This is a genomic window from Streptomyces sp. NPDC043812 (assembly GCF_056436245.1).
The window spans coordinates 461,374-517,489 of the sequence record NZ_JBWKCY010000003.1 but is presented as its reverse complement, the minus strand read 5'-3'; the positions used below and the strand labels follow the sequence as shown (position 1 = coordinate 517,489).

Here is a 56,116-nt window from a genome sequence, read left to right as displayed (position 1 = left end):
CGCCGAGGGAGAAGACATCGGCCGACGGTCCGACCCGCTGCCCGAGGATCTGCTCCGGCGCGCCGTATCCGGGAGTGGCCGGCACCTGGCCTGTGGTCGTGAGGGTGAGGCCGTGTTCGGGACGTGCGATGCCGAAGTCGATGATGCGGGGGCCGTCGGAGGTCAGCACGATGTTGGACGGCTTCAGATCGCGGTGGACCAGGCCCGCCTGGTGGATGTCGCGCAGCGTCGAGGCCAGTGATGAGGCCAGGACCCGCGTACCGGCGTCGTCCAGGGGGCCGTGGGCGGTGACTGCCTGATCCAGCGTCGGCCCGGCCAGGAACTCCGTGGCGATCCAGGGACGGCCGCCCTCGGTCTCCGCGCCGAGAACGCGTGCGACACCGCTGCTGGTGACGGCCTGCGCCGTATGGGCTTCCCTGATGAACCGCTGGGTGAGGTGCTGGTCGTGCGCGAGTTCCGGCCGCAGCACCTTCACGGCTGCGGGGCGGCCGGCGCTGTCGTAGCCGAAGTACACCTTTCCCATGCCACCCTCCCCGAGTACGCCCGCGAGGCGGTACGGACCCAGCCGGATCGGGTCGCCGAAGCTGAGAGGGAGCATGGCGTGGGTCGGCCTTTCGTGACGGTGGGGGGAGGCCTACGAGGACGAGGACGCGGCGGATTCGTCCAGAGGCAGCGCGGCCATGGTGTCCTCTCCGCAGCCGATGAGCCGGCCGGCTGCGGTCATTGCGCTGAATCTGTCGAGGCTCTCCTCATGGAGCCAGGCCGATCGGTGCGTGGTGAGGTCGATCGCGCGGAGTCCCGCCGCGCTGTGCTTGTACACGAAACGCTTTCCCACGGTGGGCGCGACCTTGAGCTCGTGCCCGGACCGGACGGGATTCCTCTCCCGCCACAGGAGCTTGCCGGTCCTGGCGTCGACTGCGGCCAGTGCGTGGGCTCCGGTGCCCTCCACCGCGTAGATCACCGCGTCCCGCAATGCCGGGGGACCGTACGAAGTGACCTTCCCGCCGCGGTACTTCCAGACTTCCTTGCCGTCGCTCAGGCGCCGTGCAGACAGCGTGTCGGATGCGACGTAGAGGTTCTCCGGGTCCACGGCCATGGGGCTCCGTGCGGCGTCGTCGGCGCCGAGGGGAAGGGCGTCCCGCCATACGACGCCGCCCGAACTCCTGTCGCACACGAGCACGTCGACGCCGCCGGAGTCGGTGCGGAAGTAGAGCACCAGGTACGGGCCGGATGCGCGGGCGCCTGTCACCCACGGGTAGTCCTCGGGGGCCCGTTCGTCCAGGACCAGCTCAGTGCGCTTCCTGCCGTCGGACAGGGAGAACGAGGCGATCAGCCAACCCCGGTCCGGGTCCGTGGTGTCCGACGTGTCGGTCCCCTTCGCGGGTGCCGGGGCGGTGAGCAGCCAGGCGGTGCCGTCGCTGACGTCGAGAAGCTGGTTCCCCACCAGCTTGCCGTTGTAGGCCTTCGTGTCGACCAGGGGATCCAGGACAGCGCCGTCGTCGAGGTCGATCTGCACGATGCGCAGTCCCTCCGTCGGAGACAGCGAGTAGTCGACCGCGTAGAGGTTCTTTCCGTCCGTGGCCACGTCCCAGGGGCTCACCACCGGGTTCGCGGACCACAGAGTCCGGCCGGTCGCCGGTTCGAGCGCGGTCACGCCTGCCTCGGTGGTCACGACGATCCGGTCCCCGACCAGCATCGGCCGGCCCAGGTCGGCAGGTGCCGCTGTCGCGATGCTCCGCTGCCAGAGAGCGTTCGGCGCCTTGTCCGCGGCGGGTACCTGCGACGACCCGTCGCCCTGTCCGCTGCGCCACGCCCACAGTCCGGCGCCCGCGCCGCCCAGGCCAAGGAGAGAACCACCGCCCAGGGCAAGGACCTTGCGGCGGCTCATCGCCTGTTTGCTCGTGGTGGCCACGGTCTCCGCCACCGCATGGCCCGCCGGTGCCGGGAGGCGGTACGGCTCGTACTGCCAGACCTCGGAGCTCCGCCGGGCGATGTCGGCCAGCAGCGCGTCCGGCAGGTGGTCCGCGAACTGCCCACGTCCGTCGTGCAGTTGCGCGGCCAGCTCCCCGGTCGTCGGACGCTCGGCCGGGTCCTTGGACAGGCAGCGCGTCAGGATCGGGGTCAGTTCCGCGGGGACGCCCGTCAGGTCCGCGTCGGCGTAGCGGACGCGGTAGACGAGGTCCGCGGCCTGGCCCGTGCCGAAGGGGCCGTGGCCCGTTGCCGCGTAGGTGAGCACGCCCGCGAGGGCGAAGACGTCGCCGGCCGGGGGGTGTTCCTGGCCGGTGGCCTGTTCGGGGGACATGAACGCGGGGGTGCCCGCCGCCGCGCCGGTGCGGGTGAGGCGGTCGTCGCCGGCCGCGCGTGCGATACCGAAGTCGATGATCTTGGGGCCGTACGCCGTGATCATGACGTTGGACGGCTTGAGGTCGCGGTGGACGACGTCCGAGGCGTGCAACTGCGCCAGCGCTCCGGCGAGGGCAGCGCCCAGGGCGCGTACGGATGTCACGGGGAGCGGGCCCGACAGCTCGACGGCGTCGTCGAGGGGCGGGCCGAGGACGTACTCGGTGGCGAGCCAGGGCGTTTCGGCCAGCGGGTCGGCGTCCACGACCGTGGCCCCGTGATGGCCGCCGATGATGCGGGCTGCGTCCGTCTCCAGGTGGAAACGGGTGCGGGCAGCGGGGTCGGTGGCGATGCCCGCGTGCATGGTCTTCAGCGCCACGGTACGGCCACCTGCGGACCGGGCGAGGTACACCGTGCCCATGCCGCCGTGACCGAGCCGGGCGAGCAGGCGGTGTCCGCCGATCCCGGCCGGGTCGTCGTGGGTGAGGGGGGACAGCATCGTCAGGTCCTGCTGGGCTCGGGGACGCGGACCTCCGCGGCGAGGAGCTCCGCCGACTGGCGGGCGAGGGCGGCGACCACGCGGCCGGGCAGCCAGCCGGATGACAGCAGGGAGGCCGACGAGTCCAGCACCGTTGCCGTGGGGGCCGAGGAGGCGGGCGGGAGGTCGAGCATCAGCTCGGCCGCCGTCGGGCGCGCGGCGGCGTCCCGGGTCAGGCAGCGCGCGATCAACGGGCGCAGGGACTCAGGGAGTTCGGAGCGGTCCGGCACCGTATGGCCCGTGGCTGCGTACGCGAGGACCGCGCCGAGTCCGTGGATGTCGCCCGGCGGGCGGGGCCGTCCGCCGGCCGCCTGTTCCGGTGCGAGGCTGCCGGGCTCCAGCCCGGGCCGGCCGGTGCGGGCCTCGCCGTCGGGCGCCGCGGCCCGGGCCGCACCGAAGCACGTCAGACGCGGGCCGTTCCAGGCCAGCAGTACCGCGGTGGGGGAGAGGCCGGCGTGCGTGATGCCGATGGCGTGTGCGCCCGCGAGCGTCTCGGCGAGTGCCGTACCGATGGCTCGTACCGTGTGCTCCGGCAGCGGGCCGCCGTGTACGGCGAGGGCGACGGGGAGCGGCAGCACGGGCAGGTAGGGCGAGGCGTACCAGGGCGCTTCGGGGGTGGGAGAGACCTCGGTGACGGGTAGGACCGAAGGCCCCATCAGCCGCCGGGCGGCATCCGCCTCGACGAGGAAGCGGGCGGGGTCGGCCCCGTCGAGCGGAGTGCTGATCAGCACCGTCCGGTCGCCGTCCGCGCTGCGCGCGACGAATCGCCGCTCGGGTACGGCGGGTGAGCCGGGGCCGGCCGGAGGGTCGAGCCGCGTGATGAGGTGGTACGGGCCGATGCGTCGCGGTCCGTCCGGGCGCGGCCGTTGTGTGCGAGCTCGTTCCATCTGCGAATCCCCCTGGGCCTGGCAACAGCTACAGGAGCCTACCGGCGGGGCCGGGAGCGCTGCGGAGTGGTCCCGGGAGCGACGCGATTGTGATCTCGGCATCGGGATGCTGTTCCTCGTGCCGCTCCTCGGTGCCGCCGCCGGGGACCTCGCTCGGCCACGAGGAGGAGCAGCTCAAGGAGATGGGCGTGCGGCACGCGGCCCGGCCGCACGAGCAGGGAACGGGGAACGGGCGGTGCCGCCCCTGCAAGAGGGTGGCACCGCCCGTTCCCGCGCCTGCGCAGAGACCGTGACCGGATTCGAACCGGTGTAACTCGAGTTGCAGTCGAGCCCCTGAACCACTCGGGCACACGGTCGTGATGTCCAACTCCTCGACCGTAGGCGGCGTCGGTGCCCTGCTCAAGCGATCCGCCCGGGCTGCAACGCGACTGCCATACGCCGTTCATGGTCGTAGGACGATGGGACCAGCCGGGTCCCGCCGAACGACAGGGCTCACACGGCGCCATGCCCCTTACTCTGGGGCCATGACCGCCCCGGACCCGCGTGACACCGACGTCACGCAGCCGCCCGCCGACACGGCGCCCCGCGAATTCCTCGCCCCCGACGAACCGGACCACGGAGTCCTGGGCGCCGCCCACCGGACGCTCAGCGTCGGCGTCGTCTCCGTCGTGTTCCTCGTCGCCTTCGAGGCGACCGCCGTCGGTACGGCGATGCCCGTGGCGGCGCGGGAGCTGCACGGCATCCCGCTCTACGCGTTCGCCTTCTCCGCCTACTTCACCACCAGCCTCTTCGGCATGGTCGTCGCCGGACAGTGGGCCGACCGCCGCGGACCGCTCGGGGCGCTCGCCGGCGGGATGAGCGCGTGGGCCGCGGGGCTGCTGCTGTCGGGAACCGCGGGCGCCATGTGGGTGTTCGTCGTCGGACGCGCCGTCCAGGGCCTGGGCGGCGGTCTCGTCATCGTCGCGCTGTATGTCGTCGTCAGCCGCGCCTATCCGCCCAGACTCCAGCCCGCGATCATGGCAGCCTTCGCGGCGAGCTGGGTGATTCCGTCGGTGATCGGCCCGCTCGCCTCCGGCACGGTCACCGAGCAGCTCGGCTGGCGCTGGGTCTTCCTCGGCATACCCGCGCTCGTCGTCGTACCGCTCGCCCTCGCGCTGCCCGCGATCCGGCTCCGGGCCTCGGGGCCCGCCGACCCCGCCGCGCCCGTGCCGCCTTTCGACCGGCGGCGGATCCGGCTGGCGCTCGGGATCTCGCTCGGTGCCGGGCTGCTCCAGTACGCGGGTCAGGATCTGCGCTGGCTCTCGCTGCTGCCCGCCGCAGCGGGCGCCGCACTGCTCGTGCCGTCCGTGCTCGGCCTCCTGCCGAAGGGCACCTACCGTGCAGCCCGCGGACTGCCGTCCGTCGTCCTGCTGCGCGGGGTGGCCGCCGGATCCTTCATCGCCGCCGAGTCGTTCGTCCCGCTGATGCTCGTCACCCAACGCGGACTGTCCCCGACGATGGCCGGTCTCTCGCTCGCCGTCGGCGGCGCGACCTGGGCGCTGGGGTCGTACGTGCAGTCCCGGCCGCGCGCGGAGGCGTACCGCGAGCCGCTGGTCGTCCTCGGCATGCTGCTCGTCGCCGCGGCGATCCTGACCGCGCCGAGTGTGCTCATCGAGTCGGTACCGGTGTGGATCGTCGGCGTGGCGTGGGGATTCGGCTGCTTCGGCATGGGGCTCGTGATCGGGTCGACGAGCGTGCTGCTGCTCACCCTGTCGGCTCCGGCGGAGGCGGGCGCGAACTCGGCGTCGCTGCAGATCTCGGACGCCCTGTCCAACGTGGTCCTGCTGGCGGCCGGTGGCGCGGCGTTCGCGGCGCTGGGCGGTGGCGCGGTGGGCGCGGGCCACGCGGTGGCGGACGCGTCCGGCTCCCATCCGGCGGCATTCGCCGCGGTGTTCCTGCCGATGGCGGGGGTGGCGCTGATAGGAGCGTGGGTCGCGACGAGGCTGCGGGCGGCTCCGTCGTCTGTGAGCTGAGTCGCACCTTGCGGGGACGCGCCGTCCGTTCGCCCGGACCCCGGGCGGCCCCCCGGTAGGGTGGCCCGGTTGTCGTATCTGACGACCCCCGACCGCGCCCGACGAGAGCCACTGAACCGGAGACCGTGACTACTACCGCCTCCCACCACCTCTCACCCGCCTTCCCCGGCCGTGCCCCCTGGGGTACGGCCAACAAGCTGCGTGCCTGGCAGCAGGGCGCGATGGAGAGGTACGTCCAGGAACAGCCGCGCGACTTCCTCGCGGTCGCCACTCCCGGGGCAGGCAAGACGACGTTCGCGCTCACGCTCGCCTCCTGGCTGCTGCACCACCATGTCGTGCAGCAGGTGACGGTCGTCGCGCCGACCGAGCATCTGAAGAAGCAGTGGGCGGCAGCGGCGGCGCGGATAGGGATCAAGCTGGACCCGGAGTACAGCGCCGGTCCGCTGAGCAAGGAGTACCACGGCGTCGCGGTCACCTACGCGGGTGTCGGCGTACGGCCGATGCTGCACCGCAACCGCTGCGAGCAGCGCAAGACCCTCGTCATCCTCGACGAGATCCACCACGCCGGTGACTCCAAGTCCTGGGGCGAGGCGTGCCTGGAGGCGTTCGAGCCGGCGACCCGGCGACTCGCGCTGACCGGTACACCGTTCCGTTCGGACACCAACCCGATCCCCTTCGTCGCCTACGAAGAGGGCAACGACGGCATCCGCCGGTCGGCCGCCGACTACACGTACGGCTACGGCAACGCGCTCGGCGACGGCGTCGTCCGCCCGGTGATCTTCCTCTCCTACAGCGGCAACATGCGCTGGCGCACCAAGGCGGGCGACGAGATCGCGGCCCGGCTCGGCGAGCCGATGACCAAGGACGCGATCTCGCAGGCGTGGCGCACCGCGCTCGACCCGCGCGGCGACTGGATGCCGAACGTGCTGCGCGCCGCCGACCAGCGGCTCACCGAGGTACGAAAGGGCATCCCGGACGCGGGCGGCCTCGTCATCGCCTCCGACCAGGACTCGGCCCGTGCGTACGCCAAGCTGATCCGCGAGATCACCGGCACCAAGGCCACCGTCGTGCTCTCCGACGAGGCCGCGGCCTCGAAGCGGATCGAGGAGTTCAGCGAGGACGGCTCCCGCTGGATGGTCGCCGTCCGCATGGTGTCGGAAGGCGTCGACGTGCCGCGCCTCGCGGTCGGCGTGTACGCGACGACGATCTCGACGCCGCTGTTCTTCGCCCAGGCCGTGGGCCGTTTCGTCCGGTCCCGCCGCCGCGGTGAGACGGCCTCGGTCTTCCTGCCCACCATCCCCAACCTTCTGGGCTTCGCATCCGAGATGGAGGTCGAGCGCGACCACGTGCTCGACAAGCCGAAGAAGGACGGCGAGGAGGACCCGTACGCCGAGTCCGAGAAGGAGATGGCGGAGGCCGAGAAGGAACAGGACGAGGACACCGGCGAACAGGACATGCTGCCCTTCGAGGCACTGGAGTCCGACGCCGTCTTCGACCGGGTCCTGTACGACGGCGCCGAGTTCGGGATGCAGGCGCACCCGGGCAGTGAGGAGGAGCAGGACTACCTCGGCATTCCGGGGCTGCTCGAACCGGACCAGGTGCAGCTGCTGCTCCAGAAGCGGCAGGCACGGCAGATCGCGCACAGCCGCAAGAAGCCCGACGAGGAGGCCGACCTCCTGGAGCTGCCGGCCGAGCGGCGGCCGGTGGTCTCCCACAAGGAACTGCTGGAGCTGCGCAAACAGCTGAACACCATGGTCGGCGCGTACGTACACCAGAGCGGCAAGCCGCACGGTGTCATCCACACCGAGCTGCGCAGGGTCTGCGGCGGGCCGCCGAGCGCGGAGGCGACGGCGGGCCAGATCCGTGAGCGGATCAAGAAGGTCCAGGAGTGGGCCACGCGGATGCGGTGACGCGCCGCGTGCGCCCGACACAACTCCCGAACAGGGACCAATGACCCGTTGCCGTCGGCTGATCGCCCGGATTCTGGACGAGGCCTTCCGCTGAGCGGAGCCGCTCGCTACTGTCCCCGCAATGCAAACGCCCCGTGGCAGCGCCGCCGCGGAGCGCAGTCGGTGTGCCATGGCCTGCCGGCGGCCTCTGGGTGCGTCGCCGATGGGACCGGTGTCGATCCGTCGGAGGACTGCCGTCACTCACTCCGAAGGAGAGGGCGTCGTGACCGCGGAAACCTCCCAGACGCTCGACCGGGGACTACGTGTCCTCAAGCTGCTCGCCGATACCGACCACGGGCTGACCGTCACCGAGTTGTCCAACAAACTCGGCGTCAACCGCACCGTCGTCTACCGCCTGCTCGCCACCCTCGAGCAGCACGCACTCGTCCGACGTGATCTCGGCGGCCGCGCCAGGGTCGGCCTCGGCGTGCTGCGCCTCGGCCGACAGGTGCATCCGCTGGTGCGCGAGGCAGCGATGCCGGCGCTGCGCTCACTCGCCGAGGACATAGGCGCGACCGCGCATCTCACCCTGGTCGACGGTGCGGAGGCCCTCGCGGTCGCCGTCGTCGAACCGACCTGGACGGACTACCACGTCGCCTACCGCGCCGGGTTCCGGCACCCGCTGGACCGGGGAGCGGCCGGCAAGGCCATCCTCGCCGCGCGCCAGTCGGGGCTCGTCGAGCCCGGCTACACGCTCACCCACGGCGAACTGGAGGCGGGCGCGTGCGGCGCGGCCGCGGCGCTGGTCGGCGTGACCGGGATAGAGGGCAGTGTGGGCGTGGTGATGCTGGCGGACGCCGTACCGGAGCGGGTCGGCCCGCGCGTGGTCGACGCGGCCCGAGAGGTGGCGGACGCGCTGCGGTAGCCGTGGGCCGGGTTCACGCTGAGGTGCGTGGCCGGGCCCGTGGGCGTGGCCCGGGCCGGGTACCCCCTCCGGAGGCCCCGGCCCCCGCACCCACCACCAGCCCCCCGGCCCGGGGCCCGGGGCGCAGCGCCCCCGGCGCATACGGCGCGCAGCGCCCACCACGGGCACGGATACATTGGCACCGTGCTCTCCAGTCTCACGCGCCCCCGTGCCCTCGCCGTCTGCGCCCTGCCCGTCGTCGCGCTGTTCGCCGTTGCCGGATTCGCGCCGCTGCCGTATGTCGTGGCCCAGCCCGGAATGACCGCGGACGTGCTCGGAAAGGACCAGGGGCGGCAGATCATCACCGTCACCGGTGCGCCGACCCGCCCCACCGAGGGCGCGCTGCGCATGACGACGATCGTGGCGACCGGGCCGACCGCCGACGTCGATCTCGGGGACGTGGTCGACGGATGGTTCCGCACGGACCGGGCGGTCCTTCCGAAGGACGCCGTCTACCCGGCGGGCAAGTCGGAGAAGGAGATCGAGAAGCACAACGTCCAGGACATGGAGGAGTCGCAGGACGTCGCCACTCGCGCGGCCCTCGCCTACCTGGACGAGGACCCGGCGAAGGTCAAGGTCACCCTGCACCTCGCCGACGTCGGCGGGCCCAGCGCGGGGCTGCTGTTCTCGCTCGGCATCATCGACAAGCTCGACGGGAACGGCGCCGGCGGCGACCTCACGGGCGGCCGCAGCATCGCGGGTACGGGCACGATCGGCGCCGACGGCAAGGTCGGCCCGGTCGGCGGGGTCTCGCTGAAGACGCAGGCCGCCAAGCGCGACGGCGCGACCGTCTTCCTGGTGCCCAAGGACGAATGCGCCGACGCACAGGCCGAACTCCCATCCGGGATGCGGCTGATCCCCGTCACGACGCTGGACGGCGCGGTGGACTCGCTGCGGGCGCTGGACCGGGGCGCAAAGGTCCCGAGCTGCTGACCTCGCAGGGGCCCGCCCGGTCCGTACCGTCCGCTGCCGCCGGCTCCGTGCCGAGGCCGCGCCAGGACGGGAACACCGCCGGTGCCAGGGTCGCCAGGAAGTACAGCCCGCCCACGGTCAGCATCGCCGTTACCAGGCCCGCCCGCTCGATCAGCTGACCCGCCGCGAGACCTCCCAGTGGCGTGGTCATCAGCACGCCGGCCGTCGTGGCGCCGGCGACCCGGCTGCGGAGGCGGTCGGGAATGCGCTCGAAGAGCACGGTCGTCAGGATCGGGTTGAGCATTCCCGCGCCCAGACCGCCCACCGCCATCGTCACGGCCAGCGGCGCCGTCCCGTCCGCGAGGGCGGCCACGGCGAAGCTCGGCATCCCGCACAGCATGAACGAGACCGTGAACAGCGCGCGCCGCGGGAACCGGTGCCCGATCGCGGCGTAGAGCAGCGCGCCGAGCAGTGCGCAGCCGCCGAAGACGGCGACGAGCAGCCCCAGGTCGCGTGCGCCACCCAGGTCCTCCCGGGCGTGCACCGGGAGGAGTACCGAACCCCAGCTCTGGTCGAGCCCGTTGGTCAGCATGACCATCAGGACCACGCCGAGCAGCAGTCTGTCGCGCAGCACGAAGGCGTACCCCTCGCGCAGTTCGCTCCGGTAGGCCGCGAACGAGACCGGTTACCCGTCGCGCCTCGGCTCGGCCGCGTTCAGCCCTCGTACCCCGACGAGGATCAGCAGTGACGTGCAGAAGGTCACCGCGTCGACGAGCAGGACCGCCTCCGCGCCGATCACGGCGATGAGTACGCCGGCCAGGGCCGCCCCGGTCATCCGCGCTCCCCGCGACACCGCGTCCAGCAGGCTCGCCGCGCGCGACAGGCTGGTGCCGGCCTGCGCGGCCAGGTCGGGCACGAGGACGCTGCGGGAGGTCTCGCCGGGCGCGTGGAACAGGCCCGTGACGGCCATCAGCGCACACAGCATCCAGAACCGCAGCACCCCCGCGTGGTGGAGCAGCGGGATCGCGGCGAGAGCCACGGCGCAGATCAGGTCGGTGGCCATGCTGACGCGACGGCGGCCGATCCGGTCGATGACCGGGCCGCCGATGATCGCCGAGACGACCACCGGCAGGGTCGCGCAGAAGGCGACCAGTCCGGCCTTGCCGGGACTTCCGGTGGTTTCCAGTGCGAACCACGGGACGCCGATCAGGGTGAGTGAATTACCGCTGATGGAAACGGCGTTGGCGGCCAGGACCGCTGCCGGTGGGCCTCGTCGGCGTTCGTCGCCGAGGGGACTTCCCGGGCTCGCCGTGGCGGGTGGCTTCCGCCGGGTCATGCCGGGCGGGCGGAGCGGCTTACGGGCTGGTGCAGGAGTCGCAGACCCAGCCGGTCTGCAAGGCTGCTCAGCCTGCCGGGTCCTCCGCCGCCTGCTCCACGAGCGGGATGATCCGCAGCGGCACCGGGTTCTCCATCACGATCGCCGTCGACGCCCGCACGATGCCCTCGAAGCCGACGACCCGGTCGATCACGCGCTGCAGGTCCGCGTTGGAGCGGGCCACCAGCCGGCACAGCATGTCGCCGTGTCCCGTCGTCGTGTGCAGTTCCAGCACCTCGGGGACGGTCGCCAGATGTGCCCGTACGTCGGCGCCCTGGCCCTGCTTGATCTCCAGCGTCGCGAAGGCCGTCACCGGATAGCCGAGCGCCGCCGGGTCGACGTCGGGGCCGAAGCCGCGGATCACGCCGTTCGTCTGCAGCCGGTCCATGCGCGCCTGTACCGTCCCGCGCGCCACCCCGAGCCGGCGCGACGCCTCCAGGACGCCGATCCTCGGCTCGCGTGCCAGCAGCACGATGAGCCGGCCGTCCAGATGATCGATCGCCATGGCTTCTCCCCGATGGTCATCCTGTACACAACGCCTGACGATTCTGCTCTTTCGCTGTGCATATTGACCAGTCGATAAGAGAACTATTGCGCACCTTGCGGAGCGGAGGGAGCCTGCTGCCATGACTGAGACCACGCATCACACCCCGGACACCGCGCGCAAGGCCGACCCCTTCCCGGTCAAGGGAATGGACGCGGTCGTCTTCGCCGTCGGCAACGCCAAGCAGGCCGCGCACTACTACTCCACGGCCTTCGGCATGAAGCTCGTCGCCTACTCCGGACCGGAGAACGGCAGCCGTGAGACGGCGAGTTACGTCCTCACCAACGGCGCGGCCCGCTTCGTCCTCACCTCCGTGATCAAGGCGTCCACCGACTGGGGCCACTTCCTCGCCGACCACGTGGCCGCCCACGGCGACGGCGTCGTCGACCTCGCCATCGAGGTGCCGGACGCCCGCGCGGCCTACGCGTACGCCGTCGAGCACGGCGCCACGGGCATCACCGAGCCGTACGACGTGAAGGACGAACACGGCACCGTCGTGCTCGCCGCCATCGCCACGTACGGCAAGACCCGCCACACCCTCGTCGAGCGCAGCGGCTACGACGGCCCGTACCTGCCCGGCTTCGTCGCCGTCGAACCGATGGTCGAGCCGCCTGCCAAGCGCACCTTCCAGGCCATCGACCACTGCGTGGGCAACGTCGAGCTCGGGAAGATGAACGAGTGGGTGGCCTTCTACAACAAGGTCATGGGCTTCACCAACATGAAGGAGTTCGTGGGCGACGACATCGCCACCGAGTACTCCGCGCTCATGTCCAAGGTCGTCGCCGACGGCACGCTCAAGGTGAAGTTCCCGATCAACGAGCCGGCGATCGCGAAGAAGAAGTCGCAGATCGACGAGTACCTGGAGTTCTACGGCGGCGCCGGCGTCCAGCACATCGCGCTCGCCACGAACGACATCGTCGCCACCGTCCGTTCCATGCGGGCCGCCGGCGTGCAGTTCCTCGACACCCCCGACTCGTACTACGACACCCTCGGCGAATGGGCGGGCGAGACTCGGGTGCCGGTCGAGACGCTGCGCGAACTGAAGATCCTGGTCGACCGCGACGAGGACGGCTACCTGCTGCAGATCTTCACCAAGCCGGTCCAGGACCGCCCCACCGTCTTCTTCGAGATGATCGAGCGGCACGGTTCGATGGGCTTCGGCAAGGGCAACTTCAAGGCGCTCTTCGAGGCGATCGAGCGCGAGCAGGAGAAGCGCGGAAACCTGTAGCGGCTGTCCTTCCCGCACCCGCGGCCCCACGGTTCTGACCCGTGGGGCCGCGGACCTGCTTACGATCGTCGGCGTGTGCGCAGACGTCATGGTCGCCGAGGACGACGAGAAGCAGGCCGAGCTGATACGCCGGTACCTGGAGCGGGAAGGCCACGCCGTCACCCTCGTGCGGGACGGCAGAGCGGCCCTCGACGCGGTCCGGGGACGCGAACCCGACCTGCTCGTCCTCGATGTGATGATGCCCCGGGCCGACGGCCTCGACGTGCTGCGCGTGCTGCGGGCCGAAGCCCGCGAGCTGCCCGTGCTGATGCTGACCGCACGCAGCACCGAGGACGATCTGCTCCTCGGACTCGACCTCGGCGCCGACGACTACATGACCAAGCCGTACAGCCCGCGGGAGTTGATGGCGCGGGTACGCACCCTGCTGCGCCGCACGCGCCGCCCGGCCACCGCCGGCCGGCCCTCGTCCGCCCTTGCCGTCGGCGCGCTGCTCGTCGACCCCGACCGGCACGCGGTGACCGTCCACGGAGAGCCGGTGGAATGCACACCCGGCGAGTTCCGCATCCTCGCGACGATGGCCGCCGAACCGGACCGCGTCTTCACCCGGCAACTGCTCCTCGCCGAACTCCACGGCTACGACCGGTACATCAGCGACCGCACGGTCGACGTGCACATCATGAACCTCCGCAAGAAGATCGAACACGCCCCCCACCGTCCGGCCCGGCTGCTCACCGTCTTCGGCGTCGGTTACAAACTGACCGACCCCGACAAGAGCCGGTCCGTGCCTCCCGGTAGCCCGCCGGGCAGGCGGCGGCTGCCGCTCCGCAAGAGCCTGCTGGGCCGCCTCCTCGCCGTCTCCGCACTGGTCGCCGTCTGCTCGGTCGCGGCCACCGCCTGGCTCGCCGTGCAGACCACCTCCGGCGCCATCAAGCAGGAGCAGGGCCAGAACCTCGCCGACGACGCACGGATCTACGACACCCTCCTCGGCTACGCGGCGACCCACCCGCGCTGGGACGGAGTGGAGGCGACCGTACGCGATCTGGCGCAGCGCACCGGGCGGCGCATCGCCCTGACCACGCAACTGCGCACCCCCGTCGCCGACTCGGCAGCCGGGGACCAGGTGCCGGCGCTCCCGCCGCGGGCTTCGGCGGTCGTCGACCCGCTGTCCACGGACACGGCCCTGGCACCGGTGGCCGGCGGCTCCGGGCCCACTGCCGACCGCATCGACCCGCGGGCCGTCGGCCCCTTCCGTCTGCCGACCGCCGAACGCACGCGGCTCCGCGACACCGCCCAGCGGGCAGTCGACTGTCTGCGCGAGTCCGGCGTCGCGTCCGACATCGTCGACACACCCAGCGGACGCCCGCGCATCGAAACCGTGGGCAACGACCCCGAGCGCGTGCAGGACACCCGCTGCCCGACCGGCCGGCTGGAGTCGCCGACCACGACCGAGACCGAGGCGCTCGCCGCGCTGGACAAGCTGGCCAACGCCTGCCTGGAGCGGCAGGGCCGCGCTTCCGTCCAGCTGAACCTGGATCTGTCCTGGCGCGCGGCTCCCGCGCCGACCGTGCGCGGCGCGGGCGACGACGGAGACCGGGCCGTCGCGTCCTGCGTCGACTCCGCGCGGCGCGAACAGCTCGGCTCATACGTGGCCTCGCCCGCACTGCTGTTCATCGGCGACCCCGTCACCGGCAGCGTTCCCGGGTTCGACCTCTCCCCGGCGAACACCGCACGCATCGCGGGCGCCGCGGCGCTCGTGCTGGCGCTCACCGTCGGCGCCTCCGTGTTCGCAGCCACCCGGCTCGTCCGGCCGCTCCGGGCGCTCACCGACGCGGCGCAGCGGATGAAGGACGGCGATGCCCCCGCCGGTGTGCCGGTCACCGCGGACAACGAGATCGGCCGCCTCGCCGCCGCCTTCAACGACATGGCGGCACACCGGGCGCGGCTGGAGACCCAGCGCAAGGCGATGGTCAGCGATGTCGCACACGAACTGCGCACACCGCTGAGCAACATCCGGGGCTGGCTGGAGGCCGCCGAGGACGGACTCGCCGATCCGGACCCGGCGCTCGTCTCCTCGCTGCTCGAGGAGGCCGTGCAGCTGCAGCACATCATCGACGACCTGCAGGATCTTGCCCAGGCGGATGCGGGCGCACTGCGGCTGCGCCCCGAGTCCGTACGCCTGGCGGAACTCCTCGGCCAGGTCGCCGCCGCGCACCAGGGACCTGCCGACCGTGCGGGCGTCACGCTGACCGCCGAACACACCACGGTCCCCGAGCTGCCGGCCGACCCGGTACGGCTGCGGCAGGCCGTGGGGAACCTGGTCTCCAACGCCGTACGCCACACGCCGCCGGGCGGACAGGTCACCCTCCGGGCGTACGGCGACGACGACCGGGACCATGTCGTCATCGAGGTCGCGGACACCGGCAGCGGTATGCCCGCCGAGGTGCTGCCGTACGTGTTCGACCGCTTGTGGCGTGCGGAGAAGTCCCGCAGCCGCCGCACGGGAGGCAGCGGCCTGGGGCTTGCGATCGTCCGCAAACTGACGGAGGCCCACGGCGGCACGGTGGCCGTGACGAGCACCGAGGGCGAGGGCTCGGTCTTCTCCCTGCGGCTGCCCGCACGCGGCGACGCCGGACCGGGCGGCCGCCCTGATGCGATGACCACAGCGGTCTGACAGCTTCCTCACAACTTCACGCCAGCCTGTGGCCGACACCCGGTCGCCACCGGTCACCGGGTGCCCTCATCGGCCGAGCTGGAATGGAGCCACCCTGATGTCCCACCGTCTGTCCCTGCGCGTCCTCGCCGTCGCCGCCTTGACCGGGGCAGCGCTGCTGCCCGCCACGGTTGCCTTCGCCGACGACGACCCCGCGCCCTCCGAGCGCGTCACCGAGCGGTCGCCGTCCCCTGCCCCTGCCCCGGCCGACGGCTCGGACCGGCCCACCGCCGTGCCGCGCGGCGGTGTCGACGCCGGCGACAAGCCCACCCCCGCCCCGGCCACCGAGGAGGTCACCCGCCGGACCGGCACCGGTCCCGCGCCCCGCGGCGGTGTCGACGCCGGTGAACAGCCCGCCGGGTCCGACGTGGGCAGCACCACCGCTGTCGCCGGATCAGCCGCCGCCGTGGCCGTCCTCGCGGGCGCGGGCGCGGTCGTGGTGCGCCGTCGCTCGGCCGCCCACCGCAACGACTGACCCGCCCCACTCCTCGTGCGGCGCCGTCCGTACCACCGACACGGACGGCGCCGCCGTCGTAGCGCCACCCGCCCGGAGAGGCCCATGTCCCGCACGCACCACCGCACGGCCGCTCTTGTCGCAGCCGCCCTCCTCCTCGCCGGCTGTTCCGCCACGGCGGCGCAGCGCCCGGCCGGACAGTCCCCGCCCCCGGCCGCCGGGGCCACGTCCCCGGCCGCTCCCGCGCAGCAGCCGGAAGGCCCCGCCGAGCCCGTGCACGTCGCCATCCCTTCGATCGGCATCGCCAGTGCGCTCATGCGGCTCGGCCTCAACGACGACGGAACCGTCGAAGTCCCGCCCGCGGACAAGGGGATGACCGCCGGCTGGTACACCGGTGCCTCGGTCCCCGGCGAACCGGGCCCCGCCGTGATCATCGGCCACAACGACACCCGGTTCGGCAGGGCTGTCTTCCACGACCTCGGGAAGATCACCAAGGGTGCGGACATCTCCGTCCGCAACTCCCGGGGGAAGACCGCCCACTTCACGGTCACCGGCACCGAGAGGGTCAGCAAGAAGGCGTTCCCCACCGACCGGGTCTACGGCCCGACGGACACCCGCGCCCTCCGGCTGATCACCTGTGACGGGGTGTTCGACGCCGAGGGCCACCCGGTGGACAACCTCATCGTCTGGGCGGTCCGCAGCTGAGTCCGGGCCCGGCGCTCACTGTCCGCCGGGCCAAGCGGAGACGGTGGCGGGTGCCGACGGCAGCACCGTCTGCGCCCGGCCCAACCCCGGGGCCGCGGAGGCGGGCGGTGCGGCGCTCGGCGACGCCGTCGGTGAAGGAACAGGCACGGGTTGGTACGCGGGCGGACTCGGCGCTCCCGATGCCGCCGCGCCCGTTCCGGCAGTGCTGTCCGTTTCCGTCGCGCTGTCGGTTCCGGTCACGCTGTCCGTCCCCGCGGTGCTGCCCGAGTCCGAGGTGTCGCCCGTTCCGGTGTCGTCACTCTCGGACTGCTCTTCGTCGGGTCCGTCGCCGTCCATGTCCACCGGCCCGCCCGTCCTCGGCTCGCCCAGCGACTCGATGGCCTCGCGGGCCCGGGGGGCGAGCAGCGGTGAGAACTCCGGATGGGTCTGCAGCGCCTCGCCGATGTGCCGGCGCGCCGCTCCGTAGTCACCGAGCTCCCGCTCGATCTGCCCCAGGTGGTACGAGAACAGGGCGCTGCGCAGCCCCTTGCCCGTGGCCCGCCTCGCGAACGGCAGCGCCTCCTCGGCCCGGCCCGCCCGGTACAGCGCCCAACCCATCGCGTCCGCGACGTGCACACTGCGGTGCCCGCGCCGCCATTCGCCCTGCAGTCTTCGCACCGCCGCGGTCGGGTCACCGTGGTCCGCCTCGAACCGGGCCAGCACCAGATCGCCGTCGACACCGTGTGCCCGTGCCTGCTCCACCTGCTGGCGCAGCTTCGCGTAGAGGGTTGCGGCATCCCCGTCCAGACCGAGCGATTCAGCGAGTTCGCCCGCCTCCAGGGCGAGTTCGGGCAGCGGAAGCTTCGTGAGCACCGTCCGGTAGTCGCGCTGTGCCTCGTCCGAACGGTCCAGTGCCGCCAGCGCCCTGGCCCGTCCCGCCAGCGAGCGGTGGCTGCTGGCGTCCGCCTTCAGTGCCGCGTCGTAGTGGGCCAGTGCCTCGGCCGGTTCGCCGCGCTCCCAGGCCAGTTCGCCCTGGCGGTGCAGTGCGGCGGCCCGTTCGGGGGGCGTGGCGGCAGTGGCCGCCGCGTCGTACGCGAGGGCCTCGGCGTCCTCCCGCCACCCCATGTCGCGGTAGACCTGTGCCTCACGGCCCTGCACCTGCGGACCCGAGTGCAGTTCCTGCAAGGTGTCCATGGCCTTGCTCGCGGCCTTCTGGTCGCCGACCCCGATGTAGGCGTCGACCAGCACCGGGTAGACCGACCACGCCTTCGGGTCCCGTTTGCGTGCCCGTTCGCCCCATGCACGGGCGGCGACGTAGTCGTGCCGCGCGTTGGCGAGCGCCGACATCCCCACCAGAGCGCCGACGTTTCCCTGCTTCGCCGGTTCCAGCTCCATCGCACGGCGCAGGGCCCGCTCCGCCTTCGGGAAGCTCGCCGTGTCCGCGAGCCGTGTACCCCGCTCCACGTACGCCGATCCGAGCACCGCCCACCCACGTTCGTCCTGCGGATGGGCCCGCAGCCAGTCCTCGTGGTCGCTGATCAGGGCGTCCAGATCGGCCGGCGCCGCGGGGGCCCCGTTGCCGGCGGCGGCCATCGCGCGGGCCGCGGGCCTCGGCAAGGGCCGGGGACCGTCGTCCCCCCACCCGGGCGCGAGCAGGATCACCCCGGTGACCAGCGTCGCGCCGACCAATGTGCTGACAGCGGCGTTCTTCAGGGTTTCGCTCTTCATGGCGCTCACTCTGCGTCAGCGGGCAGCCCATACGAAGAACACACTCTGACGCGCCAAGCGGAATGCAGACGGGTTCACACCGATGGCCCCCGGTGCGACGCTGGGATCATGGACGATCTCCTGGAGCGGCTGCGTACCGGCCTGCCTGCCGAAGCCCTGATCACCGACCCGGACGTGACCGTCTCGTACGGCCACGACATGGCGAGCTTCTGCGACGCGGGCAGCCCCGCCGTCGTGGTCCTGCCCCGCACGGTCGAGCAGGTTCAGCACGTGATGCGGACCGCGACCGAACTCCGGGTCCCCGTCGTCCCGCAGGGCGCCCGTACGGGCCTGTCGGGCGCGGCCAACGCCTCCGACGGCTGCATCGTGCTCTCCCTGACCAAGATGGACCGGATCCTGGAGATCAACCCGGTCGACCGGATCGCCGTCGTGCAGCCCGGCGTCGTCAACGCGGTGCTGTCGCGTGCCGTGAACGAGCACGGGCTGTACTACCCGCCCGACCCCTCCAGCTGGGAGATGTGCACGATCGGCGGCAACATCGGCACCGCGTCCGGCGGTCTGTGCTGCGTCAAGTACGGCGTGACCGCCGAATACGTGCTCGGGCTGACGGTCGTGCTCGCCGACGGGCGGCTGATGAACACCGGCCGGCGCACCGCGAAGGGCGTCGCGGGCTACGACCTCACCCGGCTGTTCGTCGGCTCCGAGGGCAGCCTCGGCATCGTTGTCGAAGCGGTCCTGGCGCTGCGGCCGCAGCCGCCGGCCCAGCTGGTGCTGGCCGCCGAGTTCCCCTCGGCGGCGACCGCCTGCGACGCCGTCTGCGCGATCATGGAGCGCGGCCACACCCCGTCCCTGCTGGAGATCATGGACCGCACCACCGTCCGGGCGGTCAACAAACTGGCCAACATGGGACTGCCGGAGACCACCGAGGCCCTGCTGCTGTGTGCCTTCGACACCCCCGAACCGGCCGCCGACCTCTCCGCCGTCGCCGGGCTGTGCGAGGCGGCGGGCGCGAGCCAGGTCGTGCCCGCCGACACCGTCGCCGAGTCCGAACTGCTGCTCCAGGCCCGTCGGCTGTCCCTGACCGCGCTGGAGACCGTCAAGTCGGCGACGATGATCGACGACGTCTGCGTACCGCGCTCCCGGCTGGGCGCGATGATCGACGGGACGTCCGCCATCGCCGAGAAGTACGACCTGACCATCGGTGTCTGCGCGCACGCCGGTGACGGCAACACCCACCCCGTCGTCTGCTTCGACCACCTCGACGCGGACGAGTCCCGCAGGGCCCGCGAGTCGTTCGACGAGATCATGGCGCTCGGGCTGGAGCTGGGCGGCACCATCACCGGCGAGCACGGCGTCGGTGTGCTGAAGAAGGAATGGCTGGCACGGGAACTGGGGCCGGTGGCACTGGAGTTGCAGCGCGGGATCCGGCAGACGTTCGACCCGCTCGGGATCCTCAACCCCGGCAAGCTGTTCTGAGTCGTCCCCACCCGCCGGCTACGCGTCCTTGTCCTGCGGCGTGCCGTCGGCCGTGGTGGGGGAGAGCAGCTCGGCCAGGCCGTCGTCGATGTCCAGCTGATCGGTCTCCGAGCCCGGCGGGACCACCCGCAGTGTCCGCTCCAGCCACGCGGACACCGCGGCCGACGGCGCCTCCAGCAGCGCCTCACCCTCGGGTGAACTCAGCGCCATGAGGATGACGCTGCGGCCCTCCGACTTCGTCGGCCACACCCGTACGTCTCCGCCGCCGCACGGCCGGAACACTCCCTCGACGAGCAGTTCGCGGGCGAAGGTCCAGTTGACGGGGTGGTCCGAGCCGATGTGGAAGGTGATGTGCACCGCGTACGGGTCGTCGGTGCGGTAGGTCAGCCGGGCCGGGACGGGGATGCTGCGCTCGGGCGAGAGCACCAGCTTGAGCTCCAGTTCGCGTTCCACCACGGTGTTCTGCACGGTCATCGTTCCTCTCTCCGGCCCCTGTCGGGCCCGCAGGGAGCGGGCCTCACAAGAGGAGAGCGGCTTCCCCCGCCGCTCTTACGCGACTTTCGGCAGTAACTTTCCGTGATGTCGCTGTGACCGAAAAGTGGTCGTTACCGAAGGACCGGCACAGGGGTGCGCGAGGGTCTGATAGATGTGGAGCCTTGTATTGAGGCATCGAAGAGATACGGGACCACGGTGATGAGCGCCCCAACCCCGGCCACCGGCGACAGCAGCCCCACGCCCGGCTACTACCCGGACCCTTCCATTCCCGGATATGTCCGGTACTGGAACGGCGGTGCCTGGGTGCCCGGCACGAGCAGGCCCGCGCCCGAGACCGGCGAGGATCTGCCCGCGCCGCCCTCGTCGGCGGGCGCGGCACCGGCCCCTGCGCACACCGCGCACGCCCCTGCCCCGGCGTCCGTGGAGGAGACCGGTCCGGTCTTCCTCGACGAGGAGCCGGACGTCGAACCGTCCCGCCCCGAGCCCGCGTCCGCGTGGCAGGCCAATGCGGCCCGCCAGGCCGGTTTCGGCGGCGACCTCGACAACCGCGTCTCGTGGGGCGGCGGAGGGGACCCGCGCACCGCGGACCGCCCTGGTACGGGCGGCGCGGCAGCCGACCCCCGTCGTCCGGCCGATTCCGCCGCCGACCCGAGCGGCGGCAGGCTGCCCGGTATGCGCGCGGTCCCCGGACAGGACGACGCCCCCGAGGTCCGCCCTGTCGCGCCGTCAGCGGCGGACGGGCCCCTCACGGACGGCACCGTCACGATCCGCGCACTGCGCCCCGGCGCCGCCGGGGACGCCCCCGCGGGCAGGCCTCCCGCCGAGCACACGGTCGCCATCCGGGCCCAGCGGCCCGGAGCCCCGTCCGAGCCCGCGCAGGCCGACGGCACGATGGCGATCCGCTCGCTCGGTGGGAGTGGCGCCGCTGCGCCACCGCAGCAGTCGGGGCCCGGACTTCCCTCCCAGCCCCTGTCGTCCGGCCCCGCGCAACAGCCGGCCCAGCAGCAGCCGCCGCAGGCCGCCCCCGCCGTGACCGACGGTCCCGGCGGCGGCGCCGCGTCCTGGGCACAGCAGGTGCACCGGCTCGCGCACTCCGGCCCGGCCGCGCCCGAGGGCGAGCAGCCGGTCGTGCCGTGGAAGCCCCCGGTCAACGACCCGTTCCTCGCGGTCGCTCAGGCGCAGGCCGCCGCGCGCCCCGCCTCTCTCGCCAGGCGACTCGGAGCCCGGCTGATCGACGGCCTCGTCCTCGGCGCGCTCGTCGGTGCCGTGGCCGTCCCCGTCGTGTCCAGCGCCCTCGCCCACATCGACGACAAGATCGAGGCGGCCAAGCTGTCCGGCGAAACGGTCACGGTCTGGCTGATCGACGGCACGACCGCGGGCCAGATCGGCATCGTGCTCGCCGCCCTGCTCGTCCTCGGCGTGCTGTACGAGGCGCTGCCGACCGCCAAGTGGGGCCGCACGCTCGGCAAGAAGCTGTGCGGGGTGAAGGTCGTCGACATCGAGTCCCACGAACCGCCGTCCTTCGGCGCCGCGCTGCGCCGCTGGCTCGTCTACGGGGTGCTCGGCGTTCTCGTTCTCGGCGTGGTCAATGTGCTGTGGTGCCTGTTCGACCGGCCCTGGCGGCAGTGCTGGCACGACAAGGTGGCGCACACGTTCGTGACGGGCTGACGCTTCGTCGTACGTGCTCCAGGAGGCGTTCCCCCGAACGCACGTGAGCCGTTGCGGGCCCTTGCGCGCCGGTATGCACTGCCCCCATGAGCAACGATCAGCCGCCGCCCGGCCCGCCGCCCGATGACGATCCGTTCCGCAAGAAGCCGCAGGAGCCCACGCCTCCCGGAGGCGGCGGTCCCGGGCAGGAACCGCCGCCGGGGTCGCCGTACGGCGGCGGGGGCGGCCAGGCCGGTCCGCCGCCGGGCGGCGGCTCCCCGTACGACACCCCCGGCGGCGGTGCGGGTGCGCCGGGCGGCCCGTACGGCGGCGGTCAGCCCCCGCCCTACGATCCGAACGCCTACGGAGGCGCGTACGGCGGCGCCGATCCGCTCGCAGGGATGCCCCCGCTGGCCGAGTTCGGCAAGCGCTTCCTCGCCCGGGTCATCGACATCCTGATCATCGCCATCCCGCTCGCGCTGATCTCCCTGCTGGTCGGCAGCTGGAACTGGAGCACGGAGGGGGGCGACGACTGGGAGGAGATCACCGATCAGGTGAACACGGGCCGCCAGTGGCTGTGGACGCTCATCTCCCTGGTCGCGTACATCGGTTACGACACGGTGATGACGAAGGCGAAGGGCCAGACCGTCGGCAAGCGGCTGATGAAGATCAGGGTCGCCATGCTCAACGACGGGCGCACACCGGACACGAGCGCCGCCCTGATGCGTGCCGTGGTGCTGTGGGTGCCCGCGCTGGTGTGCTGCTACTGCGTCTGGTGGCTCGTCATTCTGATCACCGTCTTCACCGACAAGCCCTACAGACAAGGGCTGCACGACAAGGCGGGCAAGACGGTCGTGGTCTCAGCGGTGCAGTGAATGCTCCTCGACCCGCGCGCCGGCGCGAGGGGCGGGGACCCGGGTGGTGAGGCCGTCGGCGGAGGCGACGGCGGCCGGAGTGGGTGATGCCGCGACGTGGCCGGCCGCTTGTGCCGTGCAGGACCCGGCGGCCCGCAGGGAGCCGCGGCGCACGGGCGTGGCCACCGCCACCGCGAGTCCGAGGGCCAGCGCGACGACACAGACCGCAGCCACGGCGACGGTGTTGTCCGTGCGGGTCAACAGCAGGAGGGCGACGGTCGAGAAGACGACGGTGGCCGAACCGTAGGCGAGCTGTGCGGCAGTCGGACGCGGCATCACGGTATCCGTCCTCGGGACAGGGTCGGGGAGAGCTTGGGGCCAGTCGCACTGCCGCAAGACTCTACGACCCTGAATGCCCATGAGGAACCGGCAGTAAGCGTGACCTAACCCACGGTGCCGGTGCAAGGGGGGCGCACGGAGTCATGGCACGTGCCAAATGGCCGGAAGTTGTGCGCCGCTTGTCCGGATTCGACAACGTCCGGATACCGGAACTGTGCTCCTGCATAGTGCAGTTGGCTTGTTCAAGTCAAGGTCTGTCTTTTCTGCTCCAACTCCGGTCGAATGTCGTCACTTGAGACGCGTAGACCGCGCGCGCGGACGAACCCCACAATCCGGTCCGCAGCGGCGACGGAACGCGGGGGAGGACACCATCAAGTGACCAGCAAGCGACGGACGTTCAGAGCGTCCGCGGTGGTCGTGGCTCTTGCCGCGACGACCGCGACGGCCTCGGCGTTCACCTTCGCCCAGGCCGACAATCAGAAGTCGTCGGATCCTGCGGCCATAGAGCGGCACGACCCGGAACCGCACAAGGGCCATATCGAGCACGACCTCGAGGGGCCGTACAGCAAGCAGCAGGAGCAGCAGCGCCAGGCGGCCCTGGAGCAGGTGATATCCGGCGACGCGACCGTGCAGTCGCGCGGCGGCTCCAAGGTCGTCAAGCTCGACGACAAGAAGTACGTCGAGCTTGCCCGGGAGAAGACCGACAAGATCTTCACCATCCTCGTGGAGTTCGGCGACAAGGTCGACGACACCACGATGTTCGACCCGGACGGCCCCGACGGCCCCGAGGCCCCCGTCAAGAAGTACGGCGGCGAGCCCGGACCCGCGCACAACCGGATCGCCAAGCCGGACCGCAAGGTCGACAACTCCACGGCCTGGCAGGCGGACTACGACAAGCAGCACTTCCAGGACCTCTACTTCGGCACCGGCAAGGACAAGAAGGGCCAGAAGAAGGAGTCCCTGAAGACCTACTACGAGAAGACCTCCTCCGGCCGTTACTCGGTCGACGGCGAGGTCTCCGACTGGGTCAAGGTCGACTACAACGAGGCCCGCTACGGCTCGAACTACTGTGGCGACACCAACTGCGCCAACGTCTGGGACACCGTCCGCGACGGTGTGACCGCATGGGCCGCGGACCAGAAGGCCAAGGGGAAGACCGACGCCGAGATCAAGGCGCAGCTCGCCGGTTACGACCAGTGGGACCGCTACGACTTCGACGGCGACGGCAACTTCAACGAGTCCGACGGCTACATCGACCACTTCCAGATCGTCCACGCGGGCGAGGACGAGTCGGCGGGCGGCGGCGCCCAGGGCGAGAACGCCCTGTGGGCCCACCGCTGGTACGCCTACGGCACCGACGCCGGCAAGTCCGGCCCGGCGAACAACAAGGCCGGCGGCACCCAGATCGGCGACACCGGCATCTGGGTCGGCGACTACACGATGCAGCCCGAGAACGGCGGCCTCGGTGTCTTCGCCCACGAGTACGGCCACGACCTCGGTCTGCCCGACCACTACGACACCTCGGGCAAGGGCGAGAACGGGACCGGCTTCTGGACCCTGATGTCGGCCGGCTCCTGGCTCGGCAACGGCAAGGACTCCATCGGCGACCTCCCCGGCGACATGACCGCCTGGGACAAGCTGCAGCTGGGCTGGCTCAACTACACCAAGGGCAAGGCGGCGACGAAGTCCACCCACACGCTGGGTGTGGCGGAGTACAACACCAAGAAGCCGCAGGCGCTCGTCGTCGAGCTGCCGAAGAAGCCGGTCACCACGACTGTCGTGAAGCCCGCCGAGGGCTCCAAGCAGTGGTGGAGCGACATGGGTGACGACCTCAAGAACACCCTGACCCGCTCCGTCGACCTGACCGGCAAGTCGAAGGCCTCGCTCGAGCTGTCCGGCTGGTGGGACATCGAGGAGAACTACGACTACCTCTACGCCGAGGTCTCGACCGACGGCGGCGCCAACTGGACGCCGGTGGATGGCACGGCCGACGGCAAGGCGATCACGCGCGACGCGGGCGACAAGCCGGCGCTGACGGGTGTCTCCGGCGCCCACAAGAAGCTCGTCTACTCGCTGGACGCCTACGCGGGCAAGAAGGTCGACGTCCGCTTCCGCTACCAGACCGACGGTGGCGTGGCCGGCAAGGGCTTCGCGGCCGACGGCATCACCGTCAACGCCGACGGCGCCCCGCTGTTCTCGGACAACGCCGAGGGTGACGACGCGGGTTGGGCGAAGAAGGGCTTCAACCGCATCGGCGAGTCCTTCACGCTGGAGTACGAGCAGTACTACATCGCCGAGAACCGCCAGTACGTCTCGTACGACAAGACCCTCAAGGTCGGCCCGTACAACTTCGGCTACAAGGCGCCGAAGGACAGCTGGGTGGAGCACTACCCGTACCAGAACGGCCTGATGATCTGGCAGTGGGACACCTCCCAGAAGGACAACAACACCAGCGCCCACCCGGGTGAGGGTCTGATCCTTCCGGTCGACGCCCACGCCAAGCCGCTGAAGTGGGCCGACGGCACACTGCTGCGCAACAAGATCCAGACGTTCGACTCGTCGTTCAGCTTCTACCGGACCGACGCGTTCACGCTGCACAACAAGGACGTCGCCCTGCGGATCGGCTCGCAGAAGGGCGTCCCGGTCTTCGACGACCGCAAGGGCGTGTACTGGTACGCGGAGAACCCGACGGGCAGTGTCAAGGTAACTGACACCAACACCAAGATCTCGATCGTCAAGGAGCCGCGCAGCGGCCAGACGATCACGGTCAAGGTCGGTCCGTCGGCCAAGTAATTCGTAACATCGCAGGTCAAAGCGTTGTCGGCCGTCGCCCTCTAGCGGGCGGCGGCCGATCGTGTTTAGGTGCGGGGGACGAGGTTCTTATTGACAGTGAACTCACGGGGGAGTGGTTCCGCATGCCCGGCGGAGGTTTTTGCAAGCTGCCCAACGGCAGCGTGGTGGTCGCGCTCAGCCTGCCCAGCCCGGCCGGCGACGGGACCACGGTGAGGTTTCTGGTGCACGCTGCGAACCGCGCTCGAGCCCTGACCAGGCTGCGCAATCTCGGTCTGCGGGCCGTCTATCTCCGCGGCAACGCACAGCCGCCCACGCCGGACGAGATCACCGCCGTCCTGCACCATCCCGACGGCCTGCTGTGGCGCGCGGACCAGGGTGCCGCACAGGAGCTCTGGCACCCCATACGGACGCTGCTCAGACCCGCGGGCCACGCCTAGAGCGTTGCCGCGGATCAGACCACCGGCTTGCCGCTCAGCTCCACACCCGCCGCGCGCAGCTGCTCCAGGGCGCGCCCGGTCGTCTCCTGCGCGACGCCCGCCGTCAGATCGAGCAGGACGTGGGTGGTGAAGCCCTCGCGGGCCGCGTCCAGCGCCGTGGCGCGGACGCAGTGGTCGGTGGCGATGCCGACCACGTCCACCTCGGTGACACCGCGGGCCCGCAGCCACTCGGCCAGCGTCGTGCCGTTCTCGTCGGTGCCCTCGAAGCCGCTGTAGGCGGCGGCATACGCGCCCTTGTCGAAGACCGCGGCGATCGAGCCCGAGGCGACGGCCGGCGCGAAGTTCGGGTGGAAGCCGATGCCCTCGGTGCCCGCGACACAGTGCCGGGGCCAGGAGTCGACGAAGTCGGGGTGGTCGGAGAAGTGCCCGCCCGGGTCGATGTGGTGGTCGCGGGTGGCGACCACATGGCGGTAGCCCGGCTGGGCCTGCCCTATCAGTTCGGTGATGGCGGCTGCGACATCGGCACCCCCCGCCACCGCGAGGCTGCCGCCCTCGCAGAAGTCGTTCTGAACGTCCACGACGATCAAGGCGCGGTGCATGGCGGGTGTCCTTCGGTGGATGGGGAGGGCGGCGGGATGCGTACGGCCGGGGGTGGCTGTGGCCGGACGGCCCGCCCGGCCACGGAACGGTGTGACTACTGAGCGTAGAGAATCGGACCGCCGTACGGGAGGGGGCGTCGGCCGGGCGCCGGCTGCGGGCCCACCTTCCCCCTCCCGGGCGGTTCATACGTATTCGGTCGGGATCACGGGCTCGCCCCGCGACAGCTGGATGGCCGACATCGGCAGACCGGCGCGGGCCGCGATGTGCCGCTCACGTGCCGCGTCCAGCGGCTCGCGGGCCACCACCTCGCCGCCCTTGACCAGCTCGACCAGCAGCTGCCGGTCCACCAGCTCGGGCGGTACGTCCCCGAGCCCGATGACCTCGGCCTCGGCGATCCCGTGCTCGTCCGGCCGGCGGGCCGCCCACTTGCGGCCTCCGATCGACGTCTTGGCGCCCATCGACTTCTTCGCCACCGGCTCCAGCGGCGCGTTCAGGTCCGCCGAGCGGGCCCGCGCGACGAGCTTGTAGACCATCGAGCAGGTCGGGTGCCCGCTGCCGGTGACCAGCTGGGTGCCCACCCCGTAGGCGTCGACCGGCGCGGCGGCCAGCGAGGCGATGGCGTACTCGTCCAGGTCGGAGGTGACCACGATCCTTGTGTCGACCGCGCCCAGCTCGTCCAGCTGGCGGCGCACCCGGTGCGCGACAAGGAGCAGATCACCCGAATCGATCCGTACGGCGCCGAGCTCGGGGCCCGCGATCTCGACCGCGGTACGCACGGCCTCGGTCACGTCGTAGGTGTCGACCAGCAGGGTCGTGCCGCGGCCGAGCGAGTCGACCTGGGCGCGGAAGGCGCCGCGCTCGCTGTCGTGCAGCAGGGTGAAGGCGTGCGCGCTGGTGCCGACCGTGGGGATGGCGTAGCGGAAGCCGGCCGCGAGGTCGGAGGTGGAGTCGAACCCGCCGACGTAGGCGGCGCGGGCGGCGGCAACCGCGGACAGCTCGTGGGTGCGGCGGGCGCCCATCTCGATCAGCCCGCGCCCGCCGGCGGCGGCCGACATGCGCGAGGCCGCTGCGGCGATCGCCGAGTCGTGGTTGAGGATCGACAGGATCACGGTCTCCAGCAGCACGCACTCGGCGAAGGAGCCCTCGACGCGCAGGATCGGTGAGCCGGGGAAGTACACCTCGCCCTCGGGGTAGCCCCAGATGTCACCGCTGAAGCGGTAGCCGGCCAGCCATTCCAGGGTCGGCTCGTCGACGATGCGCTTCTCGCGCAGGAAGTTCAGCACACCCGTGTCGAAGCGGAAGTTCTCCACCGCGTCGAGGACGCGGCCGACGCCCGCCACGACTCCGTAGCGCCGGCCGTCGGGCAGCCGGCGGGTGAAGACCTCGAAGACCGAGCGGCGCTCGGCCGTCCCCGCCTTCAGTGCCGCCTGGAGCATCGTGAACTCGTACTGATCGGTGAAGAGAGCGGTGGACGGGACGTCCACCGGCAGCCCAAGGTCCGCAACATTCACGACGATCAACCTCGCGCCTTCGTCTCGGGCCGTCCGTCGGCCGGCCGGGGGTTCGGGGGTCGGCCCCCGATTGATGCAGCCATGACGAAGACTCTACCCCACATTTCGTCACTCTGACGAGATGTCCCTCGAGGTGTGCCGTCGTACGGCGGGGCCGTTTGTGCGACAGGGGGTCCTCAGTGGCAGCATGGGTGGAGTGACTGTGCCTCTGGAGATCGAAAAGACCGAGTCGGCCGAGGAGACCGCCGCCGTCCCCGAGCCGGACGTGCCCTGGGTGACCCTCGTGCACAACGACCCGGTCAACCTGATGAGCTACGTCACCTACGTCTTCCAGGCCTATTTCGGTTACTCCAAGGACAAGGCGCACAAGCTGATGCTCGACGTCCACCACAAGGGACGCGCCGTCGTCTCCAGCGGCAGTCGCGAGGAGATGGAACGCGACGTGCAGGCGATGCACGGCTACGGACTGTGGGCCACACTCTCCCAGGACCGCAACTGATGAGCTCCCACTTCGAGCCGCTCAAGGGCGGCGGCGCCGCCGCGGCGCTGGACGAGGTCGAGATCGCCATCCTGCGCTCCCTCGCCGTCCAGCTGCTGGAACTCATCGGGCCCGGCGACGAGCCGGCCGAGGGCGAGGACCCGCTGGCCGCCCTGTTCGCCGAGGGGCCCAGCGAGCCGCCCACGGACCCGGCGCTCGCCCGTCTCTTCCCCGAGGCGTACGCCGACCCGGAGGCCGGACCGCCGGACGACGAACTGCGTGCCGCATCCGCCGAGTTCCGCCGCTTCACCGAGAATGATCTGCGCACCCGCAAACGGGACGACGCCCTCGCCGTCGTGCGCAGCCTGGACTCGCTCACCGTGGCCGGCGACGGCGGAGCCGTGCTGGAACTGAGCGGCGACGACTGTCTGCACTGGCTCGGCGCACTCAACGATCTGCGGCTGACCATCGGGACCCGGCTCGACGTCACCGACGAGGACGAGAACGGCGAGCTGTACCGGCTGCCCGACTCCGACCCGCGCAAGCCGATGGTGATGGCCTACCTCTGGCTCGGGGCGCTCCAGGAGACGCTCGTCGAGACGCTGATGTCCTGACGTCCCCGCACTCCGCGTTTCGTTTGTCCCGGGATCTGCTGATGCGTCCCGGGACATCGTTCGCTCAACGGACGCTCAAATCCGGATAACGATCATGTCAACGCGACGTGACGCTTTGCTGTGCCGGTCGGTATTTGTCCCCTTCTTCCTGTGTCGTGCGCCACATCCATCGTCGTGGATCAATGTTGCGGGCGTGATAAATCTTCACGACCACTCGGGCACGCCACCCCTGTTCCCGAGGGCGCTTGATCCGGCAGACCGCCGGTAGCACTCCATCCACATCCGGGGGGATCAGGACCTGATCCGCAGCCGCGCGACGCAGCGGTCGCGGCGGATCAGCATGGAGAAAGGGCGCATCACCATGACCTCAATGCAGGTCGACAAGCACGACAGCAAAGAGGCCGCGGGCGCGGACGAGGGCTACCAGCGCGGACTGGGAGCCCGGCAGATCCAGATGATCGCAATCGGCGGAGCCATCGGCACCGGCCTCTTCCTCGGCGCGGGCAAGGCCATTTCCAAGGCCGGCCCCAGCCTCATCCTGGCCTACGCCATCGCGGGCCTGGTCATCTTCTTCATCATGCGCGCGCTGGGCGAGCTGCTCATGTACCGCCCCGTTTCGGGGTCGTTCTCCGAGTACGCGCGCGAGTTCGTCGGTCCCTTCGCGGGATTCGTCACGGGCTGGACGTACTGGCTGTTCTGGGTCGTCACCGGAATGACCGAGGTCACCGCGGCCGCCCAGTACATGACGTACTGGTTCGACATCCCGCAATGGGTGTCCGCGCTGATCTTCACGATCATCCTCTACGGCGCGAACCTGATCTCCGTGAAGCTCTTCGGCGAGCTGGAGTTCTGGTTCTCGATGGTCAAGGTCACCGCCATCATCGGCATGATCCTGATCTGCCTCGGCATCCTCACCCTCGGCTTCTCCGACGCCGGTGACACCGCCTCCGTCACCCACCTGTGGGCCGACGGCGGGTTCTTCCCCAAGGGCATCGGCGGCACGCTGATGACCCTGCAGATCGTGATGTTCGCCTTCCTCGCGGTCGAGCTGGTCGGCGTCACCGCCGGCGAGTCCAAGGACCCCGAGAAGACGCTGCCCAAGGCCATCAACACCGTGCCGTGGCGTATCGCCGTCTTCTACGTCGGCGCGCTGATCATGATTCTGTCGGTCGTCTCCTGGACCAACTTCCAGCCGGGCGTCTCCCCGTTCGTCGCCGCCTTCGACAAGATGGGCCTCGCCGTCGGCGCGGGCATCGTCAACTTCGTCGTGCTCACCGCGGCGCTGTCGTCCTGCAACTCGGGCATGTACTCCACCGGCCGGATGCTGCGCGACCTCGCGCTCAACAGCCAGGGTCCGAAGATCTTCACCCGCCTCACCAAGAGCGGCACCCCGCTCATCGGCACCACCTTCTCGGCGCTGCTGATGATGTTCGGCGTGTGGATCAACTACCAGTGGCCGGGCAAGGCCTTCGAGATGGTCGTCTCCTTCGCCACGATCTCCGGCATGTGGGCCTGGATCATGATCCTCGTCTGCCAGATCCGCTACCGGGCGAAGGCCGACCGCGGCGAGCTGCCCCAGTCGACGTTCAAGGCGCCGGGCGCCCCCTTCACCAGCTGGTTCGCCCTCGCGTTCATCGGCATGGTCATCGTGATGATGGGCGTCGACAAGGACGCACGGATCTCCCTGTACTGCGCCCCGCTGTGGGGCCTGATCCTCGGCGTCTCCTACCTGGTGCTCAAGAAGCGCAACCCCGAGGGCGCCGCCTTCGTCAAGCGTTCATGACGAGGCGTTCCTGACGGCTGGTCCAGTATCCGGGCCGCCGCGTACCACTCTTCGGTACGCGGCGGCCCGTCTGCTTATCCTGTCGCTCATGCTGACCATCACCCAGGCCCTGTTCGACCAGATCGTCGCCCACGCCCGCGAGGACCACCCCGACGAGGCCTGCGGGGTCGTCGCCGGCCCGGAGGGCTCCGGCCGCCCCGAGCGTTTCATCCCGATGCTCAACGCCGCGCGATCCCCCACGTTCTACGAGTTCGACTCGGCCGACCTCCTCAAGCTCTACCGGGAGCTGGACGACAACGACGAGGAACCGGTGATCATCTACCACTCGCACACGGCGACCGAGGCCTACCCCTCCCGTACGGACATCAGCTACGCCAACGAGCCCGGCGCCCACTACGTCCTGGTCTCCACGGCCGACACCGACGACGCGGGCCCCTTCCAGTTCCGCTCGTTCCGCATCGTCGAGGGCGTCGTCACCGAGGAAGAGGTCGAGGTCGTCGAGGCCTACTGAGCCGGGGCGGCGGGTGCCGCGGCCGCTCCGGCCCGCATGCTGAGCACGGTTCGTCCATCATGCGAGATCACACTCCGGGATACGGACCGGGAATCGATACGATGACCGCATGGTTCTTCACGACGTGAGCGACAAGACGCCGGGCACCCTGCTGCTCGTGGCGCGGCTGCACGTCGACCTGTGCCGCCTCGCCAGCGCGATGTGTACGGCCGCCCGCGCTGCGTCCTGACGTACGAGCGCCCCAGTCCAGCAGCACCCCCTCGCGCGGGGGCAACAGCCGCGCGTCCTACGCCACCCTTCCGACAGGAGCCCACGCCATGGCCATCGAGGTCCGCATCCCGACCATCCTCCGCACCTACACCGACGGCGCCAAGGCCGTCGAAGGCAACGGGGACACTCTCGCCGAGCTCTTCACGGACCTCGAGTCCCGCCACAACGGCATCCAGGCACGCATCGTCGACGGCGGCCAGCTGCGCCGCTTCGTGAACGTCTACCTGAACGACGAGGACGTGCGCTTCCTCGACGGCATCTCCACCAAGCTCGCCGACGGCGACAGCGTCACGATCCTGCCGGCTGTTGCCGGTGGCATGGCCTGATCCGGATGCGCTACGACTCCCCGCTCGCGGCCGTCGGCAACACGCCCCTGGTGCGGTTGCCGCGCCTGTCCCCGTCCGAGGACGTGCGGATCTGGGCCAAGCTGGAGGACCGCAACCCGACCGGCTCGATCAAGGACCGCCCCGCGCTCCACATGGTCGAGCAGGCGGAGAAGGACGGCCGGCTCACCCCGGGCTGCACCATTCTCGAACCCACCAGCGGCAACACCGGCATCTCGCTGGCGATGGCGGCCAAGCTCAAGGGCTACCACATCGTCTGCGTCATGCCGGAGAACACCTCGCAGGAGCGCCGTGACCTGCTCGCCATGTGGGGCGCCGAGATCATCTCGTCCCCGGCGGCGGGCGGCTCGAACACGGCCGTGCGTGTCGCCAAGGAGCTGGCCGAGCAGAACCCGTCCTGGGTGATGCTCTACCAGTACGGCAACCCGGACAACGCGGGAGCCCACTACGCCACCACGGGCCCGGAGATCCTCGCCGACCTGCCGTCGGTCACCCATTTCGTCGCCGGCCTCGGCACGACGGGCACGCTGATGGGGGTCGGCCGCTTTCTGCGCGAGCAGAAGCCCGACATCAAGATCGTCGCCGCGGAACCGCGCTACGACGACCTCGTCTACGGCCTGCGCAATCTCGACGAGGGCTTCGTCCCCGAGCTCTACGACGCGTCCGTACTGACCACCCGCTTCTCGGTCGGCTCGGCCGACGCGGTCACGCGCACCCGTGAACTCCTCCAGCAGGAGGGCATCTTCGCGGGCGTCTCCACCGGCGCGGCGCTGCACGCGGCGATCGGCGTCGGCAGGAAGGCGGTCAAGGCGGGGGAGCAGGCGGACATCGTCTTCGTGGTCGCGGACGGCGGCTGGAAGTACCTGTCGACGGGTGTCTACACGGCGCAGACGACGGAAGAGGCGATCGAGACGCTCCACGGCCAGCTCTGGGCGTAGTCGCTGCGCTCACGCCGCCAGGTGCCGGACCTGGTCCCAGACCACCGGGTCCACCGAGCCCACCCGGCGGCGGAAGTCGCCCACCCGCACGTCCCGCAGTTCGTCCGTCTCCAGGAAGCTCGGACGGCCCCGCGCATCGCCCACCGCCCCCGGCGGCAGGGCGATCACCGCGGGGCTTTCGTCGTGGTACCGGGTCGTGATCTTCGCGACCAGAGCCGTCCCGCCGCGCACCGACAGCACCAGGCACGGGCGGTCCTTCGACCCCGGCCCGTCCTCGTAGGGGACCTCCGCCCACCAGATCTCGCCCGGCAGCGGCCGCTTCGGGCCGCCTTCGCGCCTGCGCTCACGTGGCCGCGCCGGAGGCCGCCTGCGCCCGCCCGGCCGTCGCGCACCCCGTCCGCCCCGGCCCAGTCCGTCGGAGACCGCGACGACGACAGCCACCGCGACAACCGCGATGACGGCGAGCCACCAGGACGTGTCCATACGCTGAAGGTACCGCCGCCCCTCCGCACGGCGCGCGCGGCGGCATCGGGAGCGGCCTCTGCCCTGGTAAACCACCACCGGGGTAAGGGTGAGTTCTCCCACAACACAGCGCTGCTGAGGAGCGACCGGCCCTTTCGCGCCTTACGCTCGACGCACCGCACGACCTTCCCCCAGCCCTCCTTCGTCAATGGAGGTTCACGCTCCATGAAGCTCACCGTCGTCGGTTGCTCGGGGTCGTTCCCGTCCGCGGATTCGGCCTGCTCGAGCTACCTCGTAGAGGCCGACGGCTTCCGGCTGCTCCTCGACATGGGCAATGGTGCCCTGGGCGAGCTGCAGCGCCACTGCGGTCTCTACGACCTCGATGCCATCTTTCTCAGCCATCTCCACGCGGACCACTGCATCGACATGTGCGGGTACTTCGTCGCCCGCTACTACCGGCACGACGGCGGCCGGTGTCCCGCCCTCCCGGTCTACGGCCCCGAGGGCACCGAACAGCGGCTGACCACGGCGTACGCGGACACGCCCTCCGCCTCCTCGATGAGCGAGGTGTTCGACTTCCACACGCTGAAGTCGGGCAGTTTCGAGATCGGCCCGTTCTCGGTGCGCACGGAACGGGTGGCCCACCCCGTCGAGACGTACGGCATTCGCGTGGAGCACGGTGGCAGGTCGCTGACGTACTCCGGCGACACGGGTGTGAGCGAGGCGCTGGACGACCTCGCCGCCGGCACGGACCTCTATCTGTGCGAGGCGTCGTTCGTGCACGGCAAGGAGAACATCCCGGACCTCCACCTCAACGGCCGCGAGGCCGGTGCGAGTGCCGCCAGGGCGAACGCGGGCCGGCTGGTTCTGACCCACATCCCTCCGTGGACCGACGGCGAGCAGAATCTGGCGGACGCACGGGCCGTCTACGACGGCCCCGCCGAGCTGGCGGCGCCGGGCGTGAGCTACGAGATCTGAGCAGGCAGGGCTCCGGCCGGGACCGGCCGGAGCCGCAGCACGCGCTGCTCTCCACCGGGCCGCCCTTCGAACACCTGGGTAAAATAGGGCAAAACCGGCACATCGCCTTGGTCTGTGAGGAGACATGGCCGATGACGTCGCGGACACCCGCCCGCCGAGAGAGCCCGCGCCACAGACCGAACTGAAGCACGACGCGATCGGTTTCGTGGATGCCCTCGTCATCGGAATCAACTCCACGTCACCTGCCTACTCACTGGCCGCCGTCATCGGCCCGATCGTGGCCCTGGTCGCCGTCTACGCGCCCGGGGTGGTGCTGGCCTCCTTCGTCCCGATGCTGCTGATCGCGTCGGCCTTCTTCTACCTCAACCGGGTCGACCAGGACTGCGGCACCACCTTCTCCTGGGTCACCCGGGCCATGGGGCCCTGGGCCGGGTGGCTCGGGGGCTGGGCGATCATGATGACCGGCGTCCTGGTGGTCGGATCGCTGGCCGACGTGGCCATCGGCTTCGGGCTGCTGGCCGTCGGCCTCGACAGCTGGGCCGAGAACGCCTTCGTGCGCCAGCTCCTCACCGTGCTGCTCATCCTCGTGATGACGGCGGTGTGCGTCATCGGTACGGAGGCCTCGGCGCATGTCCAGAACGCGCTCATCCTTGCCCAGGTCGTCTGCCTGCTGGCCTTCGCCGCCGTGGCGATCTTCCGCGTCTACGCGGGGACGGGTTCCCTCGACTTCGTCGAGCCGGAACTGTCGTGGCTCAACCCGTTCGGGGCCGGCGGCGCGGCGCTGACCGGGGGCCTGCTGCTGGGTGTCTTCATGTACTGGGGCTGGGAGTCGGCGGTCAATCTCACCGAGGAGGTCAAGGACTCGGCGAGCGCCCCCGGACGAGCGGGCGTCTGGTCGACGGTCGTCCTGTTGGTGACCTACCTGTCCGTCGGCATCGCCGTCGTCGCCTTCGCCGGTCCGGTGTTCCTGGCCGAGAACGCGGCCGAGGAGGAGTTCATCTTCGCGATTCTCGCCGAGGAGGTCATGGGCGGCTGGGACTGGATCGTGCTCCTCGCGGTGGCGACGTCCGCGCTGGCCTCGACCCAGACCACGATCATCCCGGCATCGCGCACGGCGCTGTCGATGGCCCGCAGGGGTGCGCTGCCGGCCCCCTTCGCCCGTATCCACCCGCGCTTCCGCACCCCGGACATCAGCACCTGGGGCGTGGCGCTCGTCGCCATCGCCTGGTACCTGGTGGTCAATCAGATCAGCGAGAACGCGCTCTTCGACTCGCTCACCGCGCTGTCGCTGCTCATCGCGTTCTACTACGCCCTCACCGGTGTCGCCTGCGCCGTCTACTACCGCCGCCATCTGACCGAGAACGTGCGCAACTTCTTCCTCATCGGCGTGGGGCCGCTGGTCGGCGCGGGGCTTCTCGCGTGGCTGCTCGTGGAGTCCGTCGGCGACATGTCCGATCCCGAGAACTCCTACAGCGGGGTTTCCTGGTTCGGCCTCGGCCCGCCGCTCGTCATCGGGATCGTCATCGTGATCGTCGGCCTCCTCATCATGATCGCCGGGCGCGTCGTGGGCGGACCCTTCTGGCGGGAGCGGCCCTCGGTGGCGGATCCCGGCCTCGTCCACCGCGACATGGAGCGCTGACATGGCGGTGGTCCTGGGATACGACGAGTCGCCGGGAGCGGTGCGCGCCCTGCGGGTGGCGATCGAGGTGTCCGCCGCCTTCGGCGATCCCCTCGTCCTGGTCTACGGTGCTGCGGCGCCGGGCGCGGGGGGAGAGGAGTACCGGGCGCACACCGAGGCGATCCGGCAGACCGGCCGGACCGCGCTCGCGCACGCGGTCGAGGCCGCCGACGAGGCGGGCGTACCGACAGCCGTCGAGATTCTGGACGCGGCACCGGCGCAGGCCCTGCTCGACGCCGCGGCCCGCCATGCCGCGCGGGTCATCGTCGTCGGCAGCTACGGCGAGAGCCCGATGCGCGGCGCGCTGCTCGGCTCGACCCCGCACAAGCTGCTCCATCTGTCGACGGTCCCGGTGCTGTGCGTGCCGGGCGAATGACGCCGGGAAAGGCCGGAGCCCCCGCCGTGAGGGACGGGGGCTCCGACGCGAGAAGCGTGGGCGCGAGGCTTACTTGGCCTCGGCCTTCTGCAGCTCGGCGAGTTCCTCGTCGGACTCGCGGCCCGGCGTCGGAAGGTTGAACTTGGTGATCGCGAAGCGGAAGACCACGTAGTAGACCGCCGCGAAGCAGAGGCCGACCAGGGCCAGGCCCCACGGGTTGGACGCGATACCCAGGTTGAGGAAGAAGTCCACGGCGCCGGCGGAGAAGCCGAAGCCGTCCTTCATGCCGAGTGCCCAGGTCAGCGCCATGGAGACACCGGTGAGCACCGCGTGGATCGCGTACAGGACCGGGGCGATGAACATGAAGGTGAACTCGATCGGCTCGGTCACACCGGTGACGAACGAGGTCAGCGCGAGCGAGAACATCATGCCGCCGACGACCTTGCGGCGCTCCGGACGGGCGCAGTGCACGATCGCGAGACAGGCCGCGGGCAGGGCGAACATCATGATCGGGAAGAAGCCGGTCATGAACTGTCCGGCGGACGGGTCACCGGCGAGGAAGCGGGCGATGTCGCCGCTCTTGCCCTCGTAGGAACCGGCCTGGAACCACGGGAACGAGTTGAGCAGGTGGTGCATGCCGACCGGGATCAGCGCACGGTTGGCGACACCGAAGATGCCCGCGCCGACGGCGCCGGAGCCGACGAGCCACTCGCCGAAGTTGTGCAGACCGGTGCCGAGCCACGGCCAGATCAGACCGAAGACGATGCCGACGAGGAGGCCCGCGAACGCGGACAGGATCGGGACGAGGCGGCGGCCGCCGAAGAAGCCCGCCCAGTCGGGCAGCTTGGTGCGGTGGAAGCGCTGGTAGAGCAGCGCGACAACGATGCCCATGACGACACCGCCGAGGACGCCGGCGTTGACGGGCGCCTCGTTCATGACGATCTTGCCGTCGGCGACCGCGGCCACCTTCGGCAGGTTGCTGTCCGTGAACTGGGCGAGCACGTTCTTGAAGACCAGGTAGCCGGCCACCGCGGCGAGCGCCGTGGAGCCGTCCGACTTCTTCGCGAAGCCGATCGCGATGCCGACGGCGAACAGCAGCGGCATGTTGTCGAGCAGCGCACCGCCACCGGCCGCCATGTAGCCGGCGATCTTGGTGATGAACTCGGGGAACGACTCCCTGCCGAGCATGTCGGGCTGGCCGAAGCGCACCAGCAGCGCGGCGGCGGGCAGCACGGCGACCGGCAGCATCAGGCTGCGGCCGATGCGCTGCATGACAGCCATCGCGCCCGCGCCCGTCTTCTTCTTGTCCGCCGCGGGGGCGGCGCTAGCCGTGGACATCAACTTCCTCCTGGGAATCCCCCCGGCCGGAGGCTGGGGGAGGGCACGGCGCCGCCGGGGGTCGGACACGGGGGAGGGCGGCACCTCAAGGGGGATGCGGCCGGTGGTCTGGACCGCGTGGTCTACACCTTTGAGTGGTGTAGACCTGTTGTAGCACGGTGAGGGATAGATAAGGAACCTGCGAATTTTCCGGGCGGGGTAACGATCCGGTTAATGCGGACGACGGCCCCTGGACCCTGGGTCCGGAGGCCGCCGTGCGACCGCGGTCACCTGCTGCTACTTGGTCTGCTCCTGCTCGAGCTCCCGCGCGACCTCTTCCGGCTCGCGGCCGGGGGTCGGGATGTCGAAGACCGTGATCACCACGCGGAAGACGACGTAGTAGATCACTGCGAAACACGCGCCGATCGGCAGGATGAGCCACGGTTTCGTATCCAGGTGCCAGTTGACGACGTAGTCGATCAGGCCGGCCGAGAAGCTGAATCCGGCATGGACGCCCAGTGCCCAGGTGATCGCCATCGATGCGCCGGTGAGCAGCGCGTGCAGCCCGTACAGCAGGGGCGCCGCGAACATGAACGAGAACTCGATCGGCTCGGTCACACCGGTCACGAACGAGGTCAGGCCGACCGAGAACATCAGCCCCGCCACCCGCTTACGGTGCTCCGGGTGGGCGCAGTGCGTGATGGCCAGCGCCGCCGCGGGCAGGCCGAACATCATGATCGGGAAGAAGCCGGACATGAACAGCCCCGCGTCCGGGTCGCCGGCGAAGAAGCGGGTCAGATCGCCCTGCACGACGATGCTGTTCTCGTCCGTGTACTCGCCCGCCTGGAACCAGAAGAACGTGTTCAGGAACTGGTGCATGCCGATCGGGATCAGCAGCCGGTTGGCGACGCCGAAGATGCCCGCGCCCCAGGCGCCGAGATCGATCAGCTGCTTCGCGAAGGACGTCAGTGCGCTTCCCACCGGCTCCCACAGCAGCCCGAACACGACGCCCAGCGCGCAGCAGACGAAGGCCATGATGATCGGGACGAGCCGGCGGCCGTTGAAGAAGCCCAGCCAGTCGACGAGCTTCGTGCGGTGGTAGCGCTGCCAGATCACCGCCGTCAGCAGGCCGATGAGGATGCCGCCCAGTACGCCGGGGTTCTGTGGCACCCCGTCCGGCATCGCCTTGGTCACCGTGCCGTCGACCGGGAAGGCCTTGAGGACGTTGTAGTAGACGAGGAAGCCCGCCACCGCCGCGAGCGCCGTGGAGCCGTCGGCCTTCTTCGCGAAGCCGATAGCGACGCCGATGCAGAACAGCAGCGGCAGGCCGAGGCTGCCGTCGAGGATTCCGCCGCCGCCCTTGATGAGGACGTCCGCCGTCTTCTCCCAGAAGGGGCCGTGGAGATACGCGGCGAACAGGTTGCCGAGGCTGACCAGCAGGCCGGCCGCGGGGAGGACGGCGACGGGGAGCTGGAGGCTGCGGCCCACCTTCTGGAGGCCCTGGAAGAGTCCGTTCCACCACTTCCGCTGCGGCGCGGCGGTGCTCTCGGCGCTCATCGGCAACCTCCCGGAACATGCCCTGTTTGGCAGGCGTTGCAGACTGGTGTAGACCAGTCGCGATACGGTTCCGGCGCCCGGTCGTACGGCAGGGCGCCGGTGATCGTCATCATTCGGTACAAGCCGGTTACCCGCCCGTGAAGATGGGCCAACCGTGCGTTACCGTGACAAACCAGGCCAACGGTGGGCCGAGGCAGCGCTCAGCGCGCGCGAACGCAGGGAGAAAGACATGGCCAGCAAGGCTGAGAAGATCGTCGCCGGGCTCGGCGGAATCGACAACATCGATGAGATCGAAGGCTGCATCACCCGCCTCAGGACCGAAGTCCACGACGCCAGCCTCGTCGACGAGGCCGCGCTCAAGGCCGCCGGCGCACACGGCGTCGTGAAGATGGGCACCGCGATCCAGGTCGTCATCGGCACCGACGCCGACCCCATCGCCGCCGACATCGAAGACATGATGTGAGCTGACCACAGGGCCGTGCCGAGGGGCTTGATCCGTACCACCGGAACAGGCCCCTCTCCCGTCTCCCGATAGGCTCGGCCCCATGTCACGCATCGACGGCCGAACCCCCGAACAGCTCCGCCCCGTCACCATCGAACGCGGATGGAGCAAGCACGCCGAGGGCTCCGTCCTCATCTCCTTCGGCGACACCAAGGTCTTCTGCACCGCCTCCTTCACCGAGGGCGTGCCCCGCTGGCGCAAGGGCAGCGGCGAAGGCTGGGTCACCTCCGAGTACTCGATGCTGCCCCGCTCCACCAACACCCGCGGCGACCGTGAGTCCGTACGCGGCAAGATCGGCGGCCGCACCCACGAGATCAGCCGCCTCATCGGCCGCTCCCTGCGTGCCGTCATCGACTACAAGGCGCTCGGCGAGAACACGATCGTCCTCGACTGCGACGTGCTCCAGGCCGACGGCGGCACCCGCACCGCCGCCATCACCGGCGCCTACGTCGCCCTCGCCGACGCCGTCACCTGGGCCCAGGGCAAGAAGCTGATCAAGGCCGGCCGGCAGCCCCTCACCGGAACCGTCGCCGCCGTCAGCGTCGGCATCGTCGACGGCACCCCCCTCCTCGACCTCTGCTACGAGGAGGACGTCCGCGCCGAGACCGACATGAACGTCGTCTGCACCGGCGACGGCCGCTTCGTCGAGGTCCAGGGCACCGCCGAGGCCGAGCCCTTCGACCGCAAGGAGCTCAACGCCCTCCTCGACCTGGCCACCGGCGGCTGCGCCGACCTGGCCAACCTCCAGACGCAGGCACTCGCGTAAACCCTGGTCGAGGCAGCAGCAACCGGGAACGCCTCCGGGGCGTCGTTACAGTTACGGGCGCACGGGCCGAACCGTGCGCCCGTCCGTATCCGGGGAAGGACCGTTCCATGTCTGCGTCCGCGCGCCGTCGCATAGCCGTCACGATCGCCACCGCCGCTCTGCTGATACCCGCAGCCGTCGGCTGCGCAGCCATCGACAAGGCGCTCGACTGCGTCGAGACCGCCGACGCCATCGCCACCAGCGTCAACAAGCTGCAAGAGGCCGTCTCCTCCGCCACCGAGGACCCCACCAAGGCCAGGGAAGCCCTCGACGACATCGACCGCGAGCTGGAGAGCCTCGGCGACAAGACCGACAACGCCGACCTCAGCAAGGCCGTCGAGGACCTCGGCACCGGCGTGGACAACGTCCGCAAGTCCATCGAGGGCGGCGACGCCACCCCGGACATCTCACCCGTCACCGACGCCGCGACCGAGATCGGCAAGGTCTGCACCCCGTAGATACTGGGGCCATGACGCGTCTGATCCTCGCCACCCGCAACGCCGGGAAAATCACCGAACTCAAGGCCATCCTCGCCGACGCCGGTCTCCCTCACGACCTCGTCGGCGCGGACGCCTTCCCCGAGATCCCCGACGTCAAGGAAACCGGCGTCACCTTCGCCGAGAACGCCCTCCTCAAGGCCCACGCCCTCGCCCGGGCCACCGGCCTGCCCGCCGTCGCCGACGACTCCGGCCTGTGCGTCGACGTCCTCGGCGGCGCGCCCGGCATCTTCTCCGCCCGCTGGTCCGGCACCCACGGCGACGACCGGGCCAACCTGGAGCTGCTGCTCGCACAGCTCCTCGACATCGACACCCCCCACCGCGGCGCCCACTTCGCCTGCGCCGCCGCGCTCGCGCTCCCCGACGGCACCGAACGTGTCGTCGAGGGCCGCCTGCTGGGCACCCTGCGGCGCTCCCCGCACGGCACGAACGGCTTCGGCTACGACCCGATCCTCCAGCCGGAGGGCGAGTCCCGGACCTGCGCGGAGCTGACGTCGCAGGAGAAGAACGCGATCAGCCACCGGGGGAAGGCGTTCCGCGCTCTCGTACCGGTGGTGCGGGAACTGCTGGGCTGACACGGGCAGAGGCGCGGCACCGATGCGGTGCCGCGCCTCTGCGCACGGTGCGGCCGGAGGGACTCGAACCCTCACGGGTGTTACCCCACTGGGACCTAAACCCAGCGTGACTGCCAGTTCCACCACGGCCGCGCGTGCGCCCATCGTAGTGGGCCGCCTACGCCCGGCCGGGGCGAGGGGCCGGATGGGCCGGGGCGGGTGTCAGATCCCGAGATCCTTGATGATCTTCGCGACATGGCCCGTCGCCTTCACGTTGTACAGCGCGCGCTCGACCTTGCCGTCCTCGTCGACGACGACCGTGGAGCGGATGACGCCGGTCACCGTCTTGCCGTAGAGCTTCTTCTCGCCGAACGCCCCGTACGCCTCCAGAACCTCCTTGGACGGGTCGCCGACCAGCGTGACCGCGAGGTTCTCCTTCTCACGGAACTTCGCCAGCTTCTCCGGCTTGTCCGGAGACACCCCGATCACGTCGTAGCCCGCGCCCGCGAGCACGTCCAGGTTGTCGGTGAAGTCGCAGGCCTGCTTGGTGCAGCCGGGCGTGAGGGCGGCCGGGTAGAAGTAGACGATCACCTTGCGGCCCTTGTGGTCGGCGAGTGACACCTCGTTGCCGTCGGCGTCGGGCAGGCTGAAGGCGGGGGCGGTGTCGCCGGGCTGGAGTCGCTCGCTCATGGTTCTCCTCGTCGGACGTGAGGGTGTACGTCGTCGAGCGTAATGGGGGTGCCGTGGGGTGCGGTGACGTCCGAGCTGACAGACTGTCGATGAAGGACTACCGGATACGACCACGGAGGGCGGCGCGGTGTCGGATACCAGGACCCCTGCGCAGATCGAGGCGGACATCGTCCGCCGGCGCGAGCAGCTGGCCGAGATGCTCGACGAGATCGGTGTACGCGTGCACCCCAGGACGGTCATCGGCGATGCGAAGGCGAAGGTGGCCTCGACGGTGGACGCCACGGCCGGGCGTGCCTTCGTCGCGGTGAACCGCACGGTGTCGGACGTGAAGGCGAAGTTCGTGTCCGACGAGGGCGTCCCCCGGCTGGAGCGCGTCGTGCCGGTGGCGCTGGTGGCCGTCGGTCTTGTCGGGCTGCTGGCCATGTCGGCGCGCAGGCGACGGGCGTGACCCGGCGGCGTCCCCGGGGGGGCCGGGCAGGTAGGTTCGTCGCGTGAGCGCCAAAAGCCATGACCACAGCCAGCATGACAAGCTTCCGATCAAGATGCTGCACGATCGTGTGCTGGTCAGGACCGACATCCCCGAGGGAGAGCGTCGTTCCAGCGGCGGCATCGTGATTCCGGCGACCGCGGCCGTGGGCCGGCGCCTCGCCTGGGCCGAGGTGGTCGCGGTGGGACAGAACGTCCGCACGGTGGAGACCGGGGACCGGGTGCTCTACGACCCCGAGGACCGGGCCGAGGTCGAGGTGCGGGGCGTCGCGTACGTCCTGATGCGCGAGCGTGATCTGCACGCGGTCGCCGCCGACCGGTTCCAGGGCTCGGAGGACTCCACGGGGCTGTATCTCTAGCCGTTCGACGGAGCGCGCGCAGGGCTGGTGGCAGAGGTCACCAGCCCTTTTCGTATGCCCTTTGCTACGTTGGAGGGACCCGACGAGACGCGCCGTACCGGGCTACGCAAAGACGACGCACCCCGTGTTGTTCCGCGTTTCGGAGGTGCCGTCATGGCCTGGGTTCTGCTTGTTGTCGCCGGTCTGCTCGAGGTCGGCTGGTCGATCGGGATGAAGTTCACCGACGGCTTCACCAGGCTGTGGCCGAGTGTGTTCACCGGCCTCGGGATCGTCGCGAGCATGATGCTGCTGTCGCATGCCGCGAAGACGCTGCCCATCGGCACGGCGTACGGCGTCTGGGTGGGCATCGGCGCGGCGGGCGCGGCAGTGGTCGGCATGCTGGTGCTGAACGAGCCGGTGACGGCGGCCCGGATCTTCTTCGTGTGTCTGCTGCTGGTGGCAGTCGTCGGGCTCAAGGCGACATCGGGTCACTGAGACCCTCCATCCACGGGCCGGTGAGGCTTCCCGCCCCGGGCGTCCCGGGCGTCACGGGCGGTCCCGTCGGTGTCCTGCCGGGGCCGCCGGTGGTACCGCCGGGCCCTCCCGGGGCGGTGGGGCCCCAGGGTCCTCCCGTCCCGCCGGTCCCGCCGGATCCCCCGGTCGTGGCGCCCGTCGGACCTACGGTGACGGTGCCGCCGCCGGTGGCGCCGCCCTGGGTGGGGGGAGTGCCCGTGGGGGGAGCACTCGCGGAAGGACTGCCCGTCACGGGCGCGCCGGTCGGCGGGCTGCCGGGACCGCCCTGGTACCGGCCGGGGCCGTCCCGCTCGTCGCGCCCGTCCGGGTCGCCGGACTCGTCCTCCTCGTCCGACGGCGGCTCGGTCTCGCGCATGCCCTCCTCGATCTCCAGCGCGAAGTCCCGCGCCACGCTGTCCTCGAGCGCGGTGGCCGTGTACTGGGCCCAGATCTCGGCCGGCGCCCCACCGCCGTTGATGCGCGACAGCCCCATCGCCCCGTAGAGCGAGGTCTGCGCACCGGTGTCGGGGTTCTGCCCCATGAGGGCGACGACGGTCACCAGGTCGGGGGTGTAGCCGGCGAACCACGCGGCCCGGTCCTGCTCGGCAGTGCCCGTCTTGCCCGCGGCGGGCCGGCCCACGGCACCCGCCGCGGCACCGGTGCCCCCGTCCACGACGCTCTGCAGGATCGCGGTGGTGGTGTCCGCGGCCTCGCGTGAGACGACACGGCGCATCCGCTGCTCGGGCAGGGCGATCGCGGTGCCGTTCCTGGTGACGCTGTCGATGAGGGTGTACGTGCCGTGCTTGCCGTGATTGGCGAGGGTCGCGTACGCCTCCGCCATGTCGAGGACGCTCGCGGTGGCCGGGCCGAGTGCGATGGACGGGGAGGGTGTGAGGTCGGGCGTACTGCCGGGGAGCCCCAGGGCGACGGCGGTCCGCCGCACCCGGGCGGGGCCCACGTCGACGGCCATCTGCGCATAGACCGCGTTGACTGACTCGTCGGTGGCCCTGCTCACCGTGATGGGGCCGTAGGAGACGTCGTCCTCGTTTTCGGGGGCGTAACGCGGGCCGTTCCAGCCCTGGACGGTGCGCATGGTGGAGCCGTCGTAGATCGTGTTCGGGGTGATCCGGCGGCCGTCCTGGGTGGTGGATTCGTTCTCCACGGCGGCGGTGAAGACGAACGGCTTGAAGGTGGAGCCGACCTGATAGTCGCGCCGCGTGGCGTTGTTGACGAACTGTTTGGTGTAGTCGACGCCGCCGTACATGGCGACGACCCTGCCGGTGGACGGGTCGATGGAGGCGCCACCGACGCGGACGTTGCGGTCGGCCTTGCGGCTGGTGTCGAGCCGGGACATGACCTGGTCGTCGACCGCCTCGGTGAAGGCGTCCTGCTTGTCCGGCTCCAGCGTGGTCGTGATCCGGTGGCCGCCTGCGGCGAGGGTGTTCTCGTCGATGATGCCGTTGCCGGTGAGGTAGTCCTCGACGGCCTGGACGATGTAGCCGCGCTGGCCGGACAGCCCGTTCGCGGGCCTGGCGCGCTGCGGTACGGGGAAGGTCATGGCGGAGCGTTCGGCGGGGGTGAGCCAGCTCTCCTTGACCATTCCGTCGAGCACATAGGTCCAGCGGCGCTCTGCCGCCCGGCGGTTCTCCGGGTGGGTGGTGATGTCGTACGCGCTGGGTGCGTTGAGGAGCGAGGCGAGATACGCGCCTTCGGCGACGGTGATGTCGGCGATGTCCTTGCCGTAGTAGGCATGGGCGGCGGCCTGGACGCCGTAGGCGTTGCGGCCGAAGTAGCTGGTGTTGAGGTACCCCGCCAGGATGTCGCCCTTGGAGACTTCACGGCCGAGCTTCAAGGCGATGAAGAACTCCTTCACCTTGCGCGTGACGGTCTGTTCCTGTCCGAGGTAGTAGTTCTTGACGTACTGCTGGGTGATCGTGGAGCCGGACTGTTTGCCCTTGCCGCTGACGGTGTTCCAGGCCGCGCGGAGCATGGCCTGGGGGTCGATGGCGGGCGCGGAGTAGAAGTCGCGGTCCTCGGCGGCGAGGACGGTGTGCTGGACGTGCAGCGGCACCTGGGCGAGGGAGACGTTCTCGCGGTTGACCTCGCCGTCGCGGGCGATCGGGGTGCCGTCCTCGTAGAGGTATACGTTGCTCTGCGACGTCGCGGCGGCGTTGGCGGCGGGGATGTCGACGAGCAGATAGCCGGCGAGGAAGCCGCCGATGAGGACGAGTGCGAACAGCAGGACGCCACCGAGCAGCATGCGCCAGGTCGGGATGACGCGGCGCCAGCCGGTGCGTCTGCGGCCGGGTTTGCCGCCTTCACCGCCCTTGGGGGCGGGCGGGTCGGGCGTGGGGACTGTCGCGTCGCGGGGTGTCCAGCCCTGCTGCGGCTCGTCGTTCATGTCCCCCATAGTGCACTTTTCACCTCGATATCCCTTGTATCCCGGTCCTTCCGTCCGGAAATAGGCTCGCGGCGCCGTGTTCGGCTCCGCTAGGGTCGTGCGCTTTGGTGTCCGCGACGGGGGGAGGGGGCTGTGGTGCGGCTCTACGCGGTCGTCGCGGCGGGTGGGTTCCGCCGCTACGCGACATACCGGGTGGCAACGGCGGCGGGGATGTTCACCAACACCGTCTTCGGCTTCATCATGGCGTACACCTATATCGCCCTGTGGGACGAGCGTCCGCAGCTCGGCGGCTACGACCTCTCCCAGGCACTCACCTATGTGTGGCTGGGCCAGGCGCTGCTGATGACATGCGCCATGATGGGCGGCGGATTCGAGGACGAGCTGATCGAGCGCATCCGCACCGGCGACATCGCCATCGACCTCTACCGCCCCGCCGACCTCCAACTGTGGTGGCTCGCGGGTGACCTGGGGCGGGCCGCCTTCCATCTGCTGGGCCGCGGCATCGTGCCGATGGTGCTCGGCTCGCTCGCCTTCGACCTGGTGATGCCCACCTCGCCGCTGACCTGGATCGCGTTCCTCGTCGCGGTCGCGCTCGGGGTCGTCGTGAGTTTCGCCGTGCGGTTCCTGGTGGCACTGTCCGCCTTCTGGCTGATGGACGGGGCCGGGGTGATGCAGATCTGCTGGCTGGCGACGATGTTCTTCTCCGGGATGCTGCTGCCGCTGAACCTGTTCCCCGGAACGCTGGGCGAGGTGGCGCGGGCGATGCCCTGGTCGTCGCTGCTCCAGGTCCCCGCCGACATCTTCCTCGGCAAGCGCACCGGCTGGTCCCTGGCCGGCGCGTACGCCTTCCAGGCGGGCTGGGCCCTCGCGCTGCTTGTCGCCGGGCGGCTGCTGCAGTCCGCCGCCACCCGCCGGGTGGTGGTCCAGGGTGGCTGAGGCGGTGCGTGCCTACGGACTGATCGTGGCGATGTGGATCCGTTCCACGATGACGTACCGGGCGTCGTTCGCGATGACGACGTTCGGGAACTTCGCCGCGACCGCCTTCGACTTCGTGACGATCCTGCTGATGTTCACGCACATCGACGCGCTCGGTGGCTACTCGCTGCCCGAGGTCGCCTTTCTGTACGGGACGACCAGCACGGCCTTCGGCCTCGCCGACCTGGTGATGGGCTCCATGGACCGGCTCGGCCGACGGGTGCGGGACGGCACGCTGGACACGCTGCTGGTGCGGCCCGTGCCGGTGCTCGCGCAGGTCGCCGCGGACCGTTTCGCGCTGCGCCGGCTGGGCCGGATCAGCCAGGGGCTGCTCGTTCTCGGCTACGGAATCGCCCATCTGGACGTCGAGTGGACCGTGCTCAAGGCGGCCATGGTGCCGATGATGCTGCTCAGCGGCGGGGCGATCTTCGCAGCGGTGTTCATCGCGGGCGGCGCGTTCCAGTTCTTCGCCCAGGACGCCTCCGAGGTGCAGAACTCCTTCACCTACGGCGGCAACACGCTGCTCCAGTACCCGCCGTCGATCTTCGCGAAGGACCTGGTGCGCGGAGTGACGTTCGTCGTTCCGCTCGCCTTCGTCAACTGGGTGCCGTCGCTGTACGTGCTGGGCCGCGAGGACCCCTTGGGGCTGCCCGGCTGGCTGGCGTTCCTGCCGCCGCTGGTCGCCGCCGTGTGCTGCTCGCTCGCGGCGCTGGCCTGGCGCGTGGGGCTCCGTTCGTACCGCAGCACCGGGAACTGAGGAGTCGGTCATGGATTTCATCGAACTCGACGGCGTCGAGAAGGTCTTCGACGTACGCCGCAAGGTGGGCCGGCTGCGCCGCGAGAAGCACCAGGTGCGCGCGGTGGACGGCATCAGCTTCACCGTGTCGCGCGGCGAGATGGTCGGCTACATCGGCCCGAACGGGGCCGGGAAGTCGACGACGATCAAGATGCTGACGGGCATCCTCACCCCGAGCGGCGGCCGGCTGCGCGTCGCGGGCATCGACCCCTCGCGCGAACGCACCCGCCTGGCGCAGCGGATCGGCGTCGTGTTCGGTCAGCGCACGACGCTGTGGTGGGACCTCCCGTTGCGCGACTCGTACCGGCTGATGCACCGCATGTACCGGGTCCCCGACGAGGTGTTCCGGCGGAACCTGGACCGGTGCGTCGAACTGCTGGACCTGGGTGAGCTCCTGGACGTCCCCGTGCGCCAGCTGTCGCTGGGCCAGCGGATGCGTGGCGACATCGCGGCAGCGCTGCTGCACGACCCGGAGGTGCTGTATCTGGACGAGCCGACGATCGGGCTCGACGTGATCTCCAAGGCGAGGGTGCGGGAGTTCCTGCGCGACCTGAACGCGGAGCAGGGTACGACGGTCCTGCTGACCACGCACGACCTCACCGACATCGAGCAGCTGTGCAAGCGCGTCATGGTCATCGACCACGGGCGGCTGATGTACGACGGGGCGCTCGCCGGGCTGCACGAGGTGGGAGAGAGCGAGCGGACGCTGGTGGTGGACCTGGAACGGGAGATGCCGCCGATCGAGCTGGCCGACGCACGCACGCTGAAGGTGGAGGGCCCTCGGCAGTGGCTGGCGTTCTCCGCGTCGGCGTCGGCGGCGCCTCTGGTCGCGGCACTGGCGGAGCGGTATCCGCTGGTCGATCTGTCCGTGCGGGAGCCGGACATCGAGGCAGTGATCGCGAAGATGTACGCCGACCGTTCGTCCTGACTAGTGTGGCCACATGACGAGCGAACCCCCCGAGATGCGTGCGTCCGACTCGGAACGGGAGAGGGTGGCCGAGCGGCTGCGTGACGCTGTCGCCGAGGGCCGACTCGACATGGAGGAGTTCGAGCAGCGCCTCGACGCGGCCTACCGGGCCCGTACGCACGGCGAGTTGACGCCGCTCGTGCGGGACCTTCCGGTCGGCGGGTCCGTCGCGCCGGTGGCGGCGACCGCTCCGGCACGGGGCGAGTGGGCCGCACGCGTGGGCGGCCCGGCGACCTCGAAGGGCGGGTTCGCGTTCTGGGGCGGATTCGGGCGCAAGGGCATCTGGACGATCGGCCGCAGGTTCACCGCGTTCACGCTGATGGGCGGCGGTGAACTGGATCTGCGGGAGGCCCGGTTCGAGGCCCGCCAGACCGTGATCAACTGCATCGTCCTCATGGGCGGCGTGCAGGTCACCGTGCCGCCCGGCCTGAACGTCGAGGTCAGGGGTATCGGCCTGATGGGCGGCTTCGGTGAGCACGGCAACGTCGACAGCGAGCCGGACCCCGAGGCACCGCACGTGATCATCCAGGGTGTGGCGGTGATGGGCGGCGTCGGTGTGGAGCGCAAGCGCACCAGGGCCCAGAAGCAGCAGCTGAAGGCGGAACGGGCGGAGCAGGCGCGCCTGGAGGAGCAGAGGAAGCGGGACGGGCTCACGAAGGGGGACGACCCCAGGGAACTCGGCTGAGCCCCCGCTCGGCTCACAGCGACTTGAGGTCGACGGACGCTCCCATCAGCGCGTAGCCCGCATCGCTCGGGTGCAGGTGGTCCCCGGAGTCGTACACCGGGCGCAGCCGCTGCGGTGCGTACGGATCGCGCAGTGCCCGGTCGAAGTCGACCACCTTGTCGAAGATCCTGCCCGACCGCACGGCCTCGTTGACCTTGAGGCGTTCGGCCTCCAGCGCCGGTGTGCAGCCGCTGTGTCCGCCGCACGGCATCAGCGTCGCGCCGATCACCCGCAGGTCGTGGGCACGGGCGCGGCGGGCCAGCTCGGTCAGGCCGGTGATCACGTTGTCGCCGGTCGGCGCGTACGGGGAGCGCAGCAGGTCGTTGATGCCTATGTCGACGATCACCGTCCGCACGCCGGAGCGGCCGGCCACGTCACGGTCGAAGCGGTCGAGGGTGCTGGGGCCGTGCCCGAACAGGAGAAGGCGGTTGCCGCTGATGCCCTGGTTGAGCACGCCGTAACGGCCGCCGAGCCGGTCGGCGAGGACGTCGGGCCAGCGCTGGTTGCTGTCCGGGGTGGACGAGGACCCGTCGGTGATCGAGTCGCCGAGGGTGACGACAGAGCCGCGCGCCTCCGAGGTGAGCACGTCCACGGCGCTGATGTGGTGCCAGGAACGGGTCTGCCCGGTGTATGCGTCCCCGGCCTCGTCGTGGGTGCGGTCGCCGTCGGCGAGATACGAGGTCTGCCGCGCGTACGTGTGGGAGGTGACGGGGCCGCCGGGTGCGGGCGTGTGCACGCTGATCAGCAGATCGCCGTCGTACGGGATCCGGAGTGCGACCGGGTCGCTGACGAGCTGCCCGCCCGGTGCGATGGTGGCGCCGGTGGCCCGCCCGAAGGTGAGGGGCCGCAGCGTGCCCGGCACCGCGCCGGGGCTGACGCCCGCGCGCACGGCGAGGGTGACGGTGCTGATGTGCAGCGGGACCGTGCCGTAGAGGTTGGAGAGCGTGACGCGGGCGGCGGTGCCGCCGATGCTGGTGTGCACGACGTTGCGTATGGAGCGGCCGGCGCGGCCGCTGGGTGATCCGGGCACGGTGGTGACCGGGGCGATCTCGACGGGACTCGCCGCCCAGGTCCCGATCCACACGGGAGTGGCCGCCGGGGGCGTACGAAGGGCCGGCTTGTCCTTGACGGCACCGACTCCGAGATAGATACCGCCGCAGATCAGGACAACTGCGGCCATAAGGGCGGCGAGGCTCGCGTACCCCTGGCGCTTGTTCATGGACACATCATCCGGCATGGGTCGGGAACTCGAGATGCCGCCCAGGAGTACACGAGGTAGGGACAATGCGTACGGTACGCACGCGCGGACGGGTGGAGCGGATGGAAGGCACAGAACCGGAGGAGCCGGGCCACGCCGATGGCGCGGGCAGCGCCGGGGAAACGGGGCTCTCGGGCGCGGCCGGGCAGGGCGGTGCGCTGCCGCTGCCCCCGGCGCCCGCTCGTGAGAAAGCGGATGCGGATGCCGACGGGGCGGGCGCGGGTGCGCCCGGCCAGGCGTCGGTGAAGAGCGCCCCGCCCGGGGAGTCGGGTGCCCGGGACGCGGGGACGCCCGGCCGGGCCGGACGCTCGGCGCGCCCCGGAACCGGCGGGGCACCGGGCAGAGGCGCCGGGCTGCCGGGATTCGCGTACACCGCTGCCGACGAGGAGAAGCGGCAGGGCGTGCGGCGGATGAAGGCCACCGCCACCGGCCTTCTCCTCCTCGTCGCGCTGATCTTCGTCCTCGCCACCTGGGCCAAGAACGCCGGCCTCGGCGGCTGGGCCGGTTATGTCGCAGCCGCTGCCGAAGCCGGCATGGTCGGCGCACTCGCCGACTGGTTCGCCGTCACCGCCCTCTTCCGCCACCCCCTCGGCCTCCCCATTCCGCACACCGCGATCATCCCCAACAAGAAGGACCAGCTCGGCGCCTCGCTCGGCTCGTTCGTCGGCGAGAACTTCCTCTCCGAGGACGTCGTACGTGCTCGTCTGGGCGCCCTCGGCATCGGCGGCCGGCTCGGTGCCTGGCTCGCCGATCCCGCCCATGCCGACCGCGTTACCGCCGAGTTGTCCACCGCCCTGCGCGGCGCGCTCACCGTGCTGCGGGACTCCGACGTGCAGGCGGTCGTCGGTGAGGCCATCACCCGCCGGGCGGACGCCGCCGAGATCGCGCCCGGCATCGGCAAGACACTCCAGAAGGTCGTCGCCGACGGCGCGCACCACCGGGCCGTGGACCTGATCTGCGCCCGCGCCCATGACTGGCTCGTCCTGCACTCCGACTCGGTGATGGACGCCGTCGAGGGCGGCGCGCCCGGCTGGACGCCGCGCTTCGTCGACCGCAAGGTCGGTGAGCGGGTCTACCGCGAACTGCTCCGCTTCGTCACCGAGATGCGGGACATGCCCGGCCACCCGGCGCGCGGCGCGATCGACCGCTTCCTGTCCGACTTCGCCGCCGATCTGCAGTCGGACACCGAGACACGGGACCGCGTGGAGCGGATGAAGTCGGAGCTGCTGTCGCGTTCCGAGGTGCAGGACGTGATCGCGTCGGCCTGGTCCTCCGTACGCGGCATGATCATCTCGGCGGCCGAGGACGACCGCAGCGAACTGCGCCTGCGCGCCCGCGCGTCCCTGCTGTCGCTCGGCGCCCGCCTCGCGACGGACGAGCGGCTGCAGGCGAAGGTGGACGGCTGGGTCGAGGACGCGGCGGTGTACGTGGTCACCACCTACCGCGCCGAGATCACCTCGCTGATCTCGGAGACCGTGGCGAGCTGGGACGCGGAGCACACCTCGCGCAAGATCGAGGCGCACATCGGCCGGGACCTGCAGTTCATCCGGATCAACGGCACGGTCGTCGGCGCGCTCGCCGGTCTGCTGATCTACACCGTCGCCCACGCGCTGGGCGCGTGAGGGGATACTTCGCGGCGCCATCCACCGGGCCGTGACCGCCGGCGGTCAGCTCTCCACGGCAGCGCTGCGTGGCCGTGCTTTGCCGGTGCCGTTCTCGGACACGGTCGTGTCACACGCCCACGGGCGTTGCCGTCCGCCGCTGACGGCCGCGACGCCCCGCTCGTCGTAGCGGGAGGTCGCCAGGGACCAGGCGAGGTTGCCCGCCATCAGATGGCCCATGCCCGCCACATAGTGTCCGACGTGCCCGCTCACCTCCGCGGGCACGCCTCGTTCGCCCAGCGCCTTCGGGAGGGTCGCGGCGAGTTCGGTGAAGCGGGCCGTCCGCTCGTTGGCCAGGGCGGCTGTGTGCTCGACGGCCACGTCGATGGTGCAGCCCTTCTGCTCGCGCAGGACGACGACACTGTTGTTCACGTCCCCTGCCGCGAGTTCCTTGACGAGCGAGACGATGTCATTGACGTAGATCACCACGTCGGCGGTGATCTCACGCATCTCACGCAGCGGCGAGGAGCCGTGCAGCGCGTCCGGCAGCGCGTAGCCGCCGCACCGCTCGGTGAAGTCCAGGCACGGCTGCACGCCTATGGAGTGGCGGCGCAGCGCCATGAACTCCTCCGGAGCGGGCAGGCGGTCCGCGGTCCGGTTGAGCGCCTCGCCCCGGTGGGCCGCCATGTAGGAGAGCCAGTGCCCGCGGAACCGGCGCCGCCAGTGGGCCGGAGTTCCGTCGGTCGCCCGGCACCAGATGTCCCGGAACGCCCGCACCAGCGGAGGGGCCGACGGATCGGGCACGGAGCCCCCCGCAGTCATGGTCGTCCCGAGAGTGTCCACCAGCTGTTCGATCGCCTCGGGCAGCGTCCCCAGCCGACCGTCGAACTGGTCGTCGAAGATGAAGAACCAGGCGTTGAAGTCGGCCGCGAGTTCGAGGTCGCTGCCCGTGGCGTCGGGATAGAAGTACGCCATCAGCCGCTCCAGGCGCAGCGCGTCGTACTCATCCGTCGCGGCGTCCCCCTTCAGCATGCCCGCCTCGAGCAGCCACTGGAGGGTGTGCTGCCGTGCGCGCTCCCCATGCGGGCTGAGCCGTGGGGGGAACGGGATCCTCACCGCCGCGGTGCGTCGCATCGGGTCCGAAGGGCCCTGATGATGGCCGGAGTTCATCGCGTTCGCCATAGGTGCCCCCTGGGTGTCACGGCGGCCGCACCGGCGCATCGGTGCAGTTCCCGCGCGTACTACAGCGTTGCGAGGCTAGGGGCGCATCACCGGAATCGGGTGCGCTCCTGCGGAAGCAATGTGGCGCGAAACGGCGCACGCGCATCTCGGCGCGCCCTCGGAGGAGACGCTCGGGCAGCAGCGGGAAGGCAGTGAACTGCCGCAACGCCGAACGGCGTTACCAGAACCATCCGTACGCGACGGCCGAACTTCCCCGAAGGGTTACGCACCGTCCTCATGGGCGTACGCTTCGCCAGTGCTCGTTGCGCCGGCGGTCGACGTGGTGAACGCCTCGCGGACGCTGCACCTCTCGACGCTGCACGAACAGTTCACGGACGACTCACAGCCGAAGGAACACTTGTGGTCCACACGGGAGAGCGGCCGGGACGACCGCGCCGCCTGCTGCTGGAACGTGACGCGGAACTCGCCGCAGTCGACGGCCTGTTGACCGGCCTCCAAGCGGCGGTCACAGGATCGGGCGCCCCCGGCGCCGGCGGCCTGCTCGCCTTCGCCGGCCCGGCCGGCCTCGGCAAGACCACCCTCCTGGCCGAAGTGCGCCGCCGGGCTGTGGCCCGCGGCTGCACCGTGCTCTTCGCCCGGGGCGGCGAGCAGGAGCAGACAGTGGCGTTCCACGTCGTACGCCAGCTCGTCCAGCCGCTGCTTGCGGCGGCGAGCGAGCAGGAACACCGCGCGCTATTGGGCAGTTGGTACGACATCGTCGCTCCCGCGATGGGCCTCGTGGCCGGGGGCGCGGGCAGGGGCACCCCCGACCCGCAGGGCGTGCGCGACGGCTTGGACTGGATCGCCACCCGCTTCGCCGTGCAGAACGCGCCGCTGGTGGTGATGCTCGACGATGCCCACTGGGCCGACGCCGAGTCGCTGGCCTGGCTCACCGGCTTCGCCCCCAGGGTCACCGAACTGCCGATGATGCTCGTCGTGGCGTACCGCTCCGACGAACTCCCTGTCGACGCCGTCGCGTTCGCCCGCCTCGCCGAAAGGCAGGGATCGCACCCCTTCGACCTCGTGCCCCTCACACCGGGCGCGGTCGGCCGCCTCGTGAGGGACGCCCTGGGCGAGGAGGCCGACGACGGTTTCTGCCGCGAGACCTGGGCCGTCACCGGAGGGAACCCCTTCGAGACCGTCGAACTCGCCGCCAAGGTCGTCGACCGCGGACTCAAACCGCAGGCCGCCCATGTAACGGAACTGCGGGAGCTCGCTTCCGCGGTGAAGGGCGGTGGACTCGTCGAGCGGCTGGAGAGGCTCGGCACCTCCGCCGTCCGGTTCGCGTGGAGCGCCGCCGTACTCGGCGCCGAGGCGTCCCGGAGCCTCGCCGCGAGCGTCGGCGGGCTGGGCGACGCGGAGTCGGCCGACGCCGTCGCCCGGCTACGCGATGCCCGCATCCTCGCCGCCCCGGACCCTGGCCCGGACCCTGACCCGGACCGCGGCCCGGACCCGGACAAGAACCCGGGTCGTGGCCTGCGTGCGGTCCCGGACGTTTCGTCCGGGAATCTCGGCGACGAGCGGCTGGAGTTCTTCCACCCTCTGGTCGCCACCGCCGTGTACCGCGCGATACCCGCCGCATTCCGTGTCGCCATGCACGGCCAGGCCGCGGCCATCGTCTCGGGCGCGGGCCTGGGCGTCACCACGACCGCGCGGCACCTGCTGGAGATGCACCCCGAGAGCGACCCCTGGGCGGTGCGGCAGTTACGCAAAGCCGCCCGCGAGTACCTGAGGGCAGGCGCCCCCGAGGCTGCTCGCCGATGTCTCGCCCGGGCACTGCGAGAACCGCCCGCCCTGGACGAGCGGGCCGACGTGCTGTTCGAACTCGGCTGCTCCGCGCTGCTGACCGAACCGGCCACCACCGTCAACCACCTGCGTGCAGCCCTGGACGAACCCGTTCTCGCCCCCGCTCTGCGCGAGGCGATCGTCTACCGGCTGGCCCAGGCACTCGGCCACTCGGACCGCATGGCCGAGGCCGCCGAGACGGTCGCCGACGCGGCCCGGAGCGCCACCGACGCCCGGACCCGGCTGCACATGCAGGCCGAGCAGTTCATGTGGAACGCCT

52 protein-coding genes, 2 tRNA genes, 2 pseudogenes and 1 riboswitch (2 of these 57 running past the window's edge) are annotated in these 56,116 nt (G+C 70.8%); of the genes and pseudogenes, 37 read left to right on the top strand and 19 right to left on the bottom strand.

The features are described 5' to 3' along the window. The 4 genes from AC067Z_RS07315 to AC067Z_RS07300 form a co-directional block, all read right to left on the bottom strand. Positions 1-598: the 5' end (the start) of a serine/threonine-protein kinase gene (locus AC067Z_RS07315; protein WP_478788469.1), read on the bottom strand. 1,487 nt of this gene lie to the left of the window's left edge; the window shows 598 of its 2,085 coding nt (coding positions 1-598); its start codon is at positions 596-598; its stop codon lies beyond the left edge, outside the window. 36 nt (positions 599-634) lie between these two features. Continuing rightward, positions 635-2,839 carry a protein kinase domain-containing protein gene (locus AC067Z_RS07310; protein ID WP_478788468.1) on the bottom strand — a complete coding sequence of 735 codons (2,205 nt, stop codon included), beginning with the start codon at positions 2,837-2,839 and terminating at the stop codon, positions 635-637. A gap of 2 nt (positions 2,840-2,841) precedes the next feature. Further along, positions 2,842-3,765, bottom strand: a complete 924-nt coding sequence (locus AC067Z_RS07305) for a protein kinase family protein (RefSeq protein WP_478788467.1) — start codon at positions 3,763-3,765, stop codon at positions 2,842-2,844. A gap of 284 nt (positions 3,766-4,049) precedes the next feature. Continuing rightward, positions 4,050-4,121, bottom strand: a tRNA-Cys gene (locus AC067Z_RS07300). Between the two features lie 168 nt (positions 4,122-4,289). On the opposite strand from AC067Z_RS07300, the gene AC067Z_RS07295 reads away from it, so the two are divergent. From AC067Z_RS07295 to AC067Z_RS07280, 4 genes are all read left to right on the top strand, one after another. After that, complete coding sequence (locus tag AC067Z_RS07295; RefSeq protein ID WP_478788466.1) at positions 4,290-5,777, top strand: MFS transporter; 1,488 nt, start codon at positions 4,290-4,292, stop codon at positions 5,775-5,777. Between the two features lie 125 nt (positions 5,778-5,902). Further along, positions 5,903-7,687, top strand: coding sequence for a DEAD/DEAH box helicase (locus AC067Z_RS07290; protein ID WP_478788465.1), 1,785 nt, complete (start codon positions 5,903-5,905; stop codon positions 7,685-7,687). Between the two features lie 262 nt (positions 7,688-7,949). Further along, positions 7,950-8,591 carry an IclR family transcriptional regulator gene (locus AC067Z_RS07285; protein WP_478788464.1) on the top strand — a complete coding sequence of 214 codons (642 nt, stop codon included), beginning with the start codon at positions 7,950-7,952 and terminating at the stop codon, positions 8,589-8,591. Between the two features lie 183 nt (positions 8,592-8,774). Continuing rightward, positions 8,775-9,563, top strand: coding sequence for a YlbL family protein (locus AC067Z_RS07280; RefSeq protein WP_478788463.1), 789 nt, complete (start codon positions 8,775-8,777; stop codon positions 9,561-9,563). Here AC067Z_RS07280 and AC067Z_RS07275 read toward each other — a convergent pair. Beyond that, positions 9,493-10,878 (bottom strand): annotated as a pseudogene (locus tag AC067Z_RS07275) (MFS transporter). The gene AC067Z_RS07280 and the pseudogene AC067Z_RS07275 overlap by 71 nt on opposite strands. A 67-nt stretch (positions 10,879-10,945) precedes the next feature. Beyond that, positions 10,946-11,422 (bottom strand): Lrp/AsnC family transcriptional regulator, encoded by a 477-nt coding sequence (locus AC067Z_RS07270; protein ID WP_478788462.1) that lies wholly within the window; start codon positions 11,420-11,422, stop codon positions 10,946-10,948. 121 nt (positions 11,423-11,543) lie between these two features. Between AC067Z_RS07270 and hppD the strand changes: the two genes are divergently transcribed. The 5 genes and pseudogenes from hppD (at position 11,544) to AC067Z_RS07245 (ending at position 16,558) form a co-directional block, all read left to right on the top strand. After that, positions 11,544-12,689 carry a 4-hydroxyphenylpyruvate dioxygenase gene (hppD, locus tag AC067Z_RS07265; protein WP_478788461.1) on the top strand — a complete coding sequence of 382 codons (1,146 nt, stop codon included), beginning with the start codon at positions 11,544-11,546 and terminating at the stop codon, positions 12,687-12,689. Between the two features lie 88 nt (positions 12,690-12,777). After that, positions 12,778-13,434, top strand: a pseudogene (locus tag AC067Z_RS07260) (response regulator transcription factor); the annotation flags it as partial. 9 nt (positions 13,435-13,443) lie between these two features. Continuing rightward, a complete protein-coding gene (locus AC067Z_RS07255) occupies positions 13,444-15,360 on the top strand; it encodes a sensor histidine kinase (protein ID WP_478788491.1) in 1,917 nt (638 codons plus the stop codon). 97 nt (positions 15,361-15,457) lie between these two features. Next, positions 15,458-15,874 (top strand): hypothetical protein, encoded by a 417-nt coding sequence (locus AC067Z_RS07250; RefSeq protein ID WP_478788460.1) that lies wholly within the window; start codon positions 15,458-15,460, stop codon positions 15,872-15,874. An 84-nt stretch (positions 15,875-15,958) separates the two neighbouring features. Then, on the top strand, positions 15,959-16,558 hold the full coding sequence (locus AC067Z_RS07245; RefSeq protein WP_478788459.1) for a class F sortase: 600 nt from the start codon (positions 15,959-15,961) through the stop codon (positions 16,556-16,558). A gap of 15 nt (positions 16,559-16,573) precedes the next feature. Here the strand turns inward: AC067Z_RS07245 and AC067Z_RS07240 are convergent, their stop codons facing one another. Then, positions 16,574-18,265, bottom strand: coding sequence for a tetratricopeptide repeat protein (locus AC067Z_RS07240; protein ID WP_478788458.1), 1,692 nt, complete (start codon positions 18,263-18,265; stop codon positions 16,574-16,576). A 108-nt stretch (positions 18,266-18,373) separates the two neighbouring features. Between AC067Z_RS07240 and AC067Z_RS07235 the strand changes: the two genes are divergently transcribed. Further along, positions 18,374-19,741 carry an FAD-binding oxidoreductase gene (locus AC067Z_RS07235; protein WP_478788457.1) on the top strand — a complete coding sequence of 456 codons (1,368 nt, stop codon included), beginning with the start codon at positions 18,374-18,376 and terminating at the stop codon, positions 19,739-19,741. Positions 19,742-19,759: 18 nt separating this feature from the next. Here the strand turns inward: AC067Z_RS07235 and AC067Z_RS07230 are convergent, their stop codons facing one another. Beyond that, positions 19,760-20,215 carry an SsgA family sporulation/cell division regulator gene (locus AC067Z_RS07230; RefSeq protein ID WP_478788456.1) on the bottom strand — a complete coding sequence of 152 codons (456 nt, stop codon included), beginning with the start codon at positions 20,213-20,215 and terminating at the stop codon, positions 19,760-19,762. Positions 20,216-20,434: 219 nt separating this feature from the next. Between AC067Z_RS07230 and AC067Z_RS07225 the strand changes: the two genes are divergently transcribed. Then, entirely contained in the window at positions 20,435-21,904 is a 1,470-nt protein-coding gene (locus AC067Z_RS07225; RefSeq protein WP_478788455.1) for an RDD family protein, read from the top strand. 86 nt (positions 21,905-21,990) lie between these two features. Beyond that, the gene (locus tag AC067Z_RS07220; RefSeq protein ID WP_478788454.1) at positions 21,991-22,758 is read left to right on the top strand and encodes an RDD family protein; all 768 of its coding nucleotides are present in this window, start codon (positions 21,991-21,993) and stop codon (positions 22,756-22,758) included. Here AC067Z_RS07220 and AC067Z_RS07215 read toward each other — a convergent pair. Beyond that, positions 22,744-23,073 (bottom strand): hypothetical protein, encoded by a 330-nt coding sequence (locus tag AC067Z_RS07215; protein ID WP_478788453.1) that lies wholly within the window; start codon positions 23,071-23,073, stop codon positions 22,744-22,746. The two genes, AC067Z_RS07220 and AC067Z_RS07215, sit on opposite strands and share 15 nt — an antisense overlap. Positions 23,074-23,451: 378 nt before the next feature. On the opposite strand from AC067Z_RS07215, the gene AC067Z_RS07210 reads away from it, so the two are divergent. Both AC067Z_RS07210 and AC067Z_RS07205 read left to right on the top strand, forming a co-directional pair. Then, entirely contained in the window at positions 23,452-25,869 is a 2,418-nt protein-coding gene (locus tag AC067Z_RS07210; protein WP_478788452.1) for an immune inhibitor A domain-containing protein, read from the top strand. 122 nt (positions 25,870-25,991) lie between these two features. Beyond that, positions 25,992-26,306, top strand: a complete 315-nt coding sequence (locus AC067Z_RS07205) for a hypothetical protein (RefSeq protein WP_478788451.1) — start codon at positions 25,992-25,994, stop codon at positions 26,304-26,306. 14 nt (positions 26,307-26,320) lie between these two features. On the opposite strand, the gene AC067Z_RS07200 is transcribed toward AC067Z_RS07205, so the two are convergent. Beyond that, positions 26,321-26,905, bottom strand: a complete 585-nt coding sequence (locus AC067Z_RS07200; protein WP_478788450.1) for an isochorismatase family protein — start codon at positions 26,903-26,905, stop codon at positions 26,321-26,323. Between the two features lie 183 nt (positions 26,906-27,088). Continuing rightward, complete coding sequence (locus tag AC067Z_RS07195; RefSeq protein WP_478788449.1) at positions 27,089-28,417, bottom strand: nicotinate phosphoribosyltransferase; 1,329 nt, start codon at positions 28,415-28,417, stop codon at positions 27,089-27,091. A 187-nt stretch (positions 28,418-28,604) separates the two neighbouring features. On the opposite strand from AC067Z_RS07195, the gene clpS reads away from it, so the two are divergent. The 7 genes from clpS to AC067Z_RS07160 all read left to right on the top strand — a co-directional run bounded on the left by clpS (position 28,605) and on the right by AC067Z_RS07160 (position 33,355). Next, on the top strand, positions 28,605-28,916 hold the full coding sequence (clpS, locus tag AC067Z_RS07190; RefSeq protein ID WP_478788448.1) for an ATP-dependent Clp protease adapter ClpS: 312 nt from the start codon (positions 28,605-28,607) through the stop codon (positions 28,914-28,916). Further along, positions 28,916-29,509 carry a DUF2017 domain-containing protein gene (locus AC067Z_RS07185; protein ID WP_478788447.1) on the top strand — a complete coding sequence of 198 codons (594 nt, stop codon included), beginning with the start codon at positions 28,916-28,918 and terminating at the stop codon, positions 29,507-29,509. The genes clpS and AC067Z_RS07185 overlap by 1 nt, the downstream gene beginning before the upstream one ends. Positions 29,510-29,870: 361 nt before the next feature. Further along, positions 29,871-31,292 (top strand): amino acid permease, encoded by a 1,422-nt coding sequence (locus AC067Z_RS07180; protein WP_478788446.1) that lies wholly within the window; start codon positions 29,871-29,873, stop codon positions 31,290-31,292. Between the two features lie 88 nt (positions 31,293-31,380). Further along, complete coding sequence (locus AC067Z_RS07175; protein ID WP_478788445.1) at positions 31,381-31,803, top strand: M67 family metallopeptidase; 423 nt, start codon at positions 31,381-31,383, stop codon at positions 31,801-31,803. A gap of 109 nt (positions 31,804-31,912) precedes the next feature. Continuing rightward, entirely contained in the window at positions 31,913-32,032 is a 120-nt protein-coding gene (locus tag AC067Z_RS07170) for a putative leader peptide (protein ID WP_478788444.1), read from the top strand. An 88-nt stretch (positions 32,033-32,120) separates the two neighbouring features. Continuing rightward, positions 32,121-32,399 carry a MoaD/ThiS family protein gene (locus AC067Z_RS07165; RefSeq protein WP_478788443.1) on the top strand — a complete coding sequence of 93 codons (279 nt, stop codon included), beginning with the start codon at positions 32,121-32,123 and terminating at the stop codon, positions 32,397-32,399. Between the two features lie 5 nt (positions 32,400-32,404). Further along, complete coding sequence (locus AC067Z_RS07160) at positions 32,405-33,355, top strand: PLP-dependent cysteine synthase family protein (RefSeq protein WP_478788442.1); 951 nt, start codon at positions 32,405-32,407, stop codon at positions 33,353-33,355. A 9-nt stretch (positions 33,356-33,364) separates the two neighbouring features. Here AC067Z_RS07160 and AC067Z_RS07155 read toward each other — a convergent pair whose 3' ends face one another. Continuing rightward, a complete protein-coding gene (locus AC067Z_RS07155; RefSeq protein WP_478788441.1) occupies positions 33,365-33,838 on the bottom strand; it encodes a type II toxin-antitoxin system PemK/MazF family toxin in 474 nt (157 codons plus the stop codon). Positions 33,839-34,042: 204 nt separating this feature from the next. On the opposite strand from AC067Z_RS07155, the gene AC067Z_RS07150 reads away from it, so the two are divergent. The 3 genes from AC067Z_RS07150 to AC067Z_RS07140 all read left to right on the top strand — a co-directional run bounded on the left by AC067Z_RS07150 (position 34,043) and on the right by AC067Z_RS07140 (position 36,849). Further along, positions 34,043-34,795 (top strand): MBL fold metallo-hydrolase, encoded by a 753-nt coding sequence (locus AC067Z_RS07150; RefSeq protein WP_478788440.1) that lies wholly within the window; start codon positions 34,043-34,045, stop codon positions 34,793-34,795. 124 nt (positions 34,796-34,919) lie between these two features. Beyond that, positions 34,920-36,434, top strand: coding sequence for an APC family permease (locus tag AC067Z_RS07145; RefSeq protein WP_478788439.1), 1,515 nt, complete (start codon positions 34,920-34,922; stop codon positions 36,432-36,434). Position 36,435: 1 nt separating this feature from the next. Then, positions 36,436-36,849 carry a universal stress protein gene (locus AC067Z_RS07140; protein WP_478788438.1) on the top strand — a complete coding sequence of 138 codons (414 nt, stop codon included), beginning with the start codon at positions 36,436-36,438 and terminating at the stop codon, positions 36,847-36,849. 69 nt (positions 36,850-36,918) lie between these two features. On the opposite strand, the gene AC067Z_RS07135 is transcribed toward AC067Z_RS07140, so the two are convergent. After that, positions 36,919-38,187: a PTS transporter subunit EIIC gene (locus AC067Z_RS07135; RefSeq protein ID WP_478788437.1), complete on the bottom strand. Its 1,269-nt coding sequence runs from the start codon at positions 38,185-38,187 to the stop codon at positions 36,919-36,921. 276 nt (positions 38,188-38,463) lie between these two features. Further along, positions 38,464-39,723, bottom strand: coding sequence for a PTS transporter subunit EIIC (locus AC067Z_RS07130; RefSeq protein ID WP_478788436.1), 1,260 nt, complete (start codon positions 39,721-39,723; stop codon positions 38,464-38,466). 229 nt (positions 39,724-39,952) lie between these two features. Between AC067Z_RS07130 and AC067Z_RS07125 the strand changes: the two genes are divergently transcribed. The 4 genes from AC067Z_RS07125 to rdgB all read left to right on the top strand — a co-directional run bounded on the left by AC067Z_RS07125 (position 39,953) and on the right by rdgB (position 42,102). Further along, positions 39,953-40,186 (top strand): PTS sugar transporter subunit IIB, encoded by a 234-nt coding sequence (locus tag AC067Z_RS07125; RefSeq protein WP_412791420.1) that lies wholly within the window; start codon positions 39,953-39,955, stop codon positions 40,184-40,186. An 82-nt stretch (positions 40,187-40,268) separates the two neighbouring features. Further along, positions 40,269-40,991, top strand: coding sequence for a ribonuclease PH (gene rph / locus AC067Z_RS07120; protein ID WP_478788435.1), 723 nt, complete (start codon positions 40,269-40,271; stop codon positions 40,989-40,991). 107 nt (positions 40,992-41,098) lie between these two features. After that, positions 41,099-41,488: a hypothetical protein gene (locus AC067Z_RS07115; RefSeq protein WP_478788434.1), complete on the top strand. Its 390-nt coding sequence runs from the start codon at positions 41,099-41,101 to the stop codon at positions 41,486-41,488. 11 nt (positions 41,489-41,499) lie between these two features. Then, on the top strand, positions 41,500-42,102 hold the full coding sequence (gene rdgB, locus AC067Z_RS07110; RefSeq protein ID WP_478788433.1) for an RdgB/HAM1 family non-canonical purine NTP pyrophosphatase: 603 nt from the start codon (positions 41,500-41,502) through the stop codon (positions 42,100-42,102). 48 nt (positions 42,103-42,150) lie between these two features. Here the strand turns inward: rdgB and AC067Z_RS07105 are convergent. Both AC067Z_RS07105 and bcp read right to left on the bottom strand, forming a co-directional pair. Then, a tRNA-Leu gene (locus AC067Z_RS07105) sits at positions 42,151-42,234 on the bottom strand. A 69-nt stretch (positions 42,235-42,303) separates the two neighbouring features. Beyond that, complete coding sequence (bcp, locus tag AC067Z_RS07100; RefSeq protein WP_478788432.1) at positions 42,304-42,771, bottom strand: thioredoxin-dependent thiol peroxidase; 468 nt, start codon at positions 42,769-42,771, stop codon at positions 42,304-42,306. A 127-nt stretch (positions 42,772-42,898) separates the two neighbouring features. Between bcp and AC067Z_RS07095 the strand changes: the two genes are divergently transcribed. The 3 genes from AC067Z_RS07095 (at position 42,899) to AC067Z_RS07085 (ending at position 44,090) form a co-directional block, all read left to right on the top strand. Then, on the top strand, positions 42,899-43,219 hold the full coding sequence (locus tag AC067Z_RS07095; RefSeq protein ID WP_478788431.1) for a DUF3618 domain-containing protein: 321 nt from the start codon (positions 42,899-42,901) through the stop codon (positions 43,217-43,219). 43 nt (positions 43,220-43,262) lie between these two features. Continuing rightward, complete coding sequence (locus AC067Z_RS07090) at positions 43,263-43,616, top strand: GroES family chaperonin (RefSeq protein WP_478788430.1); 354 nt, start codon at positions 43,263-43,265, stop codon at positions 43,614-43,616. A 53-nt stretch (positions 43,617-43,669) separates the two neighbouring features. Then, a riboswitch (guanidine-III (ykkC-III) riboswitch) is annotated at positions 43,670-43,738 on the top strand. 31 nt (positions 43,739-43,769) lie between these two features. Then, a complete protein-coding gene (locus AC067Z_RS07085) occupies positions 43,770-44,090 on the top strand; it encodes a DMT family transporter (RefSeq protein ID WP_478788429.1) in 321 nt (106 codons plus the stop codon). On the opposite strand, the gene AC067Z_RS07080 is transcribed toward AC067Z_RS07085, so the two are convergent. Next, positions 44,068-46,509 (bottom strand): transglycosylase domain-containing protein, encoded by a 2,442-nt coding sequence (locus AC067Z_RS07080; protein WP_478788428.1) that lies wholly within the window; start codon positions 46,507-46,509, stop codon positions 44,068-44,070. The two genes, AC067Z_RS07085 and AC067Z_RS07080, sit on opposite strands and share 23 nt — an antisense overlap. A gap of 135 nt (positions 46,510-46,644) precedes the next feature. On the opposite strand from AC067Z_RS07080, the gene AC067Z_RS07075 reads away from it, so the two are divergent. Genes AC067Z_RS07075 through AC067Z_RS07060 form a run of 4 tightly spaced genes read left to right on the top strand, consistent with a single transcriptional unit; the run spans position 46,645 to position 49,932 of the window. After that, entirely contained in the window at positions 46,645-47,445 is an 801-nt protein-coding gene (locus AC067Z_RS07075; protein ID WP_478788490.1) for an ABC transporter permease, read from the top strand. After that, positions 47,384-48,241: an ABC transporter permease gene (locus AC067Z_RS07070; protein ID WP_478788427.1), complete on the top strand. Its 858-nt coding sequence runs from the start codon at positions 47,384-47,386 to the stop codon at positions 48,239-48,241. The genes AC067Z_RS07075 and AC067Z_RS07070 overlap by 62 nt, the downstream gene beginning before the upstream one ends. A 10-nt stretch (positions 48,242-48,251) precedes the next feature. Then, complete coding sequence (locus AC067Z_RS07065) at positions 48,252-49,208, top strand: ABC transporter ATP-binding protein (protein ID WP_478788426.1); 957 nt, start codon at positions 48,252-48,254, stop codon at positions 49,206-49,208. 13 nt (positions 49,209-49,221) lie between these two features. Beyond that, a complete protein-coding gene (locus AC067Z_RS07060; RefSeq protein ID WP_478788425.1) occupies positions 49,222-49,932 on the top strand; it encodes a DUF1707 SHOCT-like domain-containing protein in 711 nt (236 codons plus the stop codon). Between the two features lie 13 nt (positions 49,933-49,945). On the opposite strand, the gene AC067Z_RS07055 is transcribed toward AC067Z_RS07060, so the two are convergent. Next, the gene (locus tag AC067Z_RS07055) at positions 49,946-51,190 is read right to left on the bottom strand and encodes an SGNH/GDSL hydrolase family protein (protein WP_478788424.1); all 1,245 of its coding nucleotides are present in this window, start codon (positions 51,188-51,190) and stop codon (positions 49,946-49,948) included. Between the two features lie 101 nt (positions 51,191-51,291). Between AC067Z_RS07055 and AC067Z_RS07050 the strand changes: the two genes are divergently transcribed. After that, entirely contained in the window at positions 51,292-52,851 is a 1,560-nt protein-coding gene (locus AC067Z_RS07050) for a DUF445 domain-containing protein (protein WP_478788423.1), read from the top strand. Positions 52,852-52,896: 45 nt separating this feature from the next. On the opposite strand, the gene AC067Z_RS07045 is transcribed toward AC067Z_RS07050, so the two are convergent. Then, positions 52,897-54,012, bottom strand: a complete 1,116-nt coding sequence (locus AC067Z_RS07045; RefSeq protein ID WP_478788422.1) for an isoafricanol synthase — start codon at positions 54,010-54,012, stop codon at positions 52,897-52,899. A gap of 399 nt (positions 54,013-54,411) precedes the next feature. On the opposite strand from AC067Z_RS07045, the gene AC067Z_RS07040 reads away from it, so the two are divergent. Beyond that, positions 54,412-56,116: the 5' portion of an ATP-binding protein gene (locus AC067Z_RS07040; RefSeq protein ID WP_478788421.1), read on the top strand. 1,319 nt of this gene lie beyond the right edge of the window; 1,705 of the gene's 3,024 nt are visible here — the first part of the coding sequence; its start codon is at positions 54,412-54,414; its stop codon lies beyond the right edge, outside the window.

Coding starts and splice junctions, on each gene's coding strand:
- AC067Z_RS07215 (WP_478788453.1), bottom strand. CDS start 23,073: ATGCCGCGTCCGACTGCCGCACAGCTCGCCTACGGTTCGGCCACCGTC.
- AC067Z_RS07230 (WP_478788456.1), bottom strand. CDS start 20,215: ATGACCGTGCAGAACACCGTGGTGGAACGCGAACTGGAGCTCAAGCTG.
- AC067Z_RS07205 (WP_478788451.1), top strand. CDS start 25,992: ATGCCCGGCGGAGGTTTTTGCAAGCTGCCCAACGGCAGCGTGGTGGTC.
- AC067Z_RS07160 (WP_478788442.1), top strand. CDS start 32,405: ATGCGCTACGACTCCCCGCTCGCGGCCGTCGGCAACACGCCCCTGGTG.
- AC067Z_RS07240 (WP_478788458.1), bottom strand. CDS start 18,265: ATGAAGAGCGAAACCCTGAAGAACGCCGCTGTCAGCACATTGGTCGGC.
- AC067Z_RS07310 (WP_478788468.1), bottom strand. CDS start 2,839: ATGCTGTCCCCCCTCACCCACGACGACCCGGCCGGGATCGGCGGACAC.
- AC067Z_RS07295 (WP_478788466.1), top strand. CDS start 4,290: ATGACCGCCCCGGACCCGCGTGACACCGACGTCACGCAGCCGCCCGCC.
- rdgB (WP_478788433.1), top strand. CDS start 41,500: ATGACGCGTCTGATCCTCGCCACCCGCAACGCCGGGAAAATCACCGAA.
- AC067Z_RS07055 (WP_478788424.1), bottom strand. CDS start 51,190: ATGAACAAGCGCCAGGGGTACGCGAGCCTCGCCGCCCTTATGGCCGCA.
- AC067Z_RS07085 (WP_478788429.1), top strand. CDS start 43,770: ATGGCCTGGGTTCTGCTTGTTGTCGCCGGTCTGCTCGAGGTCGGCTGG.
- AC067Z_RS07155 (WP_478788441.1), bottom strand. CDS start 33,838: ATGGACACGTCCTGGTGGCTCGCCGTCATCGCGGTTGTCGCGGTGGCT.
- AC067Z_RS07130 (WP_478788436.1), bottom strand. CDS start 39,723: ATGAGCGCCGAGAGCACCGCCGCGCCGCAGCGGAAGTGGTGGAACGGA.
- AC067Z_RS07165 (WP_478788443.1), top strand. CDS start 32,121: ATGGCCATCGAGGTCCGCATCCCGACCATCCTCCGCACCTACACCGAC.
- bcp (WP_478788432.1), bottom strand. CDS start 42,771: ATGAGCGAGCGACTCCAGCCCGGCGACACCGCCCCCGCCTTCAGCCTG.
- AC067Z_RS07235 (WP_478788457.1), top strand. CDS start 18,374: ATGGACGATCTCCTGGAGCGGCTGCGTACCGGCCTGCCTGCCGAAGCC.
- AC067Z_RS07185 (WP_478788447.1), top strand. CDS start 28,916: ATGAGCTCCCACTTCGAGCCGCTCAAGGGCGGCGGCGCCGCCGCGGCG.
- hppD (WP_478788461.1), top strand. CDS start 11,544: ATGACTGAGACCACGCATCACACCCCGGACACCGCGCGCAAGGCCGAC.
- AC067Z_RS07115 (WP_478788434.1), top strand. CDS start 41,099: ATGTCTGCGTCCGCGCGCCGTCGCATAGCCGTCACGATCGCCACCGCC.
- AC067Z_RS07220 (WP_478788454.1), top strand. CDS start 21,991: ATGAGCAACGATCAGCCGCCGCCCGGCCCGCCGCCCGATGACGATCCG.
- AC067Z_RS07180 (WP_478788446.1), top strand. CDS start 29,871: ATGACCTCAATGCAGGTCGACAAGCACGACAGCAAAGAGGCCGCGGGC.
- AC067Z_RS07250 (WP_478788460.1), top strand. CDS start 15,458: ATGTCCCACCGTCTGTCCCTGCGCGTCCTCGCCGTCGCCGCCTTGACC.
- AC067Z_RS07080 (WP_478788428.1), bottom strand. CDS start 46,509: ATGAACGACGAGCCGCAGCAGGGCTGGACACCCCGCGACGCGACAGTC.
- AC067Z_RS07200 (WP_478788450.1), bottom strand. CDS start 26,905: ATGCACCGCGCCTTGATCGTCGTGGACGTTCAGAACGACTTCTGCGAG.
- AC067Z_RS07125 (WP_412791420.1), top strand. CDS start 39,953: ATGGCCAGCAAGGCTGAGAAGATCGTCGCCGGGCTCGGCGGAATCGAC.
- AC067Z_RS07150 (WP_478788440.1), top strand. CDS start 34,043: ATGAAGCTCACCGTCGTCGGTTGCTCGGGGTCGTTCCCGTCCGCGGAT.
- AC067Z_RS07270 (WP_478788462.1), bottom strand. CDS start 11,422: ATGGCGATCGATCATCTGGACGGCCGGCTCATCGTGCTGCTGGCACGC.
- AC067Z_RS07145 (WP_478788439.1), top strand. CDS start 34,920: ATGGCCGATGACGTCGCGGACACCCGCCCGCCGAGAGAGCCCGCGCCA.
- rph (WP_478788435.1), top strand. CDS start 40,269: ATGTCACGCATCGACGGCCGAACCCCCGAACAGCTCCGCCCCGTCACC.
- AC067Z_RS07225 (WP_478788455.1), top strand. CDS start 20,435: ATGAGCGCCCCAACCCCGGCCACCGGCGACAGCAGCCCCACGCCCGGC.
- AC067Z_RS07045 (WP_478788422.1), bottom strand. CDS start 54,012: ATGGCGAACGCGATGAACTCCGGCCATCATCAGGGCCCTTCGGACCCG.
- clpS (WP_478788448.1), top strand. CDS start 28,605: ATGGGTGGAGTGACTGTGCCTCTGGAGATCGAAAAGACCGAGTCGGCC.
- AC067Z_RS07065 (WP_478788426.1), top strand. CDS start 48,252: ATGGATTTCATCGAACTCGACGGCGTCGAGAAGGTCTTCGACGTACGC.
- AC067Z_RS07175 (WP_478788445.1), top strand. CDS start 31,381: ATGCTGACCATCACCCAGGCCCTGTTCGACCAGATCGTCGCCCACGCC.
- AC067Z_RS07050 (WP_478788423.1), top strand. CDS start 51,292: ATGGAAGGCACAGAACCGGAGGAGCCGGGCCACGCCGATGGCGCGGGC.
- AC067Z_RS07245 (WP_478788459.1), top strand. CDS start 15,959: ATGTCCCGCACGCACCACCGCACGGCCGCTCTTGTCGCAGCCGCCCTC.
- AC067Z_RS07060 (WP_478788425.1), top strand. CDS start 49,222: ATGACGAGCGAACCCCCCGAGATGCGTGCGTCCGACTCGGAACGGGAG.
- AC067Z_RS07305 (WP_478788467.1), bottom strand. CDS start 3,765: ATGGAACGAGCTCGCACACAACGGCCGCGCCCGGACGGACCGCGACGC.
- AC067Z_RS07135 (WP_478788437.1), bottom strand. CDS start 38,187: ATGTCCACGGCTAGCGCCGCCCCCGCGGCGGACAAGAAGAAGACGGGC.
- AC067Z_RS07140 (WP_478788438.1), top strand. CDS start 36,436: ATGGCGGTGGTCCTGGGATACGACGAGTCGCCGGGAGCGGTGCGCGCC.
- AC067Z_RS07170 (WP_478788444.1), top strand. CDS start 31,913: ATGGTTCTTCACGACGTGAGCGACAAGACGCCGGGCACCCTGCTGCTC.